The 47,658-nt window shown below is 46.3% G+C and carries 40 protein-coding genes and 3 tRNA genes (1 of these 43 cut by a window edge); 6 read left to right on the plus strand and 37 right to left on the minus strand.

What is annotated here, in order from left to right; translation table 11 throughout:
- The 28 genes from ASG93_RS25575 to ASG93_RS25710 all read right to left on the minus strand — a co-directional run.
- A protein-coding gene (locus tag ASG93_RS25575; protein ID WP_056836553.1) for a glycosyltransferase family A protein crosses the window boundary here: on the minus strand, window positions 1-566 show its beginning. Its footprint begins 901 nt before the window's first position; the window shows 566 of its 1,467 coding nt (coding positions 1-566); its start codon is at window positions 564-566; its stop codon lies off the left edge, out of view.
- A gap of 16 nt (window positions 567-582) precedes the next feature.
- Window positions 583-1,269 (minus strand): hypothetical protein, encoded by a 687-nt coding sequence (locus tag ASG93_RS25580; protein ID WP_056836555.1) that lies wholly within the window; start codon window positions 1,267-1,269, stop codon window positions 583-585.
- 19 nt (window positions 1,270-1,288) lie between these two features.
- Window positions 1,289-3,163 (minus strand): glycosyltransferase, encoded by a 1,875-nt coding sequence (locus tag ASG93_RS25585; RefSeq protein ID WP_056836557.1) that lies wholly within the window; start codon window positions 3,161-3,163, stop codon window positions 1,289-1,291.
- A gap of 25 nt (window positions 3,164-3,188) precedes the next feature.
- Window positions 3,189-3,926, minus strand: coding sequence for a family 6 glucosyltransferase (locus tag ASG93_RS25590; protein ID WP_056836559.1), 738 nt, complete (start codon window positions 3,924-3,926; stop codon window positions 3,189-3,191).
- Window positions 3,902-4,753, minus strand: a complete 852-nt coding sequence (locus tag ASG93_RS25595) for a hypothetical protein (protein ID WP_056836560.1) — start codon at window positions 4,751-4,753, stop codon at window positions 3,902-3,904. Before ASG93_RS25595 ends, ASG93_RS25590 begins: the two co-directional genes overlap by 25 nt.
- A 7-nt stretch (window positions 4,754-4,760) precedes the next feature.
- Window positions 4,761-6,134 (minus strand): sugar phosphate nucleotidyltransferase, encoded by a 1,374-nt coding sequence (locus ASG93_RS25600; protein WP_056836562.1) that lies wholly within the window; start codon window positions 6,132-6,134, stop codon window positions 4,761-4,763.
- Window positions 6,135-6,148: 14 nt separating this feature from the next.
- Window positions 6,149-7,267, minus strand: a complete 1,119-nt coding sequence (gmd, locus tag ASG93_RS25605) for a GDP-mannose 4,6-dehydratase (protein ID WP_056836563.1) — start codon at window positions 7,265-7,267, stop codon at window positions 6,149-6,151.
- Window positions 7,268-7,283: 16 nt separating this feature from the next.
- The gene (locus tag ASG93_RS25610) at window positions 7,284-8,225 is read right to left on the minus strand and encodes a GDP-L-fucose synthase family protein (RefSeq protein WP_056836565.1); all 942 of its coding nucleotides are present in this window, start codon (window positions 8,223-8,225) and stop codon (window positions 7,284-7,286) included.
- Between the two features lie 14 nt (window positions 8,226-8,239).
- Complete coding sequence (locus ASG93_RS25615; RefSeq protein ID WP_056836567.1) at window positions 8,240-9,160, minus strand: NAD-dependent epimerase/dehydratase family protein; 921 nt, start codon at window positions 9,158-9,160, stop codon at window positions 8,240-8,242.
- Window positions 9,161-9,172: 12 nt separating this feature from the next.
- Window positions 9,173-10,258, minus strand: coding sequence for a CDP-glucose 4,6-dehydratase (gene rfbG, locus ASG93_RS25620; RefSeq protein ID WP_056836569.1), 1,086 nt, complete (start codon window positions 10,256-10,258; stop codon window positions 9,173-9,175).
- Window positions 10,258-11,037 (minus strand): glucose-1-phosphate cytidylyltransferase, encoded by a 780-nt coding sequence (rfbF, locus tag ASG93_RS25625; protein ID WP_056836686.1) that lies wholly within the window; start codon window positions 11,035-11,037, stop codon window positions 10,258-10,260. Before rfbF ends, rfbG begins: the two co-directional genes overlap by 1 nt.
- Before the next feature lie 46 nt (window positions 11,038-11,083).
- Entirely contained in the window at window positions 11,084-11,506 is a 423-nt protein-coding gene (locus tag ASG93_RS25630) for a hypothetical protein (protein WP_056836570.1), read from the minus strand.
- Between the two features lie 147 nt (window positions 11,507-11,653).
- Window positions 11,654-11,836: a hypothetical protein gene (locus ASG93_RS25635; RefSeq protein ID WP_056836572.1), complete on the minus strand. Its 183-nt coding sequence runs from the start codon at window positions 11,834-11,836 to the stop codon at window positions 11,654-11,656.
- The gene (locus tag ASG93_RS25640) at window positions 11,823-13,064 is read right to left on the minus strand and encodes a glycosyltransferase family 4 protein (protein ID WP_056836575.1); all 1,242 of its coding nucleotides are present in this window, start codon (window positions 13,062-13,064) and stop codon (window positions 11,823-11,825) included. The genes ASG93_RS25635 and ASG93_RS25640 overlap by 14 nt, the downstream gene beginning before the upstream one ends.
- A 25-nt stretch (window positions 13,065-13,089) precedes the next feature.
- Complete coding sequence (locus ASG93_RS25645; protein ID WP_056836577.1) at window positions 13,090-13,806, minus strand: glycosyltransferase; 717 nt, start codon at window positions 13,804-13,806, stop codon at window positions 13,090-13,092.
- A 10-nt stretch (window positions 13,807-13,816) separates the two neighbouring features.
- Window positions 13,817-15,145, minus strand: coding sequence for a peptidase G2 autoproteolytic cleavage domain-containing protein (locus tag ASG93_RS25650; protein WP_056836580.1), 1,329 nt, complete (start codon window positions 15,143-15,145; stop codon window positions 13,817-13,819).
- A gap of 45 nt (window positions 15,146-15,190) precedes the next feature.
- Window positions 15,191-16,099, minus strand: a complete 909-nt coding sequence (locus ASG93_RS25655; RefSeq protein ID WP_056836582.1) for an NAD-dependent epimerase/dehydratase family protein — start codon at window positions 16,097-16,099, stop codon at window positions 15,191-15,193.
- Entirely contained in the window at window positions 16,096-16,929 is an 834-nt protein-coding gene (locus tag ASG93_RS25660) for a dTDP-4-dehydrorhamnose reductase family protein (protein WP_056836584.1), read from the minus strand. Before ASG93_RS25660 ends, ASG93_RS25655 begins: the two co-directional genes overlap by 4 nt.
- Window positions 16,926-17,912, minus strand: a complete 987-nt coding sequence (locus tag ASG93_RS25665; protein WP_056836586.1) for an SDR family NAD(P)-dependent oxidoreductase — start codon at window positions 17,910-17,912, stop codon at window positions 16,926-16,928. The genes ASG93_RS25660 and ASG93_RS25665 overlap by 4 nt, the downstream gene beginning before the upstream one ends.
- Window positions 17,902-18,996, minus strand: coding sequence for a non-hydrolyzing UDP-N-acetylglucosamine 2-epimerase (gene wecB, locus ASG93_RS25670; RefSeq protein ID WP_056836588.1), 1,095 nt, complete (start codon window positions 18,994-18,996; stop codon window positions 17,902-17,904). Before wecB ends, ASG93_RS25665 begins: the two co-directional genes overlap by 11 nt.
- Window positions 18,993-20,912: a glycosyltransferase family 4 protein gene (locus tag ASG93_RS25675; protein WP_162262879.1), complete on the minus strand. Its 1,920-nt coding sequence runs from the start codon at window positions 20,910-20,912 to the stop codon at window positions 18,993-18,995. Before ASG93_RS25675 ends, wecB begins: the two co-directional genes overlap by 4 nt.
- Window positions 20,913-20,988: 76 nt before the next feature.
- A complete protein-coding gene (locus ASG93_RS35785) occupies window positions 20,989-21,270 on the minus strand; it encodes a hypothetical protein (protein WP_056836591.1) in 282 nt (93 codons plus the stop codon).
- A gap of 42 nt (window positions 21,271-21,312) precedes the next feature.
- Window positions 21,313-22,455: a glycosyltransferase family protein gene (locus ASG93_RS25685; RefSeq protein WP_056836593.1), complete on the minus strand. Its 1,143-nt coding sequence runs from the start codon at window positions 22,453-22,455 to the stop codon at window positions 21,313-21,315.
- 15 nt (window positions 22,456-22,470) lie between these two features.
- On the minus strand, window positions 22,471-23,574 hold the full coding sequence (locus tag ASG93_RS25690) for a DUF3880 domain-containing protein (protein ID WP_056836595.1): 1,104 nt from the start codon (window positions 23,572-23,574) through the stop codon (window positions 22,471-22,473).
- A gap of 1 nt (window position 23,575) precedes the next feature.
- Entirely contained in the window at window positions 23,576-24,448 is an 873-nt protein-coding gene (rfbD, locus tag ASG93_RS25695) for a dTDP-4-dehydrorhamnose reductase (protein WP_056836596.1), read from the minus strand.
- Window positions 24,445-25,449, minus strand: coding sequence for a dTDP-glucose 4,6-dehydratase (rfbB, locus tag ASG93_RS25700; protein WP_056836598.1), 1,005 nt, complete (start codon window positions 25,447-25,449; stop codon window positions 24,445-24,447). Before rfbB ends, rfbD begins: the two co-directional genes overlap by 4 nt.
- Window positions 25,449-26,168, minus strand: coding sequence for a sugar phosphate nucleotidyltransferase (locus ASG93_RS25705; protein WP_056836688.1), 720 nt, complete (start codon window positions 26,166-26,168; stop codon window positions 25,449-25,451). The genes rfbB and ASG93_RS25705 overlap by 1 nt, the downstream gene beginning before the upstream one ends.
- A gap of 212 nt (window positions 26,169-26,380) precedes the next feature.
- Window positions 26,381-31,039, minus strand: coding sequence for a WIAG-tail domain (locus ASG93_RS25710; RefSeq protein WP_056836600.1), 4,659 nt, complete (start codon window positions 31,037-31,039; stop codon window positions 26,381-26,383).
- A 284-nt stretch (window positions 31,040-31,323) separates the two neighbouring features.
- On the opposite strand from ASG93_RS25710, the gene ASG93_RS25715 reads away from it, so the two are divergent.
- On the plus strand, window positions 31,324-32,424 hold the full coding sequence (locus ASG93_RS25715; protein WP_056836601.1) for a YheC/YheD family protein: 1,101 nt from the start codon (window positions 31,324-31,326) through the stop codon (window positions 32,422-32,424).
- Window positions 32,425-32,565: 141 nt separating this feature from the next.
- On the opposite strand, the gene nagZ is transcribed toward ASG93_RS25715, so the two are convergent.
- Window positions 32,566-33,837, minus strand: coding sequence for a beta-N-acetylhexosaminidase (nagZ, locus tag ASG93_RS25720; protein ID WP_056836603.1), 1,272 nt, complete (start codon window positions 33,835-33,837; stop codon window positions 32,566-32,568).
- A gap of 69 nt (window positions 33,838-33,906) precedes the next feature.
- Complete coding sequence (locus ASG93_RS25725) at window positions 33,907-34,203, minus strand: hypothetical protein (protein ID WP_056836605.1); 297 nt, start codon at window positions 34,201-34,203, stop codon at window positions 33,907-33,909.
- Window positions 34,204-34,762: 559 nt separating this feature from the next.
- Between ASG93_RS25725 and asd the strand changes: the two genes are divergently transcribed.
- Both asd and ASG93_RS25740 read left to right on the plus strand, forming a co-directional pair.
- On the plus strand, window positions 34,763-35,551 hold the full coding sequence (gene asd, locus ASG93_RS25735) for an archaetidylserine decarboxylase (RefSeq protein WP_056836609.1): 789 nt from the start codon (window positions 34,763-34,765) through the stop codon (window positions 35,549-35,551).
- Window positions 35,552-35,581: 30 nt separating this feature from the next.
- On the plus strand, window positions 35,582-36,841 hold the full coding sequence (locus ASG93_RS25740) for an MFS transporter (RefSeq protein WP_056836611.1): 1,260 nt from the start codon (window positions 35,582-35,584) through the stop codon (window positions 36,839-36,841).
- Window positions 36,842-38,261: 1,420 nt separating this feature from the next.
- On the opposite strand, the gene ASG93_RS25745 is transcribed toward ASG93_RS25740, so the two are convergent.
- Both ASG93_RS25745 and ASG93_RS25750 read right to left on the minus strand, forming a co-directional pair.
- Entirely contained in the window at window positions 38,262-39,701 is a 1,440-nt protein-coding gene (locus ASG93_RS25745; protein ID WP_056836613.1) for an NAD-dependent malic enzyme, read from the minus strand.
- 84 nt (window positions 39,702-39,785) lie between these two features.
- Entirely contained in the window at window positions 39,786-41,372 is a 1,587-nt protein-coding gene (locus ASG93_RS25750; protein WP_056836615.1) for a PLP-dependent aminotransferase family protein, read from the minus strand.
- Window positions 41,373-41,820: 448 nt separating this feature from the next.
- Between ASG93_RS25750 and ASG93_RS25755 the strand changes: the two genes are divergently transcribed.
- From ASG93_RS25755 to speD, 3 genes are all read left to right on the plus strand, one after another.
- A complete protein-coding gene (locus ASG93_RS25755) occupies window positions 41,821-42,411 on the plus strand; it encodes a GNAT family N-acetyltransferase (protein WP_056836617.1) in 591 nt (196 codons plus the stop codon).
- A 115-nt stretch (window positions 42,412-42,526) separates the two neighbouring features.
- The gene (locus ASG93_RS25760) at window positions 42,527-43,837 is read left to right on the plus strand and encodes an aminotransferase class I/II-fold pyridoxal phosphate-dependent enzyme (RefSeq protein WP_056836619.1); all 1,311 of its coding nucleotides are present in this window, start codon (window positions 42,527-42,529) and stop codon (window positions 43,835-43,837) included.
- A gap of 228 nt (window positions 43,838-44,065) precedes the next feature.
- On the plus strand, window positions 44,066-44,437 hold the full coding sequence (speD, locus tag ASG93_RS25765; protein WP_056836621.1) for an adenosylmethionine decarboxylase: 372 nt from the start codon (window positions 44,066-44,068) through the stop codon (window positions 44,435-44,437).
- Between the two features lie 62 nt (window positions 44,438-44,499).
- Here speD and metK read toward each other — a convergent pair whose 3' ends face one another.
- The 5 genes from metK to ASG93_RS25790 form a co-directional block, all read right to left on the minus strand.
- Window positions 44,500-45,765 (minus strand): methionine adenosyltransferase, encoded by a 1,266-nt coding sequence (gene metK, locus ASG93_RS25770; RefSeq protein ID WP_056836623.1) that lies wholly within the window; start codon window positions 45,763-45,765, stop codon window positions 44,500-44,502.
- Between the two features lie 44 nt (window positions 45,766-45,809).
- Window positions 45,810-47,015 carry an S-methyl-5-thioribose kinase gene (gene mtnK / locus ASG93_RS25775; RefSeq protein WP_056836625.1) on the minus strand — a complete coding sequence of 402 codons (1,206 nt, stop codon included), beginning with the start codon at window positions 47,013-47,015 and terminating at the stop codon, window positions 45,810-45,812.
- Between the two features lie 230 nt (window positions 47,016-47,245).
- Window positions 47,246-47,327: transfer RNA gene (locus ASG93_RS25780), tRNA-Leu, on the minus strand.
- Window positions 47,328-47,342: 15 nt separating this feature from the next.
- Window positions 47,343-47,414 (minus strand) — tRNA-Gln (locus ASG93_RS25785).
- A 16-nt stretch (window positions 47,415-47,430) separates the two neighbouring features.
- Window positions 47,431-47,503: transfer RNA gene (locus ASG93_RS25790), tRNA-His, on the minus strand.
- Window positions 47,504-47,658 lie beyond the last annotated feature (155 nt).

Consider the following 47,658-nt stretch of genomic DNA (forward strand, 5'->3'; position numbering starts at 1 on the left):
ATGGCGCCACCACTCCACCCTCCAGTTGCCAAGGAAAGCCACAAATCCCACTCCTCGTACCCGTCCGACAAGCTTTCGTCATATCCCCCGACTTCGTTCCAAGCTGATTTTCGGATCATCGAACTTGTGCAAGCGCTATTTTCCACAAGCATTCTGCCTAAATGAAATGGGGGTGCTTCCCATATATAAAACGTAACGCCGTAACAGAGGAGGCTTGGGGTAACGAAGGCGATGTCCGGCCTATCTTCCAGAATACGAACCGCTTTCCCGATGTACTCGGGATGTATCGAATGTTCGGCGGTAAAGGACATCACATATTTCCCACGCGCTTCCCTGATTCCCACATTCCGGACAAATGGATATCCCAGGTTTCCCAAATGAATCACACGCGTGTTCGGTCTATTAAGATTGTTAAGCAACTGATTCGTGTAAGGGTCCGTCGATCCGCAATTCGCCACAATGATTTCGATATCGGCGAAGTCAGAGCCCAGACATGAATCAATAGCGTCTTCCAAGGACTTTCCCATATTTTTGCACGGAATGATCACACTAACCGTTGGCTTCAAGGGAAACCACCTCCATTCAAGAATTCCATTTTCGGTCCGGACGTAAAAATTGCAATTGTAAATCCTTAAAGACGTTGATTCGATTTTTAACGGCCAAAAGAGACAAAACGGATTGGTCAAACCGGTGATCGATGAAATCAGGGAAGTTATCGAGCCCGCAGCAATTGTTGGAATCAGTGATAATGTGTTCGTTCATGCAGTAATGCAACCATTCCTTTATAAGACTCCTGCTCCTCTCGTTATTGATAAAAATGGAAAACCCCGCCCAGATTTGTTCTGCATCCCAGTATTCCGGAGTATCGCAGCCCATCAGAATGAAGCAGTCCCGTTTTGTCCAACTTCGGTTTAGAAAAGACATCGTTTTAAAGAGGAGAGTGCCACCCTGTGCCTCGCAAATGGTAAAAAGCGGGTGCAAATCATTGTAAAATTCGCTGTCAGCATCGGAATAAACGATGACTGCGCCTTCTTCCGCCTTCGTCAGCATCGCATCCAAAATAACGTACGGCTTCCATATCCAATACCCGGCGCCTTTGGGTTGATCCAATATTTTTTTGTTATTACGGTAAAATTCCGTTCCGAGAATGTCTGAAGGCCGGTATGAAATGACCCTGTCGATTCCGAATACAAGCGCCGAGGCATTTAAACGATTCCGGTACGGGTCAAATTCCGGACTCGCATAGCTAACCAAATATTTCAGCCCCATTCCATCACCTCCGTTCGGTTTATCGGATCGGGATCCGATGTATCCAGGCATAATCTTTCTCGATGCCGGGATTCCATCTTGCATAGAAAATATCTGTATTGCGTTTCATGACCGCGCTGAAAAACCGGTTTTTTTCCGAATCGTAGTGAGCCATAGTCAATGAACGGTTTTCGACGTCGGCGAGCATACAGTAGACTTTCCACCCGTAATGCCTTGCCCGGAAACAGAGATCCATATCGTCCTGATACAAAGGCGCATAAGTCTCATCCAAGTAGCCGAATCGTACCAAAAACGATTTTCGGATGAAGAGGGGGCCTCTCATACAGGCGTCTGTCTCAAACATTCTGTGCTTTAGCTCCGGGTTTGCATTGGCATCCTGACGCCAATATACTTCATTTTCACTGCTGGAGGTTTGACCTGGCACACTCAGGACGGTCCCCCTCGGGTAAAAGTTGACGCCCGACAAACAGCCGAGAACAGCACAGCTTTGATTTTTATCCAAAAAATTTACAGCTTCGAAAAACAGGTTCCGGTCAAGGATATAATTGTCATCTTGCAAGATAACACAATACTCACCAGCCGCTTTTCTCAGTCCGATATTGTTCGATTTCACTTCAAAAATATTGGGAGTCGTCTCGTAGGTCACCGAATAATTTAAGTTTCGGCCGGCAAAAAATTTTTTCACTGTCTGGTTGCTCTTGTCCGAACAGCCATCAAATACGATATGAAGCTCCGCGTTAGGGTACTCGCCAAGCGCTTGATCCAAATCAACCAGTAGAGAGACGATCGTATTTTCTTTGTTGAATATCGGCAGCGTAACGCTGACTTTCGGATACAAGTACCCGCCGATACAATTCTTTAACGTTTGTTCGAGCTGAAGCTCGCATTCACAATGATATTCCTTGTAGTAGTCCGCTGATTTTTGTTTCCAAGCGGAAAGGTCGCCAACGGATAATTGCAAGGCACTGAGTAGCAGCCGCTTGTTCTCCAAGTGATTGACTCCAAGCTCGAACCTTCCCAAAGGAGAAAAATCAACCCCGGCATAACTGCTGAGCAGCGGAATCGTTCCACGGCGGAGTGCATCCAACACCGTAGGCCCTTGTCCACCATCCAAGGTTGGATAGATAAAAAAATCACTGCTCGTCATAATGTTCGCATAGTGCGCGTCGTCAATCCCCGTCCAACTCCGAACATGCATGTTATCGCCCAAACAGCTTTTCAACTGGTTGATTCGATTTGCAAAATAATCATTGACCGGGTTTCCGACCACGTGTAAACGAATGTCTTGCTTGGAGATATCCTCATCCATAAACAAGTGATATAGCAATTCAAATCCTTGCCTAAGCCCTATTTCTGGCGAAGCGAAAGTAAAGATTCTGGGGCGGGCATCACTGCCTCCAGCGACTGCTTCCGCATAATCAAACGCTTCGTCGAGGAGCGACCCTCCGTGTATAGTCTTGATTTTCCATTTGGGCACTCCGTGCTGAACATAGGAATTATAAGCTGCGTTATTCCCGTAGCACAACACATAATCCGCCGCATGAATAGCTTGCTCCACCGCTTCTGGCGAAAGAAAGTCCTGTGGCCCATAAATGGCTTGTGACAATTGATTTCCTTGAACTACTTCGCTGATGACTCGATTACGCTCTCTCGGATGCATGCCATACGCAATCCATACGCTTTTGCGAACTTTGCAGAGTTGTTTTAACATGACAAACTGTTCTGACATGCCTATCAACACATCGTACTTGCATTCTTGAATGGCACGATAATCCGTTTGCGAAGCGTCCACATAAGTAACTTTCCCTATGGAGCTCAACATCCGGTGCAGCGAACGAGCAAACAGGGCCGCATCACCGGCTCCGTGTTCATCAGAGTGGAACAATATACGCATCGTTTTCGTCCCCTTCCTTGCCCGATTAACTGTGTCTTAAAAAGTGATGACCCCCATATTGGGTTTTGTCCCTGATCATTAATTTAGGCTTTAGCGGATAACTCCACTCCTCGGGGTATCCGTAAGACGGATTTAATATATGAATGTTTTTGTCCAGCAGATATTTGTTTAGATGAGATTCATCATATATCGTTGCTATGATCCCGTTATTCAAATCGGTTCGGATGTTTCTTGACAGCATCCGGACCAGCAGCAAATAATGATCCGTCTTCCCGCCGTTAACTCCACCCATAAAATAATAATTTCCTAATCCGACAGGAATGTACGCCAAACTTGCGGGATTTCTATCATATGGAAAATCGGTATTAGACTTCCCATAAAAATAAGGGTGGATGACGGCTGTCAACCCTTGCGTTTCAGGCAGTATTTCATTTTCACGAATAAAATCACAAAATACGATGTTGGCATTAAAAAAGAACAAATATTCGTTTTCCCGTAAGACATGTTCAGATTGGTTGAACATTTCAAATCGCAGCATCGTATTTCCAGGCCACCCCAAATTAGGTTGGTATATTTTCTTAACATATTTATGATTTTCATAAGCAATATTAGGAGCGTCAGTGAACACATAATACGTTTTGATACATTCCGGCAGAAAGAATATTTGAGAAGTAATAAAGAAGTCTTCCCAGAACAGATGATATTTTCCAGTGCAGATATACAATATTCCGACTTTTTTCATGGCTGTCTTTTTGTGAAACACAGCTCCACCTCCTGATGGCATGCAACCGTTACGAAGTCGAAATAGTGATCCACATCAATGCGATAACCTTGTTGAAATAATCGTGACAACTCGTTAATCGAATAATCGGCATTGGCTCCTGCCCGATTGTTGAATAAATGTTGAACCATATTGAGCGGATTGCAAAATGCAAGGGAAACATTGTTGCTTAAAGCGAATCCTAGTGAACCTGCATATTTCCAGGCCTGATGCGCAAGCTGGGATTCCAGCATATTGGGATTATGGAAGGGCAATTCGGCTAAGAGGGCGAACAGGTCTTTGGTCCTGTATATGGAGCTCGATACTTCCAACGGATAACCAAATTCATATTCTCCGGAAGCCCAATGAAATTTGACAAATCCGCTGTCGAGCTCCTGAAATATGGGTAAACGTTGCGGAGTGTGCATCGAGTAGCAATAGATTGTATTCCGGCCAAGTCGGAATGAAAACACCAATACATCCGGATGAGCGTCCATAGCACTCACGACCTCTTCCAAGAGGAAAGGCTTTACGAACATGCAATCATCAACCATGAAAAAGACAAACGGATAATGTGCGATGTTTGACAAGAGCTGTTGCTTGAAATCATGCTCTCGTATGAACTGGACAGAAGGGTGCATCTTCATTAATTGCACATATTGTTCTTCGTGCGCTATATCTGATGTGATATAAAGCACCTTCATGTCCACTCCCTCAAAATCCCCGCAGCGAAGCCGAAGAGATTGGAGAACAGCGTCCAACTGCATCGCTCTGTCTTTGCTGAATACAATACCGGCGATCTGGCGTGCATTCCCTTTTTCCTTGCGCATTATGATATCAACCCCTTCCTAAGCAGTATTCTTCAATTTGGTCCCAGGTCATGAAGAGTCGGATCGTATCTTCTTCTACCAGTTCGCTGCCCAGCTGTACTTCAATCATTTCCAGATTCGTTGTCGCTTTAATGCTATGCCCCGCCCCGGCTGGAATTTGCAATACGTCACCCGCACTCACTCGGTTCAGTCTGTTGTTCAGAGCGAACAAACCTTCACCCGAGAGGATCATCCAAACTTCTTTTCGCTTATAATGAATTTGATAGCTCGGATTTTTGCCTGCGTGTACGATAATTTTTTTCGTAAGCCGCTCATTCCCGCCTAGGTCATGCGCATAATCCAACACACGATACCAACCCCAGCGCCGTTCTTCATACATGAGACGTTGATCATCATCATCCATCAATTCTTTGATCTTGGTGCTTGCTGATTTATCGGCAACCAGAATCCCGTCAGGACTGGCGGCTACGACAATGTTGGACAAGCCGATCACTTTTATAGGGATATCCAGTTCATTAATGACATGCGTATTCCTACATGATTCACTGAGCGTCCCTTTCCCCAGCACGGATGTGTCTAGCTCCTCAGTTAGCGTCTCCCAAGAGCCTAAGTCTTTCCAGCTTCCGTTGTATGGATAAACGGCCAACTTACTTGTCTTTTCCACAATTTCATAGTCGAAGCTGGTTTTCGGTAAGGTACTGTATGCGCTGCGCAGCTTTTCGTATTGAACAGGGATTCCTCGATGCTGCAGCAGGGATACCATATACCCCAGCTTAAAAGCAAAAATTCCACAGTTCCAAAGCGCGTTTTCCTCCATTAGCATTTGCGCCCGATGCTTCCCCGGTTTTTCAATAAACCTGTTTACCCTCATGCACGGTCCCTTGGATGATCCCTCATCGGGAACGATATATCCGTACTTCTCGGAGGGATGATCAGGTTTAACGCCAATCAATAGAATTTCGCAATCGGATAAGGCCTGCATCGTTTCTAACTCTTTCAAAACGGAAAAAAATTGGTTTTCTACATATGGGTCCACCGGAAGTATGCAAACCGTTTCGTTTGCATCGGTTTTGACAACGGAATGCAAGTAGGTGCAGGCCAACGCAATGGCAGGGAACGTATCGCGTCTTTCGGGTTCAACAATCAGCCGAATGGAACTATCCAATTGGCTTTGAATAATTTCCGATTGAGATTTGCTCGTTGCCACGTAGACAGATCCGGTGAGATCAGCAGATTTCAGTTGGCTCCAAACCCTTTGCATCATCGATTCCATTTGCAGATTTTGATTTCTCAAAACCTTAAGAAACTGTTTCGATCTCGATTCATTTGACAAAGGCCAAAGTCTTTTCCCTGAGCCCCCCGAAAGCAGTATCAGTTTCATTCTGCCGCATCCTCCTAAATGGAATGACTCCTTCTGACTTCATAACCGTTTTTTGTCAGATAGGCTTCACGTTCGGCTTCCGCCAGATCGCTCGCCACCATATCCGCGACCAATGCCTGTAAGTCGTGCTTCGGTACCCATCCCAGCTTCTCTTTAGCTTTCGTCGGGTTACCGAGCAGTAAGTCAACCTCCGTGGGTCTGTAATACTTGGCGTTAACAGCGATGACTTCTTTACCGATTGGAAGCTGATATTGCGCATTGCTGCAGGCAGCCACAATACCTTTTTCATGCTCTTTTTGCCCGACGAAATCAATTTCAATGCCGAGCTGCGCAAAAGACAATCTTACAAACTCCCGCACTTCCGTTGTGATCCCAGATGCGATGACAAAGTCCTCCGGCTCCTGCTGCTGAAGCATCAACCACATCGCTTCCACGTAATCTTTGGCATGCCCCCAATCCCGCTTCGCGTTTAAATTGCCCAAATACAATTTATCCTGAAGCCCGAGCGCAATCCGGGCCGCAGCCCTCGTGATCTTGCGGGTGACGAACGTTTCGCCTCGGATCGGACTTTCGTGATTGAACAAAATTCCGTTGCAGGCATACATGCCGTAAGCCTCACGGTAATTTACCGTGATCCAATATGCATATAGCTTTGCCGCCGCATATGGACTGCGAGGATAAAACGGCGTTTTTTCACTTTGCGGAACCTCTTGTACAAGTCCATACAATTCCGAGGTGGAGGCCTGATAAATTTTCGTTTTACTGGCAAGTCCGAGAATCCGGGCCGCCTCCAGAATTCTCAAGGTGCCGAGCCCATCCGTATTGGCCGTATATTCCGGCGTCTCGAAGCTGACGTGGACATGGCTCATGGCACCCAAGTTATAGATTTCGTCGGGTCCTACTTTTTCGATCACCTGTAAAATATTCATCGAATCCGTGAGATCTCCATGATGCAGGAAGAAATTCACTCCCTCTTCATGGGGATCCTGGTACAAGTGGTCAATTCTGTGCGTATTGATTAGAGAGCTTCTCCTTTTCAAGCCGTGAACCTCATAACCTTTATTCAATAAGAGTTCAGCAAGATAAGAGCCGTCTTGTCCAGTGATTCCCGTGATAAGCGCTACTTTGGCCATATAGAGGCGATACCTCCTATTGATCGTAATGGTCTTGAAACCACTGATACGTTTCTTCAATGCCTTCTTTTAAACCGATGGAAGCTTGCCAGCCTAACCGGTTGATTTTACTGACGTCCAGCACTTTTCGGGGTGTCCCGTCCGGTTTTGTTTCATCGAAGACGATATCGCCCACAAACCCGACCGTTTGCCCGATCAGCTCCGCCAGTTCCCTGATGGTTAAATCGTCTCCTGTTCCGATGTTCACAAACGGACCGATCGTTTTAACATCGAATTTATCCATCAAATATACGCAAGCGTCCGCCAAATCGTCGACATGAAGGAACTCTCTTCTTGGCATTCCGGTTCCCCAGACGAGGACATGATTCTGCCCCGACACTTTGGCCTGATGGAACTTCCGGATTAGTGCAGGCAGCACATGTGAATGCTGCAGGTCAAAGTTATCGTGAGGTCCATATAAATTGGTCGGCATCACAGCCATAAAATTCGTATCATACTGCGCGTTGTAAGCCTCGCACATCTTGATGCCGGCAATTTTAGCAATCGCATAAGGTTCATTGGTGCTCTCCAGCTTACCGCTGAGTAAATAATCTTCCAACAGTGGCTGCGGCGCCATCTTGGGATAAATGCAGGAACTTCCTAAGAACAACAGCTTCTTAGTTTGAAATCGGTACGAGGCATGTATAACATTCGTTTGAATCGCTAAATTTTCCCGGATGAAATCTGCAGGGTATTTGCTGTTCGCGTATATCCCTCCTACTTTCGCCGCAGACAGAAAAACGTACTGCGGCCGGTTCTCCTCAAAGAAACGCTCTACCTGCTTGGAATCGGTAAGATCCAATTCGTTTCGGGTTTTGGTTAGAATACGGCTATAGCCCAAAGACTTCAATTTGCGAACTATCGCGCTCCCTACCAGACCGCGATGTCCGGCCACAAATACGATCGAATCTGTATCCATGTCTACTCCTCTTTTCAACTGCTTATATTCATGAACCGTCCGATCCCTTCTTCCAAAGAAACTTTAGCGGTCCAATTCGGCAGGATCTCGCCTTGATTCCAAGGAATCATGATTTCACGCTTGCGGTATGGGCGGCCTCCCCACTCAATTTGCAGCCGACACCCGGCCACCTGCTCGAACACTTGCACTAAATCCCTTAGTCGGATCGGATGCCCGGAAGAGATGGCGAAGACCTCATCTTTTACCGTTTGTATGGTGAGCAACCGTTTCGCTGCCGTGATGTACGCATCTACAACATCGTCAATGTAAACGATGTCCACCAGCTGCTCTCCCGGGGACATGACCAAAGGCTTCCCGTCTGCAGCCGACCTCTTCAGCAGAGTCATAATCTTAGATCGCGGATCACCCGGCCCATAATTGTCATAAAGCTCGAGCGTAATGACTTTTAACGGTGTAGTTTCCGTATAAAATGTTAAAATATCCCTAAAGGCTTGCTTAGTTGCATCATAAAGGGATGAGGGGCTGTAGGCTTTATTGTCCCAATGCTGGGAGAACGTTCCGGTATTGATCAGCGAATAAAGGTGATTGGCCAGCATAGCCTCCACCAGCTGTGTGCTAAACACAATATTGCTTTGGAGCATTGACACGGTATCTTCGGGTCTGTGGGTGACTGAAGCAAAAGCCGCCAAATGAAATACGATGTCGGGAGCCGCTTGCTTGATGATTTCAAATAACTGTTCCGTCGAACCGTCGTGGCGGTGAATACTCACGTATTCGCTAACCTCTTTAAGCAAAGTGAGCTTTGAAGCGTTCCTTACGATCACATGTACGTTCCAACCGTCAGCTGCAAGAAGCCGGACAACATTAGATCCGATAAATCCGGTTGCCCCGGTTACGATAGCCGTACGCCACTCTTGATGATTTTCAGAATGCATATGATTGTCACCTCAGTCGACCGTGAAGAGAAATTCGTTCAACTGTCGCAAACAAACAGTTCGAATATCCTCGCCGGACTTGTAAGCCTTGCTCCATTCGACCACTTTGTCGAGCGCCTGCCCCAGCTTCCATCTCGGTTTCCACCCCAGACGCATTTTTGCCTTCGTACAATCCAGCTTGAGTAAATGGGCCTCGTGTGGGTGATTGTTCGAATCGATCTTGCAGCCCGCAATCCCCCCCCACTTTCTGCATAATGCATCTACCACCCAACGCACGGATTTGGCATCTTCGTCTTCAGGTCCGAAATTCCATCCTTCCGCGTATGAGGGACCTGCTTCGTACAAGTATTGAGCTAACAAAAGATATCCGCTTAATGGTTCAAGCACATGCTGCCAAGGTCTAACTGCATGCGGGTTGCGAATGTTAATGACGTCCTCCTTCAGGAAAGCGCGAATACAGTCGGGAATGAGCCGCTCGTAAGCCCAATCGCCTCCGCCAATCACATTTCCTGCCCTTACCGTGGCTAAGGCAACACCGTGATGGAGATAGTTGTCTGAATGGAAGAAGGAATTCCGGTAAGAGGCCGTTACTAGCTCGGAACATGCCTTGCTGTTGGAATAAGGGTCTTTTCCCCCAAGCGCATCGTTTTCCCGATAACCGTATATCGATTCCTTGTTTTCGTAGCATTTGTCCGAGGTTACGTTAATGACCGCTTTGATCTTTTTGCCGCTCGTCACCGCATACTTGACCGCTTCCAGAAGATTTACCGTCCCCATGACATTCGTTTCAAAGGTAAGCGCCGGTGCATCGTAGGATGCCCTAACGAGTGATTGCGCCGCCATGTGGATGACAATATCGGGATCTGCATCCGTCAGTGTTCTTGCCAAAAGGTCCTTGTCTCTAATATCCGCGTTGACGGAGCGCACCATAGAATCGATTTGAGCCAATTTGTACAAACTTGGGGTTGTTGGCGGCAATAGGGCGTAACCGGTCACTTCGGCTCCCATGGAAGCAAGCCAGAGGCAGAGCCAGCTGCCCTTAAAGCCGGTATGGCCGGTTACGAATACTTTTTTACTGGTCCAAAATGTCGGATCCATCACATGTCACCCTTTTTCCAAGGAGCGTTCTCGTCTCTCCACAATTCTTCCAAATGATTTTTGTCCCTCATCGTATCCATGGGCTGCCAAAACCCGGAATGCTTATACGCCATCATATGGCCGTCTTTAGCGATTTTCTCAAGGGAATCCTTCTCCAGATTCGTTTGGTCGTCTTGGATGTATTGAAGCACCTGCGGTTCCATCACGAAAAAACCGGCATTGATCCAGCTTCCGTCCCCTTTCGGTTTTTCCGAGAAATCTTTAACGGTATGGTCAGGCCCCAGCTCCAAGGCGCCGAATCTTCCGTTCGGTTGAATCGAAGTCACTGTACACAATTTTCCATGTGAACGGTGGTACTTGACTAAATCTTCGATGTTAATGTCTGCAACACCATCCCCGTATGTCAGCATAAACGATTTATTTTCGATATATTTTTCGACCCTTTTCAAGCGGCCCCCTGTCATGGTCGTCTTCCCCGTATCCACGAGCGTTACCCGCCATGGATCCGAAACGGAACGATGAATCACCATTTCATTTTCTTTGGCAAAATCAAAGGTAACGTCCGATTCATGCAAAAAATAATGCGAAAAATATTCTTTGATGTAATAACCCTTGTAGCCCAAACAAATAACAAAATCGTTAAATCCATAGTAGGAGTAGATTTTCATGATATGCCATAAAATTGGTTTGTCTCCGATTTCGATCATCGGCTTCGGTTTAAACTGCGACTCTTCGCTGATTCTAGTTCCGAATCCACCCGCTAAAATAACCACCTTCATGTCCCGATCCACATCAGCCATTTATGATCACGCCCCCTATCTACCGTTAGTTACCGTAAACGACGCCGCTCATGCTGACGAGATCGGTAATAATGGCTTCAGCTGGCGCTCCTTTTGTCATTTGCACTGTTAGGGTATACATCTGCACTGATGATGAAATCCCTGATTCCACATGAGTTAGGGTTGTATAACCATAGCTGCCAATTTCGTAAATCGTACGAACTCTTTTATAAACTTCAACGCCGTCGACGCCACCTCTTCTGATCCTGAAGATCAGCTCTGTTGGCGTACTGCCCGCCTGCTTGGTCAACCCAGCCGTAGCGGTAATAAAAATTTGGTCAGCCTGAACGATATTGTTCAAAATAACAATCGTCAGTCCTATTTCCTCCATTGGTAAACTAATGGGCAGCGAGCAAGGATTTTCAGGTATTCTAGCTTCATTTTTATTAGAATCTTTTACTCTTGGCACCAATTTCACCTCTTCTGAATGAAAATCAATCATGTTCCTAGTTTATGATTTTATTAATTGAATGGTACCTTATAATTGCCCCTATAAAAGTAGGGGGGGGAATCAAATCATAGATTTATCCCCTTTTCTACGATAATAAGGCTCTATTTATTCCGATAAAAATGCATTAGAGAAAGCATCAATAAAAGCTGGATCAGGAAGCAAGTAATCTTTAGGCAACGAAGTTTTGATATGGTTCCAAACCACATAATCTACCAACACTTCTGGATTCGACTTTTGCACTGTAAATAAAGCATTATATAAATCTCCCATAACCTTAAAAGGCTCCATATCTGCCACTCACCTTTTCCATCGCTCTGTTATAAAACCCAAGAAGACGTGTCATCATTTGATCCAACGACCAATGGCTGGTTCCCCAATCTTTAGCGTTCGTCCCCAGTTGTATCCTATAGCCATCTTCCTGAAGGAGCAAGTGGAGATAATGCGCCAGTGCATCCGTATCACCTACTGGAAATACGAGCCCCGTCTTGCCGTGCTCGACCATCTCCGGAAGCCCTCCAGCGTCAGAGACAACCGAAGGCAAGCCGATCATCTGTGCCTCCATCACAGAAAAAGGCTGGTTGTCTTGTAAACTGGGTAATACGAAGATATCACTTAGTCCAAGCAGCGCCGGAACATCTTCACGATAACCCAAAAACTGTACCTGTTCATGTAATCCTTGATTCGCTGCCTGCTGTTGGAGAGACGGCAGTAGTTCCCCGTCCCCGACAATCCAGCAAACCCAGTCGTTACGTGCATGTTTTAGCTTGCCAAGCGCCGATAATAAAACCTCGATCCCTTTGATAAAAACTAAGCGGGCCGGACAAATGATGACTTTCTTACCCAGTGGCTTCTGTACGGGAGTGCCTGCTTGATATATTCTCCAGAATTCATTCATATCCAAACCATATTGAAATACGTTGATTTTATGTGCCGGAACCCCATATTCCTGAACCATCAGGTTCTTCATCCAGTAGGTTGAAGTCAGTGTGACATCAGCTGAGGTTGCTCCGAAATATTCCATCGTTTTGTAATAGTTCCAGATAGGCAGCTGCCTCAATTCACTGTTCGCATTTTGATGGTAGACGGCAAGCATAACCTCTCTGGCAATTGAACCGTGAATATTGGCGATGAGGGGCGTTTTTTTCGGCTTTACCCGGCTAAGCGCGCGTGTGGAAATGACGTCTTGTGTATGGATTAAATCATACTGGTCCAATCCTAAATATGCGGCAGCCAACTCCATGCAGTAGCGGGCATTTTCCGTTTCATAAACCCAACGGTCGGCATTCAAAGTAGGATATGACGCCGCATCGATCTTCGTATACAGTAAAGGAGTAAGCAAATCCTTGGCCAGAGCACGGTTCTCATTAACGATATGGAAACCAGAAAAATCAGGGGTATGCCCCATTAAGTCGACACTATGCCCCATGGCCTCCAGCTTTTGCTTAATCTGGTTCATATACGGCCATACGCCTCCAAGATGAGGAAGCAGCCAGTAAGTGGCCAGCAAAATTTTCATACGGCACCCTCCTCTATTACTTATCTTATCCTCCTAATAGTTGAACGTAGCCTTGAAGCTGATCTCTGTATACTCGCTGTATATAGGCAATTTCCTGCTGGATAGCTGGCCAATGCTTACGGGTGCCCATCTCACCGTGCCAACGATACATCGTCAGCGGTTGATCCAGAAAATGAACGAACACTCTCCCCAATACGGCGCGAATCCACAAATCGTAATCATGCGTATAAGGGAGTGATTCGTTAAAAAGGCCAATAATCGATAACAGTTCCTTCTTCATCATGACCGTACAACCGTTAATCGGATCGAGGCTGATCAGCGAGCGGATAAAATCGACCTGGCTTGAAAAACGTGGGCCTACGTTACGGTTTGTCACGTTATTATAAGCGTCGATTTCATCGAAAGCCGTATAACTGATGGAAGAATGGTGGGTCAGCATGAAGTTCAGTTGGTGCTCAATCTTATCCGGATAAAACATATCATCCGAGCTAAGCCAAGCGATATAGTCTCCGGACGCCATTCGAATGCCATGATTAAGCGCAGTAGCCGTTCCTCCATTCGCCTTTCCCAAATAATGAATACGGGTAAGAAACGGGCCGATTTTGTCCGCGTGCTGAGTCGAACCGTCGTCCACAACGATGATCTCGATATTCGGATAGGTCTGGCCGAGCGCGCTAACTATCGCTTGTTCGATATAGGGACAGTTGTAAAACGGAATAACGATCGATACTTTTGGATACATCACTTCACCTCTATCGGAACAAAATTAAGATTTGATCGTTGTCCGTCCGCTCCAGAACGCGGTATCCCGAACTGGCTTTCGTGGCGATGCCGTCTTGACTAGGTTTGCAATAACTATTGACTTCGCAGGTGCCATCATCGCGAACCAGAAGCTTGCCAAGCATACCTACGGCAACCCATTCCTCCCGTTTCAAGCGTGGAAAGTACTCCTGCTCCGGATCCCAATTCGGATTGAGTATGGGTTGAAGCTCTGTACATTCCGGCAGCAATTCTCTTCCGGCTTCGTCCAATTGCGCAGGCAGCGTGACCTCCCGGTACTGCACCCTTCCCCATCTGTCCGTTACATATTTGCCCTGCCAATGCATTTCACCGCTGTCGCCGATTATTCCCGGGGTTGCGCTCGTAATGCCTACGATATAGTCGTCTGCGGAGGAAGCAATACGAATTTTCTTCCCAATGACAGACACAAAATAGCCTGGTTCCATATGCTTGCCGTCTATCGTTTCAAACAATTCAGCATAATCCGCTCCGCCCGGTACAAATGACCCGTCGACAAACATGTTTCCAGAAGAAGCGAGCCATTTCGCGCCAAGTCCGCGATTGCTTGTGCTCGTTCCGTTACCGATGAACCAGGAATAGGGTTCAGTAGCGGTACCGAAACGGCCCATGACGTGGGCGCCGGCATTGCCACCCGCACTGGTTCCCAAGCCTTCCGTGTGCGCAGATTCCGCATTCGCCACCGTACCTATGCCTTCTGCGTGAGAGGCGTTGCCGCTGGCAATGGTATTGGCTCCTTCAGCATGCGCTGCTGTGCCGCTGGCCGTCGTCACAGATCCTTCTGCGTGAGCGACATCTTTGCTGGCGACCGTATTGTATCCTTCGGCATGGGATCCGTCGGCATTAGCAATCGAGCCGACCCCCTCGGCGTGAGCCGATTCGCCGTTAGCTTGGGTCAGAGTTCCTTCGGCATGAGCGGCATCCTTGGTTGCTATCGTTTGAAACCCTTCAGTATGAGCGGCATTCGCGAACGCTCTTGTATCCTGGCCTTCCGCATGTGCGGCCGACCCGCTAGCTATACAGTTTCCTCCTTCCGCGTGAGAGGAATTTCCGCTGGCGATACTTTGAAATCCCTCTGAGTGTGATCCCGCACCGCTAGCTTGTGAACCGAAACCCTCAGCGTGAGAACCCTCCCCGCTTGCCAGCGTACTTCCGCCTTCGGAGTGAGAAGCATTCCCGTTGGCTGTTGTATTGAAGCCTTCCGCATGTGAAGAAGGCGCACTGGCCGTTGTATTGAAGCCTTCCGCATGGGAGCAAGCACCTGATGCATTTTGATTACACATGAATGATTCGCCCTTTCCGGTATGTTATTGATGTTATTGACAGATTCATGATTCGGTCCGATAGAACCGGAGAATATCCGCTATAGAAGTTTCAAAAGATATTTCCGGCCTCCACCCTAAAGCATTGATGAGGGCTAAATCTAACGGCTTAGGGGGTACATAGCCTTCGATATGTCCGACCTCCAGCGGTAATGGCTGTTCGATTAGCAATTCAAAGGCTTTCACGATCTCCAGAATCGTACGATTGCTGCCCGAACCTACTGGATAAACCGTTCCCGGCGTACCGTAAAGCAGGATATGCGCATAGGCTTTAACAACATCCCGTACATCAAGGTAATCGCGCTGCTCGATCAAGGAAGAAAGCCGGAAAGGAGTGTTCTCTACACCTCTTTCAATTCTGACCGCCTTCTTTGCCAGAATCCCGCATAACCCGTTGGAATACCCCGGTCCTATCAAGTTGGAAGGCCGTGCCACCATGACCTGTTGTTGAAATAAATGAGACCACGACTGAGCAGCCAACATTTGAAATGTTTTGCTTAGGCTATAAGGATGCAGTGGCTGTGGATTCTCGTTCAACGTAAAACTAAGCATCGATCCCGCTACGACAATGCGGCAATCGGGGTAGTCCCGTAGGGCGTTCAGAAGATACAGAGTTGCCATCACATTCGCATCCATGTGTCCGATCGGATCAGTCCATGAATCTTGAACCGCATTTCGTCCAGCCAAATGCAGCACATAATTGGGCATCGTTTTCCGGATCAGCTGATGAACCTGTGCCCTATCGGTCAAATCGCAAATTTGAACCTGATCTGCATGAACAACGGGCGTGTTCTCTTTCCTAACAACAGCAATCACCTTCATGCCGCTAGCGGTAAAATGCTTGCAGGCATGCTTACCCGTAAAGCCATTTGCACCAGTAATAAGAATCGTGTCTTTATCTGTATTCGAGTTCAAGAAGATCCCATCCAATCTGCCAACTGCTTGAGCATAGTTGGATACGTCGATACTTCGAAAGTAAAATCATCCCTTGAGTTGATTAAAGTTCGGTCAAGACGAATCTCCTCGTCTGAAATGATCGTTACGTCGCGTTTGTCAAATGCCTGTTGAAACAAGTGGAGCAATTCATATTTGCTTATCTTCTGCGGTGCGGTCAATTGAAGCAGTCCGAAGACCGGATGTTCGATGGCATGATGGATAGCTTTAGCAAGCTCTAGCGTCGTTACACCATTCCACATCACGCGGTTATAGCCTTTGACAATGCCCTGCTGCTGCAAAAACCATTGCAATAAGCCAATCCCTTGCTTGCGGATTTCCGGTCCTATAATCGACGTCCGGATCGTAAGATGTGGACCGCCAGTCACCTCTCCAAGCGCTTTCGATCTGGCATATACCGTCGTACCTTCCGGCTGGTCGTTCTCCTTGTAATCTCCCCGATTCCCGGAAAACACGCAATCCGTGCTAATATGAATCAACTTGCCTCCCTCACGTTCAATCGCTTCACGAATCCGATGAGGCAGAAGGCCGTTTACCCAATAAGCCTCTTGTGGATTCGCCTCTGCAAACTGGTTCAGGATACCGACGCAGTTGACAATAACGTCAGGAGCTACAGCTTCAATCACTTTATCGACGAGAATAGGATCACTGGCATCTACGTAAAGTCCCTTTGTATCTTGTTTATCCCTTGTTGTGTACTGAACATGATAGCTGCTGTATTCGCCAAAGTACCGGACCAGTAAATGACCAAGCATTCCCTGCCCACCGAAGATGAGCAGCTTCCGCGTCATCCCAGAAACCCCCCTTTAACGAGCATTTTTTTTATTTCCGCTTTCGTCATCAACGGTTCTTCCGAGCTGAAGCTTTCGTACGGCACTTTCGGGAAATTCGCATAATGCGCTTTAAGTCCGGGGATTTCGATCGTTGGCAAAATGACCAAATGTTCATCGTCATAAGCAACTGTAAATTGGCTTTCAAATTCAGAAAGCAAAATTTCATGGATTTTCTCCCCCGGTCGCACACCGAGCTCAATCACTTCCACATCCCGTTTTCCGAGTTCTTCGATTAGCACCTCAGCCAAATCTACTATTTTACATGTAGGCATGGTTATTACGAATATTTCCCCCCCCTGCCCTGCTTCAGCACCCCGAAGCATTAACTCGATCGCTTCCTGCTTCGTCATGAAGAAGCGCGTCATGTTTTTATCCGTGATGCCGACTTGACTCTTTTCCTGAATTTGCTTCATGAACACGTGAATGACGCTTCCATTCGTCCCCAGCACATTACCTCCACGAACGTTCACGAATTTGGTATCCGAGCTCAGCAGATTGGCATACACGATCAGCTTCTCCCCAATCGCTTTCGTCATGCCGTAGAAGTTAGATGGGTTCGCCGCCTTATCCGTCGAGATGTTGATGACTTTCTTCACTTTGTTCTCGATAGCCGCTTCAATGACATTCTGCGTTCCCACCACGTTCGTCTTTAAAGCTTCGTAAGGCTGGTCCTCACAGACGGGAACATGCTTGAGCGCCGCCAAATGGAATAAATAATCGACTTTTTCACAAGCTTTCATCAAAGCCTCTTTATCCCTTACATCCCCAATACAGAAGATCAGTCTGGCATCCTCAAAGGTTCGTTTCATCGCTACCTGTGTCGATTCATTACGGGAGAATACAATAATCTTCTTGGGATTTTCCTGAAGCAGCTGTTCTATGAGCTCATAACCCCAGGATCCCGTCCCACCGGTCACTAAGATTGTCGCGTTAGCAAACATTATCTTTACCTCCTAATAAATATTGAACGACTTTTTGCGATACATTTGTATCCAAATAGCCATCTGGGCAATGCCACCCTGCAGGAAAACTCACCATCACTTTAACCGCGTTCAATATTTGCTCAGCTCGGAGACCAGAAACCACATTACTTCCGCAATCGACGGTTTCGGGCCGTTCAGTTGTCGTTCGAATGGTCACCGTCGGCACATGGAAAATGCAGCATTCCTCTTGAACGGTGCCGCTGTCTGTCAAGACACAGAAAGCATGCTTCTCCAGATGCACAAAGTCGAAAAATCCAAATGGCTCATGAAATTGAACGAGTGGATGCATCGTAACCATGCCATCCTTCTCGAGTCGTGATTTGGTCCGGGGATGAATGCTGCAAATGACTTTATGTCCAAAGGTTTCAGCAACCAGATTAAGTCCTTGGAGAATTTGCTGTAGTCGTTCAGGATGATCCACATTTTCAGCACGATGTGTCGTAACCAGAAAGTAAGGTTCACCTTTCAGATCTAGTTTTTCCAGAATGTCACTTTGTTCAATGCGTGTTTCATAATGAGTCAGCACTTCATAGATGGGATTCCCTGTGACGATAATGCGATGACTTGGTACGCCCTCCCTAAGCAGATTGTCTCGGCCGTAACGGGTGTAAGGCATATTTATACTAGAAATCGCATCGATCACTTTTCGGTTCTTCTCTTCCGGTACACCGAGATCGAAACAGCGGTTACCCGCTTCCATGTGAATCACGGGAATACCCATTCGCTCGGCAAGGATGCTGCTGAGTGCACTGTTCGTGTCACCCAGAACAAGCATTTTATCCGGGCGTTCAAGTGTAAATATACGTTCTAGCTCTGCGAAAAGGACTGAGAGCTGCCCTCCTAACGTACGCTGCTGGTTCTGCAGCATATAATCAGGTTGGCGCAGACCCAGCTCCTCGAAAAAAACGTCGCTAAGCGTTGAAGTGAAATTCTGTCCTGTGTGAATGAGCACATGTTGTTCGGCCAGCTCATCCAGCTTCTGAATAATGAGACTCAGCCGGATAATTTCGGGGCGAGTCCCCAAAACAGTCGCGATTTTCATCTTTTTCCGCCTACCTTCACGATGCTTTTATGCTTAGGACGATGTCTTGCCGTTACCCTTTTTGCACGACGTCTAGCCTGCCCGTATCTTCTTATCGACTTTTTCGCCTGGGTTACTTTCCGTTTGTGTGCTTGGAAACCACCCTTGGCGAACCTGCGGGTGCCCTTTCTCGGCTTTGTTCCTTTTTTCGTTTTTTTCATCATGATCATCTTAGCCTTTCTCAGCTTTGTTCCTTTTTTCGTTTTTTTTTTCATGATCAGCTTCGCCTTACTTTTTCGTCTTGGACCCTTTTCCGCAGCTTCCTTGCCTCCGCCAATCGAAAGACCAGGCGTATAAGAAGCGGTTCCGCTCTCCGGAAGCAAGACGACCTGTGACATCGAGTACCCGTAACGCTGAAGAGCACTTTCTGACATAAAAGGATACCTCACCCCATGCTGCATAAGGTAAACCGTTGGCCCTTGTCCTCTCGCTACATAAATCGCTGGGGCATATGTCAGAAAAGGCTCTTCTGCACGAATGGGAATACCTGTCGGATGCATGGCTAGCTGGCGATCACCTACGATCACAACTCGGTTCCAATCAAATTTATAGAAATTGAAGTCTTCACCTGTAGATATAGGGCGCTTAAGGCCTTGCTCAATGACGAATACCGTATGTGAGGATTCCCCTTTCAGCAGGAAATACTCAGGAAACCTAGAAGCCTTCTGCCTAACCATCCGCCTTGATTCCAAGACAGGCCCGAGATGAGAAAGGAAACTTCTCAAACGGCAACGATAGGCTTCAATACCAAACACTTGATGAACCACTTGGCTGTTTCTATTCCCTATGTTCTGGCGGTTTTGGTGATCCGATAGTAAATACTGAATCTTACTTGTGAGATCGCGAACATCTCCTTTATGGGCCAGGAAGGCTTCATTTCCCGTTGACTTCAATATTTCTTCCAACCCACCTGAGCGATAAGCAACAACTGCTTTACCAAATATGTGACCTTCTAGGGCGGTTAATCCAAATCCCTCGTTCAAAAGACTAGGAATAACAACGATATCCATCGCTGGGTAAATAGATTGAATGTTGGCATCAAAAGGGAGGAAGGAGAATTGAGATGAGTAGCCGGAGATCATGATCATTTGTATGCAGGATTCCGTATAGACAGGGTCAGTTGGTTTGCCTGTAATCATAAAGTGGGCCATCCGATTCGTTTCGCAAATGTGTATTCCCATCTGAATGAAATGGTCCAGCCCTTTATTCGCGTAAATATCGGAGGAAATGTAGCCGATGACAGGCCGCTCATCATAGATGCCGATTTCCGCACGTTTGCTTTGCCTTCTTACCGGCCAATCACTAGGGTTATAGTGCTCTATGCGCCATGATGGAGGAAGTACGAACTTTTTGTTGCTGCGCATAATGCTCTGAAGCGGCTGCATCGTTGTATCCGATATACCCACAATCCAATCCGCATATTGATCCATGAGCTCTACACTGAAGGTTGTGAATTCATTCATTAGAATCGTCTCCGCAATGACCCAAGTAACAGGAATTCCCAATCTCTTAGCGGCCACTGCCGGTAAAATGTTAATGCAAGTATTCGTGATGACCATTTCCGGCTCATGAATTAATAGAAGATCGATTAAGCCAGGCAGTTCTGAATGAACAAGCAACTCCTGGAAGAGGTGGGGTAAAGCTGCTGAGGGATGATACATCTCAAATAAAAGAGGGAACGATTGGACAACCGTGTTAATGCCATGGTTTCTAGCTTCTACAGCTAAAAGTCCTTCTCTGGGTACCACTAACGTACATGCATAGTGCCTTCCAAGTTCCAACGTCATAAAGAGCAGCATTTTTTCTGCACCCGTAATATGATCTGGACTACAAATATGGGAAAATAATAAAACTTTTGGTTGTTGTGGAGTTGACATGTGTAACATACCTGCCGCTGAGACAAGGTATGGAATTCACCTCCTTCTATGAATGCATTGGTCATTGTTTGCTGGATTAAACGGTCGGCTGTTCTTGCTCCAAAGCATAACCTTGCGCGAAGCCAGTGCTGAAGCCCTCATTGTAGGCTTTATCGAAGGATGCATTATATTTTATTCTGCGGTGCTTGCTGATTCTATGTCTTGTTCCCCGTCGGGACAATTTCGCATGACGGCCTGCCCGTAACTTTTTCTTCACAACTAGTTTCTTCTTTGGATGAATCTTACTTTGCGCAGCAGGTCTCTTTTTTCGGAGGGTTATTTTAAGCTTCAGCTTCCGCACTTTTATCTTTTTGATCAATGTCCATGCACCTCAGCTTCCTTATCGTTAGGACCGGCGTTCTCATCCTTGTTGTCCGAAAATAATAGCGAGCATGTTAGACAGCCTATTCGCATAGGTGTGATCTCGCATTGTACGATACAATCCTCGCATAGCTATTTGTTTGCGTTCTTCTTCGTGTGTCAAATAGTATTCCATCTTCTCTACCAGATCTTCTGGTGATGTATAGGTGACAATATCGTAATCCGGTGTATAAAAGTTAACCAAGTCGTCGCGTACATCTGTTAATTGAAGCACGCCGCAGCCGGATATCTCGAAAGTTCGCGGATTGGGGGAGGCACCAAGTATTTGCCGGCTGTTATTGTTATATGCCGGGTCATCATAGGCTCGGTGCATATTAATGACGATTTTGGCTCCATTATAAGCATTTGCTGTTTGCTCCGGCTGCATCCAGGTATTGAGCTGAATCTGAGGCGCAAGCAGCTTATAGTGCTTCAGACGCTCCCACCATATGCCTGAGATGAAGACCCGTTTGTTTGACAAATAGGAAGCCAGCCGATCAAACAACGCCACCCGGTTCCAATAGGCAGATCCGATGAAGCTGATATCCCGATGCATACCATGTGGAATAGGCTTTGGTCGAAACATATCCGGTTGAAAGGCAAGCGGTAAATAATGAACCTGAGGGCATCCCATTTCCTTATATAGCGACACGCAATTCACTTCCAACGTGAACATGAAATCGTAGTGGGTCGCATAAGAGACGGTATAGTCCGTGTAATAGGGGTCATCCGTAAGCCATATGGCCGTGCGGATGCCCATACTGCGAATCCGGTCCACCACATCTAGAGATAGATTCATCCCATCTAGAACAATCATCAGATCGGGATGATAGTTTGCAGCAAGCGTTTCAAGTTTTGCCTCCGGTCTGCCGATACGAATCGGATCATTATCACAATTCCCTATAATTAATTCACGGACTAATGGACGCAAGCTGCCAATAATCGCATGATCCAAGGGCTCGTAAGGAAATCCTTTACCTGACGTTACATACAGCACTCGCACATCCCAGACGGGGTTAGGTATCCGATCACGAATCGCTTTCTGAATGATAGCTTCACATTGCCCCAACCTAACTCCGTTGGAAAGGCCAGCTTCATAACCGTCCTTTTTTCCCTTTCTCGAGAACTTCTTATCTTTGGCCATCTTCTACACTCCTTTCTAGGCGAATACAATGTCCATCAGCTTGCCTAATCGATCCACAAACGTATGTTCGTTCATCGTTCTTCGCAAGCCTCGTATCGCAATTCGCAGCCTATCCTCTTCATGTCTTAAGTAATGTTTCATCTTCTGGATAAGCTCAGCCGAATTATGAAAGGTCTCGATATCATGACCGGGTGTATAATGCAGATCCAAATCGTGACGGTAATCTGTAATTTGCAGTGTACCGCACCCAGAAATCTCATACGTTCTCGGATTAATTGAATGGCCCGGGATATTTCTACTATTTTTGTTGTACACTTCATGATAGGTTTGGCGATGAACGTTAATGACAATTTTGGCTCCGTTATAATACTTCACAGACTCTTCAATAGGGATCCATTGCAGCTTAATGCCCTTCTTTAGCAGCTCAAATCCCTCTAGTTGTTCCCATAATCCCCCTGCAATCAGCACTTTTTTATCCGCTAAGTATGGGGTCAGCTCATTGAATAGGTCGATCCGGTTCGGAAACCCATTTCCAATAAAACAAATATCACTTCGATATTCGGGACTAACATGCATAGGCTTAAAAACAGCCGTATTGACTGCCAAGGGTAAGTAATGGACCTGGTCACAACCAACTTCCCGATAGAACGCTACACAGCTCAATTCATGTGTAAACACGTAATCATAGTGAGGAGCAAGGGTGGCCGTATGATCGGTAAAATAGGGGTCGTCAGCGAACCAAATTGCTGTACGTATGCCCATCTGTCTCACTTGATCGACATGGTCTGTGTGATCAGCCGGAAAGACATGAAGACCATTCATGACTAGCACAAGGTCCGGCCCAAGCTCTGCCGCCAAACGGAGCATGTCGACAGCAGTTGCTGTAAAAGCTTCTCGGACCGTTTGCCGCAGACCATGGGCAATTCCTTGGTCAATGGCATCGAAGCCTTGAATGATAAATAACACTCTGGCACCTCTGAGCGGTAAGGGGGCAGGTCTCATCGAGTCAGTAACAAATTGGCACCGCCCCATCCGGATGCCATGTTCTTTACCTTTCTGCAGTCCACGTTTTCTACCCATATACGGACCATACGGACGAGTAGCCATCGTTTTGCTCATCTCACACCTTCTTTTCTATGACTGCCGGATAAACATGGTCGATGTTCAAGAAGAAGTTCAGCGCCGATTTCCAATCTCTTATCGGGGTAAAGCCATTGTCAGCAATAGCTTTTTGAGCAAATGCCGAGTACATCGGTCTTGCTGCAGGCAATGGAAACAAATCCGAATGAACAGGAATCAATGGAACATGCTCCATTTGAGCGATCTTCAAAATGTGCAAGGCGAATTCATATCTAGAGCACACCCCTTGATTCGATGCGTGATAAATGCCGTACCTGTCCGTTTCAATCAGTTCTCGAAGAAAGATCGCCAGATCCAAACCATACGTGGGTGAGCCGAATTGATCATCTACAATGGACAGAGGTCCACCCGATCGTGCCTTTTCCAACACTTTGGTAACAAAGTTAGCTCCTTTGGTGCCATATAACCAAGACGTACGTACGACAAAATGCTTCGAGCAGGTCATTCTGACGAATTTCTCTCCAAGCAGCTTGGAATGACCGTATATATTGTTTGGATTGGTGATATCCCCCTCCTCATACGGGGTTTCCTTCGTTCCATCAAAGACATAGTCGGTACTCACATATACAAGCTTGGCACCGATTTTCTCGCAAGCCTTTGCAATGTGCAGGGCTCCCATAGCATTCACTTGATAGGCTAGCTCCGTCTCTACTTCCGCCTTATCGACATTCGTATAAGCAGCAGCATGTATAACAACATCCGGTCGCTCTTGTAGAAGGATGTCCATGACTTTCTTCTCATCGCTCACGTCAAATTGGTCTTTGCGCCAAGCGGATACTTCATGAACGAGGCCAAATACACGAATGAGATCATAGCCGAGCTGTCCACCGGCTCCAGTAATGAATATTTTCATGGAAGATCAGCTCCTGTATGGGCGCGATAAGATCCGTCAGCAATACGTGCACACCATTCGTGTTCTTGCACATACCAATCCAGTGTCTTCTTTAGTCCCGCTTCAAATGAATAGGACGGTACCCAGCCCAGTTCACGGCGAATTTTGGTACTATCAATCGCATACCGACGATCATGTCCAGGCCGATCAGATACGAAGTGGATCAAATCCTCCGATTTGTTAAGCAGCTTCAGAATGCTTTTGACAACCTCCAGATTCGTTCGTTCATTTTGTCCGCCGATATTGTAAACCTCCCCAGGTACGCCATCCTCAATCACTCGTTCAATCGCTGAACAGTGGTCTTCCACATACAACCAATCTCGTATATTCAATCCATCGCCATATATCGGAATCGGCTCATTGCGAAGGGCGTGAGTAATAATGAGTGGAATTAGCTTTTCAGGAAACTGACGAGGACCATAATTATTAGAGCAACGAGTGATCACAGCCGGAAACCCATAGGTTTCATAGTAGGCTCTGACTAGCAGATCCGAACCTGCCTTACTCGCAGAATAAGGAGAATTCGGTGCTAATGGAGTCGTTTCGGTGAATGCGCCCTCGTCTCCAAGTGATCCATAAACCTCATCCGTCGAAATATGAATGAATTTCTTGACCTGATGCTGTCTTGCTGCCTCCAATAAGCATTGTGTCCCTGCTACATTCGTAAGCACAAAGCTGCGCGGGTTATGAATGCTTCGATCCACATGGGATTCGGCGGCAAAATGGACAACAACGTCAACCCCGTGCTTCATCTGTTCGTTTATTAAAGCAGCCTGACCGATATCACCATATACAAACTGGTAACCAGCTTGCCCATCTAGAGACCTCAGGTTATCCTTGTTTCCTGCATACGTAAGTAAATCAACATTTATTAAATGATCTTCCGGATGATTTTTTTTCCAATAATAAATAAAGTTACTTCCAATAAATCCCATTCCGCCCGTAATAAGAATCACCGACATCAGCTTTCCTCCTTCCTTACAAAAAGAGTAGCCTGAAAGAGAGATTCATGTGTCCCGGCATCAATCCACCATCCTGTAAAGAACCCATGAGTAAGCTTGCCCGCAGCTGCGTACACATTGTTCACATCGGTGATTTCCAGCTCGCCTCGTTTGGAAGGCGTTTGTTTATTAATAATGTCAAACACCGTAGAATCAAATAAATATATACCCGTAACCGCATAAGACGAGCTCGGATGATCCGGCTTTTCTTCGATCCGTTCAATGATGTCATTCTTCATCTTTGCAACACCATATCTTCTAGGATCAGCCACTTTCTTTAGAATGACCATCGCTCCATCTTTCTGCTTCTCGAAGGTGTCAATTATCGGAATTAATGAATCTTCAAATAAGTTATCACCCAGAAGAACGACGAATTTCTCACCCGTCAACACGAATTCCTTCGCTAGCGCCAGTGCCTGAGCGATTCCCCCGGCTTTATCTTGGAGCTTGTAGGTAAGACGGACACCAAACGTTTCACCACTGCCCAAGTATTCCAAATACAACCCTGCGGATTGTTTTCCCGTGACTAATAAAATATCTTGAATGCCAGCTTTGCATAATTTCTCGATGGCATATTGAATCATGGGTAATTCACCGACTGGAAGCAAATGTTTATTGATGATGTTCGTCAGAGGACGCAAGCGGCTTCCCGTTCCTCCCGCCAGTACAACACCCTTCACAAGACATACCCCTTTCCAAGCGTTATAATGGTGCATATCCACATCCACTTCTTTAATCATATGCTTTCGTGATATATGGAAATTGGACGAATACCCCTGATTCCAAAATTGGTCATTCAACCACACGAAAATAGTACCGCTAAACAACAAAATACGGCTAGCTCGCAGTATCTGCGACACTAGCCGTTATTAATCACCTGAACCCTCTTCATTTACAACTTCTTGCCGATAGCTATCCAATTCACGATACCTTGTTGATCTGGTGAAAACTTGGCACGCATAATAGACACTACCGCGTTTTCCATCGATTTTTGTTTCACAGATACATAGCAGGACTGGTGATCCGTCATTGCCGTTAACACATAATTCTCATCCGCAAACTTCTCATCGAAGTGTAAGACCACTTCCATCATTTCATCCTGAGTTTCCATTTCAAAAGGAACGAGTCCAAACTGCTGCGTAATATTTTTTTGCGTACTTGGCGTCTGCAGGACATTTTCCGTTAATTTCGTTACGGAAAGCGATCCATCTGCAATGTGCTCACTTCTTACAGCACTTGGTTTCAGCTTTGATCCGTCAATGCTGCTGCTCGCAATATGAAAGTTGCTAATAGCCGCATAGGCCAGTTTGCTGCCATCAATACTGCCAACCGTCAGCTTCGATCCTTCCAACGCACCGTCTGCCAGATGGCTGCTATTCACTGCGCCAGAGGCCAACTTACTGCCATCTACGCTGCCAGCAGTCAGCTTCGATCCGTCTACGGAACCGGGTGCCAGATGACTGCTGTCCACCGCTCCAAACGCCAACTTACTGCTATCTACACTGCCAATAGCAAGCTTCGCTGCATCTACAGCGCCGTCCATCAGGTGCTCATTCCTGACCGCACCCTCTACCAATTTACTGCTATCCACACTGCCTGCCGTCAGCTTGTTACCATCTACAGCGGCTTCAGCCAGATGCTCTTTCGTTACTGCGCCAACTGTAATCTTACTGCCATCTACACTGCCTGCGGCCAACTTCGAGCCTGACACAGCATGATCAGCAAGGTGTTCACCACACACCGAGCCGCCCGCCAATATTCGACCGTTCACACTGTCATCAGCCAGCTTAGCCTCATCCACAGCACCGTCCGCCAGATGTCTATTCGTAACTGCGCCTGCGATGAGCTTACTTCCATCCACGCTGCCAATAGTCAAATGATAGTTGCTTATGATGCCAGAGGCCAGCTTGCTGCCATCAATACTTCCCGCAGCCAGCTTCGCGCCATACAATGCGCCATCAGCAAGGTGATCGCCGCTAACAGCTCCTGCGGTCAACTTACTGCCATCTACACTGCCTGCGGCCAGCTTAGCCCCATCGACAGCACCGTCGATAAGGTGAGCGTTGTTGACAGATGCAGCTGTCAGCTTCGTGCCATCTACACTTCCAGCGGCTAGCTTTGTAATATCCACGGCACCTTCCGCAAGATGAAAACCGCTAATCGACGCAGATACCAGCTTACTGCCATCCACACTGAACGGCGCCAGCTTGCCGCTTGTAATGCATCCGTCTCCCAAGTGCTCATTCGTAACTGCGCCTGCCAATAGCTTGCTGCTGTCCACACTGTTTGGAGCCAACTTTGAGGCATTAATGGATCCAGCAGCGATGTGATCGCTGTTCACAGCCCCAGTAACTAACTTGCTGCTGTCAACAATACCCGCAGCCAGCTTCGCACTCGTAACGGAGCCATCAATAAGGTGACCGCTGCCAACCGTTCCTAGAGCTAATTTACTACTTCCTACGCTGCTGTCTGCAAGCTTAGACCCATCCACTATGCCATTCGCTAAGTGTTCATTATTTACAGCGCCTGCCGCCAGCTTCGATCCATCTACAACGCTATCAATGAGATGTTCCCGATAAATCGAACCCGCCACTAACTTAGTCCCATCCACACAACCTGCTGCCAACTTCACACCATCTACAACACCGTCTGACAGATGCTCATTCCTTATTAAGCCCATTGTCAACTTACTGCTGTCTACGCTGCCTGTCGCCAGCTTCGCTCCATACACCGCATTGTCCGCTAGATGATAGTTACTAACAGCGCCAAGTATCAATTTGCTCCCGTCTACCGAATTCGCAGCAAGCTTATCATTATCAACAGCACCATTGGCCAGGTGTTCCGTGTCAACAACCCCAAACCCTAGCTTTGCACCATCCACAGCGCCATCAGACAGATGTTTGCTCAATACTGATCCTAGAGACAGTTTCGTACTGTCTACGCTGCCCATTGCCAACTTCGAATTACTTACAGCACCATCCGATAAGTGCTCACTATTTATAGCAAGCGCTGAAATTTTGGAATTCGTGATAACCCCGTCTGCCAAATGTCTTCCACTAAGCGCGCCGCTTACTAGCTTGCTGCCATGAATACTTTCATTAGCCAGTTTAGCCGCTGTAATCGCCCCATCAGCGATATGCTCACTATTGATGGCTTTCACTGAGATTTTGCGGCTAGTCACACTCGCATCTGCTAAGTTGGCTTCCATTACCGCTTGGTCTCCCAGTTTCTTCGTTGTGACTGCTCGATCCTGGAGTACCCAGGTCGATATGGATTCACCCTGCAAATGCTGGGTTCCAACCGCTCCGTTTGCCAGCTTCTCTTCTGTAACAGCTCCTAGAGCAAGTGTTTCAGAAGTGATCGATTGTTCGACAAGTTTACTTCCTTCCAGACTTCGGTCAGCGAAGATGCCAATATTAATCGATCCTTGGGCTAAATGTTCGGACGTTATTGCACCTGGTTTAATGTGCAACCCATTAATAATATTCTCTTGTAAATGGCGAGCTTCTATAGACATCGAGGCCATTTTGCTGCTCGTTACAGCTTCTTCCGCGATTTTACTCGTTGTAATGGTTTCATCTTGCATATGAGAGGTTGTAATGGCTTCCTCAGCTATGTGTTCGCGTTGAACCCCCATCCAAGCAATTTGTTTCTCGCCGATTGCTTGATCTGCAACATGCTCCGAGCGAATCACATTTAACCCGATCTTATCCCCGGTAACAATCCCATTCTGAAGATGCTCTTTACCAATGGCCAGATGCGTGATGTGCTGACCAAGTACAGCTACTTCCTTCAAATGGATACTACTAATGATGCTTTCCTGCAAATGTCCTGTTTTGATGGAACTCGGAGAGATTTTATCTGAAGTGACACTGTCATCCTTCAACTTTGAAGTATCAACACTGCCATCCGATAATTTCTCATTCGTCACAGCACCGGCTTCAAGCTTAACGGTAGTAATGATATGATCAGCCAAATGTATATTCTGTATGGATTGTGCGTTAATATGTCTTCCCTCAACCGAGCTTTCGGCTAATTTAGAAGAGGTGATTGTTCCATCTTGAAGCTTGGAAGGCGTGATTTCACCATCAATCAAATGCCTATTGCTAATCGTTTGACTGCGGATGTGCTTTCCTTCAACAAGGTCCTCTACCAATTTAGCTGATGTAATGGACCCATCTTTCAGTTTCGAGTTCGAAATAATAGCGTCCGCAAGATGCTGGCTTTGAATGGCATTAGGATGAATGTGAATATCCGTAATGAGGTTTTCTGCCAACTTATCCGATGTAATGCTTCCATCCGAAAGCAAACTTCCATATAAAGCCCCATTCGCAATATGCTCCGCTTGAATCGAGCTTGCAGCGATATGACGACTCGTGATTGCTTCATCGGTAATATGTTCACCATAGATGGAGGATTCCTGCAAATGTTTCGTCTCAATCGCTAGTGGAGCAATCTTCGCGCTCGATACAGCCATATCCGCAATCTGATCCTGATTTACAGCATCCCACGCCAGCTTCTCTGTGGTGATCGACTCATCTTTCAAATGAAAGTTCTCAATAGCAAGATCAGCAATATGCGTTGTTTCAATTTGACGCGGAGCAATGTTATGACTTAGAACACTGCCATTAGCCAAGTGCTCTCCATAAATACTTTGTGGTTGAAAATGAACAGAGGTAATGCTCGCATTGGCGATTTTCTCTTCGGTCACAGCCTGATCTCTCAACTTATCCGTTGTGACGGAAGCATCCGTCAGCTTGGCGGTATCAATAATATAATTGGACAAATGCTTTGCTTGCACAGCACCGCTGCGAATCTTCTCTCCAGTTATCGCTTGATTATCGATCAGTTCACTCGTAATGATCAGCTCAGACAAATGTTGTGGAAGAATGGAACCGTGAGCAATTTTTATGGAATCAATAGTTTGATCAGCCAGCTTATCGGCTGTGATACTATTGTCCAACAGTTTACTGCCCGGAATGGATTCATCCTGAATTTTATCGCCCAAAATACTATGCGGAGCAATATGTTCATCGTTGATCGCTTGATTAGCGATCTTATCTCTTGTTACGCTTCCCGGAGCAAGCTTCGAATGCTCGATCGCAAAATCCTTCAGAGCTTTCGTGCCGATACTTAGGGGTTTGATTTTGCTCTCATCGACGGAGCGGCTTGCAATTTTCTCCCAAGTAATCGCTTCTTCGACAATATCGTCCGTATAGACGACAGGGTTTACAAATTTCCCCGTTTTCCTTTCAGAGAGCATTAACAGTGGTGGCGGGGGAGCGGAAGCAGTGGAAACCTTCATTAGATTAGGTTGCTTGTTAATTTTGGCCGTTTCTATTGGCGATCTCACGTTCCCCTTAATTGGCGGAATCGGTTCACTCGTTTCCGTCTTCTGAACGGGTTCCGCTTTCTCGACTTTCTCGACTTTCTCCTGCTTCACTGGAGTTGATACTGGTTCAATCTCATCTATCCAATCAAGTTCGTTCACCTTGCTGGAGTTCACTTTTTGCACATTAGGTCTTACCCTGCTGCTCTTACGCTTACTCATAGACTCCTCTCCATTCTCCAAGAATTAGTCACTTGTAACATATTCAGTCTCCGCCCGATAGGTACGCTAGCCCGAGAAAATGTGCGCTAACCTAGATAAATGGTCGAACTCACCAACTACTCTCTATACATATGCGGATTAGAAGGCAAAGCCTGGGCATTTGTTCCATTGCTGCATGGAAAGTATCGGCATCCGTACAAACAAGCACCCCTGCTTTTCCATAAACTGAGGAGAGTCACATTCTCATAAAACCCAAGCCCTCTGAAGGAGAAGGAGTGAAGTAGATGACGAATCCCTATGTGGGTATTTTAGTCAACGATTCCTTATACGCAGGCATTCCCCTAGGGAACACAAAGTATGAAGCTATTCCATATTATGATGAAGCCGGCAAGCAATACGGTGTAACTCCTTGCTATTTCCGCCTCCAGGATGTCCTTATCGATAAGATGAAAGTACACGCTTATGTACAAGAAGGTCTTTGCTTCGAGCAAAAATGGTTGGATCTGCCCACGGTTATTCATAATCGAGCGATTTATTTGGACCGTGCTTCTTATCAGAAACTGGAGGAATGGACTAAGCGAGGCGTAATCTTGTTTAATAGATGGAACCGCTATAGTAAACTTCGCATTCACGATATTTTGCTGAAAAACGATAGCATCCGCCCCCATCTGCCAGGGACTTATCCAGCTACCTTCAAAAATTTGAAAATCATGATGTCAACCTACGATTCTCTCATTATTAAACCTATCAATTCTAGCATCGGACGTGGTGTGATGAAAATGGATCGCCATGTCAGGAGCTGGAAGCTCATTTACCCGGCAAGCATGAAGATCAGTAACCAAATCTGGCGGACAGTAAGCTTTCGTCATTACCTTCCTTTGACCTTACGACGCAAAATCCAAAGCCGTACCTACATGATTCAGCAGCGACTGCCTCTGGCCACATTTGATGGCCGCCCCTTCGATCTTCGCATATCTGCTCAGCGCGGGGCATCTGGCGAATGGGGAATAACAGGCATGGTTGCGAAAGTTGCTTCACGCGAACTCTTTCTCACTAATGTAGCACAAGGTGGAGAGGTGCGAACTTTACCCGATATTCTCTCCACTGAATACCCCCATCTTAATCATGAGGAAGTCTTGCGCCAAATTACCGACTTCTCCCTGCGTGTCGCCCTGCATCTCAGTACAGAACTGCCCTACTTAGCGGATATCGGACTTGATGTAGGGATCACAAACGACGGATTTCCCTTATTTATTGAATGTAACGGGAAAGATCAACGCTACAGTTTCCTTGAGGCCAACATGCAGGAGATATGGAAAGCTACTTATTTCAACCCTATCGCCTATGCCAAATTCTTGTTAGATGGCGGCATCCCCCCACTTTAATCCAAGGATAAACAACTCCGTCGTCCTTCTGGGACGAGCGCGTTTGTTCAAGGTAGATGCAAAGCAAAAGTATAAAACTTATACTTTCTTATCTACACACAAAAAAAACACCGTACTGCGAATGAACCCGCAGGAACGGTGTTATTTGTTTGCTTTTGTCCCCAGTACGCTTTGCACCTCAGCGTTCAGTTTCTTCGTATCAGGAACTTGGATCGGACGATCATGCAGCTTATATTTCTGTTTCACCTTCGTGACTTGACGAACACTTTGGTCTATCGTATCCATCGGTATTTGCCCCGATTGAACGGCTTTGCGCAGTGCGTCTATGACCGTGACGACCTTCTCATACTCATGTCCGACCATAACGATATTTGCCCCTGCAAGAACTGATTTTACGGCGGCTTCACCCAGATCATAGTTCTTGATGATAGCCCCCATCGTCATATCATCTGTCATGATGAGTCCCTCAAACCCCATTTCCTTACGCAAAAGATCTGTCATCATTTTTTTCGACATCGAAGCAGGATTCTGAGCATCCACTTTAGGCAGCAGAATATGAGCGACCATGACCGCATCAGCCTGATGCTTGAAAGCTTCTGCGAACGGAACCAGCTCAAGCTTGCGCAAGCGGGCGAGGTCATTTTGAACAATCGGCAGTCCAACATGCGAATCCACCGAGGTATCCCCATGCCCTGGAAAATGCTTCACAACAGGGACAACCTGCTGGTCCTGTAGTCCATTCATCATTTGAACACCAAAACTACTCACAATAGAAGCGTTAGATCCGAATGAACGGTCACCTATGACCGGATTATTGGGGTTACTATTGACATCGAGATCAGGTGCGAAATCCATATTTAAGCCATAGGCATTAAGTTCTTTCCCAAGAAGTTGTCCAATATGATAGGCCAGCGCAGGACGACCCGTTTTACCGATATCTCGGCTGGTCGGTGTTTTCGTAATCTCATCCGGCAACCGTGTCACTCTGCCGCCTTCTTCATCTACACCCAGCCAAAGCGGCAGCTTATTCACGGCATTCGTCTGTTTCAATTCATTAACTAGACTTACAAGTTGAGTCGTATTTTTCACATTAGGCTTATACAATATAATCCCGCCAACGTGATAAACTTCAATCAGTTCTCGCGCTTGTACATTCATACTGTACTCATCGATTCCGGCTATAATCATTTGCCCTAACTTTTCTTCCAGCGTCATTGCCGTAACAGCGCTTGTTGCAACTGGTGTAGAAGTTGGTGTCGGCGATGGTGTCGTTTCCACTCTCGGCGGTGTCGCGGCGGGTGTTGCGGAAGATGGGCTGACTCCCGGGTGAGACGACGAACAGCCAGTTAAGAGCAGTGAAAACACAGCCGCGAACGCAGCGCTTCTGATCAACAAAGGTATCTCTCGTGTCATCTTCATCTACCTTCCCTTTTGAACCTAATCTTCTTAACGATCTTCTGCCGAAAATTGTTGCAAGACCGATTATTCACTTCTAAGCTCCTTCAGCGTCCATCTCAGTAACGTGTACATCCCATAACACCCCAAGTAAGCTCCGCTTAACAGGAATAGTCCATTTTGAAAAACGCCATGAATATTCGTCATAAATACTGTCTCATCTCTTAAAATCTCATATATGGCGAGCACGCTGATAATACCAAACACATAGGCACACCCCACTGCCAACACGTGATATACAGTTCGGCACAATGTGAACAGCCAAGCACTTACTAGCATGCTGATGGGAATTAGAATACCAAGTACCACAATTATTATAGACATGATGTCATTTCACCTCATAAACAGCATTGACGATTTCCTTGCCGGAAATACCAAAGGCATATTGATCCATTTTGTGATATGATTGATATTGATTGTAAAGCGTTTACATGAAGGCTTCTCCTGTTCCTGCTAGGATCCGGCTCGTATCCATCACAAGGAAAAGAGGTCTATTAATGAAGAAGAATATCGTCTTACAGTATTCGCTGCCTTTAGATGCTTCATTTGAGCTAATCGCAAGCTGCAAGTCCTGTACGAGTATTTCTGATCATTCATCTCGAACCCCTGTTCAATGTATCAAGTTCGCCGGCTCCTCTGTTCCTATCTCCGTTAACCTTGCTACCTGCTATACCTGCGGGGATTATAAGCAAAGCTAGCATATTCCACCTCAAACAGCCATTAGGCTGTTTTTTTCTTGCGCTTACCTTGCATTCCTTCCTTATTCGACAATTGATTCTTTTACCTTTCTGTGGCAAGATTAGCGAAGAAAGAATATATAGGGATCTTTGATCTTGATCAAAGTCTCTCCTAAACACACGAATGAACAGGAGTTTTTTAATCTATGTCTAAACCATTTTTTCGATTGCTAACGGAGCTCTCTTCACGCAAATGGGTGTCCCAAGTGACAGGCGCTTTTGCCAGATCCAAAGCAAGCCGGATCTTCATTCCTCGCTTTGCCCAAACCTACGGAATACGCATTGAAGATGCTGAGAAGCAATTACAGGATTATAAATCTTTGAATGATTTCTTCACACGCAGATTAAAGCCAGGGTTACGCCCAATTCACGAAGACCTAACTCGTGTTGTAAGTCCTGTTGATGCCATGATTACAGGTATCGGCGATATTAAGGAAGGCTTGATTGTGAATGTCAAAGGTCAAGACTACACCATTGAAGAACTTCTTAATCGTTCCCCTCGTACGGTCAACTATAAAAACGGCTTTTATTTTGTTCTGTACCTTAGCCCTACGGACTACCACCGGATTCATTCGCCGATTTCAGGTGATGTGCTTGAGAGCGAGCATGTGCTTGGGAAAGTATATCCTGTGAATGAGTTTGGCCTTCGTCATATGAAGAGAGTACTAAGTCGTAACGAACGGTTAATCACCTTTATCCAGCATAATGCCGGTGAAGTTGCTGTGGTGAAGGTTGGGGCACTTAACGTAAGTTCTATTCAATATGTGAAGCCTCTTCCCAAAACGCTTGAGCGAGGTCAAGAACTAGCTTATTTCGAGTTTGGTTCAACAGTCGTTCTCCTTTTTGAAGATGATATGTTTGAGCCTCGCCCAGATCTACAGCTTGGTTCTAAAGTTAAAATGGGAGAAGACCTCGGCCGTTTCCTAGAAAAATAAAGGGGATCTGTCACTGGAGAGGAGAGAAGCATGGCGTCCATTACAGCATCGTCTCCCGAACAAAGCTCCAAGAGCTTACATGGTACTGGAGACGTCAAACCTACCGTATATCGTATTTTATTCGCTATTGGTCTTGTCCATTTACTCAACGATTCAATTCAATCTGTCATTCCTGCTATCTTTCCTATTCTTAAAAGCGAGATGGGACTTAGCTATGCACAAATTGGTTGGGTGCAGTTCGCCATTAACTTCACGGCCTCCATTATGCAGCCGGTTGTTGGCTTATATACAGATCGCAAGCCTTCACCCTATATGCTGCCAATTGGCATGGCCTCCACCCTTACGGGTATGCTGCTGCTCGCATTCGCACATTCGTATTGGGTCGTTTTATTGTCTGTTTGCTTTGTAGGTCTTGGCTCAGCCGCTTTCCACCCAGAGGGATCTCGTGTCTCCCACATGGCAGCGGGAGGCCGCAAAGGTCTCGCTCAATCCATTTTCCAAGTTGGCGGTAACGCCGGTCAATCTTTGGCGCCCATGATGACCAAATGGATTTTCATTCCACTAGGATTATTCGGTTCCATATGGTTCACAGGCGTTGCAGCTGCAGCTATCGCCGTGCAATTATATATTGCTCGCTGGTATAAATCCGTGCTGCTTGCCACACCGGTCAAAGCTAAGACAATCGTACAGCGTACCGTCAACCCACAGCGGCGCAAGCAAGTCATGTTTGCGATTTGCCTGCTTATCTTTCTTGTATTCGTCCGTTCTTGGTATGGAGCAGCAATGAGCGGCTACTTCGCCTTTTTCTTGCAGGACACATACGGCATGTCAATCGACCGCGCACAGGACTTTATCTTCTTGTTCCTAGCGGCAGGAGCGGTTGGAACATTTTTTGGCGGTCCGCTTGCTGACCGCTTCGGTAAGCGTAATCTCATTTTCTTTTCCATGCTTGGTTCAGCGCCGTTTGCTTTGCTGTTACCTCATGTGTCCATAACTTGGGCTTACATTTTACTTGTCATTATCGGTATCATTCTATTATCCAGCTTTTCTGTTACCGTAGTGTATGCCCAAATGCTGTTTCCTGGGAAGGTCGGAACCGTATCCGGCTTAATTACAGGCTTAGCATTTGGAATGGGCGGCATCGGGAGTGTCGTCCTTGGCAATCTCTGCGACACCCTGGGCACGACACGTGTTATGGAAATGTGTGCATTTCTACCGCTCCTCGGCATTCTGACTTTCCTTCTTCCTTCGGATCGCAAGTTAAGACAGTGGACAGAAGAAACGAACTAGTAAAAAAAGACCTTGTTCAGCAACCTTGTTCAGCAAGCTGTATCAGCTGCTGAACAAGGTTTTTTTCGTGCTGCTCCCCTTTTACCTTGCTGCCTGCTAACTCATTAACTTGCTGCTACCCATTTGCCTGCTACCTGCTAACTCATTACCTTGCTACTACCCATTTGGCCTGCTACCTGCTCACCCATTACCTTGCTACTACCCATTTACCTGCTAACCCATTACCTTGCTGCTACCCATTACCTTGCTGCCTGCTAGCCCATTACCTTGCTACTACCCATTTAGCCTGCAACCTGCTAACCCATTACCTGCTACTACCCATAGCCTGCTAGCCCATTACCTTGCTACTACCCATTTAGCCTGCTACCTGCTCACCCATTACCATGCTACTACCCATTTGCCCTGCTGCCTGCTAGCCCATTACCTTGCTACTACCCATTTGCCTACTAACCCATTCCTGATTGTGGCATTACACTTACTCCAGCGTGAAACACACCCACTTCCTTCAGCCGTCCTCCTCCGCCACACCTTTATGGAACTGTCAAACAACATTTGCTGCAAAAAATGCAGCAAATTTCTAATCCGCTCTCTTTGCTCATGAATATCTGCATTTCCTACATCAAATTCCCCCATAAACACCCATTTGAACCCGTTGAGGCGAAATTAGCTGCACATTTTGCAGGTAATTCCCCAAAAATGGATGCTAACTCATAATTTTGATGCACAAACTGCATCTAGTATGGTTTTGAGGTTTTGAGCATCACCCAGCTAGCTAACAGCCTTGCACCAAATTATCATTTCTCGGCAGAACAAAAAAGTGGTCAAATCTACTGGATTATAGGTCGGCATGAAAGCGAAACTCTGTGGAGTGATTTCGGATATTTAAGCTGCAAATTAGGGATCGCGGGGAACGAGGGGCCGTTATTTCGATGATTATGCCGATGTGGGACCCGTACGCGGAACGTAGGGGCTCTGATTCTGGCGTTTTATCGGTTTTTCCACCTCGAAAGCGGGAAATAGAGGCTCATCGTTCCGCGAAAACGTGAATTACGCGGTTTTGAGAAAAATCAAGCTTCTACGTTCCGCTAAATCTGGTAATGCTGGTACGTGTTGAGTTTGGGAAACAGATATAAGAGAATATGTTCACAGGTGGATGAACAATTATTGTTTGGCTACTTGGTAGAAGGAGCGACTGGGAAGATCACCCTGACGGTCCTTTAGGTTTTAGAGGATATCCGTAATTCTGTATTCACGTCCCCGCGGTATTGCCTCTCAACATGTATCCCTTCCCTTTCCGTTTTCATTTTCACCACTTATCCACAAATCGGCATCTTGCATAATTTCCTTAATTTCCTATACAACAAAAAAACAGCTCGGTAAACCTCATTGAGGTGATCCGAGCTGTTAATTCATAACAATTTTATTCGTGGTGTGCATCATGTGTCTCACGCTGGCGGCGGCGACGGGCCACACCGGATTCATAGGCAGCTTCCATGACCGCTTCTCTTACCTTCTCAACAACAGCCGTATTGAACACACTTGGAATAATGTAATATTCGTTCAACTCATCTTCATTCACGACCGATGCAATAGCTTTGGCTGCGGCCAGCTTCATTTCTTGCGTGATGCGCGAAGCACGGCAGTCCAGCACACCGCGGAAAATCCCAGGGAAGCAAAGAACATTATTAATTTGATTCGGGTAATCTGACCGGCCGGTTGCCATCACTCGAACATAAGGTTCAGCTTCTTCCGGAGTAATTTCCGGTGTTGGGTTTGCCATCGCGAACACGATCGGATCCGTGCCCATTCTCTTCACATCATCAGCCTTAAGCACCCCTGGCCCCGATAACCCAATGAAAATATCTGCACCCGATATAACATCGGACAATAGTCCTCTTTGTAGAAAAGGATTCGTATTGTCTGCATACCATTCCCAAGCCGAATTCGTATAGCTCTCTCCGCGTACGATTGCGCCTTGTCGATCTACACCGATAACATTGGTAACTCCGGCAGCTAACAGCATCTTCGTACAGGCAATCCCCGCAGCTCCAATGCCCGTGATAACGACTTTACAATCTTCCAAATTCTTGCCCACGAGCTTAACCGCATTGAGCAGCCCTGCAAGAATAACTACCGCCGTACCATGTTGATCGTCGTGGAACACAGGAATATCGAGTTCATTGATTAATCTTTCCTCAATCTCAAAACAACGAGGCGACGAAATATCTTCTAAATTAATTCCGCCGAAAGCTGGAGCAATCGCTTTGACTGTACGAATAATTTCTTCGGTATCTTGCGTATCCAAACAAATCGGAAATGCATCCACACCCGCCATTTGCTTGAAAAGCATGGCCTTCCCTTCCATCACCGGCATCGCCGCTTCCGGTCCGATATTTCCTAAACCTAGGACCGCTGTGCCATCCGACACAACAGCAACCGTATTCCGTTTTATCGTTAATGAGTGTGCTTTAGCCGGGTCTTCATGGATAGCCATACAAACGCGAGCAACACCCGGTGTATATACACGGGATAGGTCGTCCCGATTTTTAATCGGCATTTTCGGAGTCATTTCGATCTTGCCACCCAAATGCATGAGAAACGTTTGGTCTGAAACGTTAATTAAGCGGACGCCAGGAATATCGTTCAACGCTTTAGTTATAGATTCTGTATGTTCAGGGTCGCTAACTTTTACCGTAATATCGCGCGTTGTTGTTGTTTTACTAGCTCGTGTTACGTCAATCGCGACAATATCGCCGCCTGCTTCACCTATAGCTGTAGCAATTTTCCCAAAAGTGACCAATTCTTTATGTATTTCCAAACGCACAATAACGCTTGTGCCTCCACCATTTAACCCCGCCATAAAAAGAGATCACTCCTAAGAAGATAATTAATTGACCATCATCTTAAATCATATCATACAATCTCAATCCTGCCAAAATCATACTCATCGTTTGTGGCAATCATGAACATGCCTTAAAAGAGCAACACCGCGGCGTATCTCCTCCTCGGTTAGGTGGGCAAAACCGAAGATTGCCCCAGTTCGCTCTGGGGGGAGGCCGTAAGCCGCTGCGTCGATCCACGAGACGCCAGCTTCACGGCATGCGGCTGCATACGTGGTATAGCTGAGGGCATCGCCCCGCCACCATCCGAACAGATGCAGCCCGCTATCACTCTCCACCCACTCGAAGAGGGTGGAGAGCTGCTCCTGCAGCAGCGCCTGCAGGAGCAAGAACTTGCTCGCGTACACCCGCCGCATACGGCGCAGGTGTCGCTCGTAGCCGCCGCTCACCATGAAAGCGGCGAGCGAGCGCTGTTCGAGCAGCCCCGAAGGGTGCGGCTCGTAAAGCCGCTTCGCGGCTACGAAAGCGGCCTGCAGCGCCTCCGGCAGCACGACGTACCCGATGCGCAGCTCCTGCAGCATCGTTTTGGAGAAGGTGCCGATGTATACTACTCGGCCCTCTTCTTGGTCTAGCACTTTGAGCGGCTCAATCGGCCGCCCGCGGTGCCTGAACTCGCTGTCATAATCGTCTTCGACGATGACAGCCCCCTGCTCTGACGCCCAGCGCAATAGCTGCTGGCGGCGCTCTAAGCCCAGTACCGCCCCCGTAGGGAACTGGCGGCTGGGTGTCACGAACAGCAGCCGTGCGTTCCACGGCTGCGGAATAAGCCCTTGCCCGTCCACCGCCGCGTGGACGGGGGTCCCGCCAGCCGCCAGCACAGCGCTGCTGATGCCTGGATACCCTGGGCGCTCCAGTATAACTGGATCGCCTTCATTCACAAGCACCTGGGTCAGCAGCGCTATCGCTTGCATCGACCCGTTAACGATTACGATGCGCTCAGGCTGCGCATCGATTCCCCGCATCCGCCTCAGGTGCTGTGCGATCGCTTCGCGAAGCGCATAATGCCCCTCGGCGATGTAGGCCTCCTTATGCGGCGACTCCGTCATCCGCCGCACCTGCTCGTACATCCCGCGGTTCCACAGCTCCCGCGGAAACTCATCCATTAGCGGTCGACCCACCGCGAACGAAATCTTTCTCCCTTGACCTTGTCCTTGTCCTTGCCCTTGCCCTTGCCCTTGCCCTTGACCTTGTCCTTGTCCTTGTCCTTGCCCTTGTCCTCCTCCTTGCCCTCTTCCTTGCCCTTCTCCCTGCCCCTGACCTTGTCCTTGTCCTTGTCCTTGCCCTTCACCCCGCCCTACCCGATCCACATCAAGAACCCGTGTCCCCCAAGCCGATAGCAGAATCTCCTTTCTACTAACATGCTCCTTCTTCTCCTGCCCGCCGGTATATACAACAAAAGTCCCTCTACCTACATCAGCCTGCAAATAACCTTCAGCAATCAGCATCTCATACACCTGATTAACGGTTCCTCGAGACAGACCAAACAAAGCTGCCAGTTCACGGCTCGATGGGAGCTTCGTTTCTAATTTCAATCTATTTGCAAGTATTTCATCATGGAGTGCATGATACAATGCGGCATACTTACTCGTGTATTTGGTTCTATAGGAATGATAGGGTAAATGAAACTCCATGCTTGCTCCTCCGATCATTATAGTAAGAATTCGTTATCCTGCAAATGAAGGAATCGATGAATACTTAGGACAATCTTCTGCTAAAAATGATGCAACCTACGTTTGTTAGTTGGCCTCAGCAATGATTAAGAGGGAACCTGAGTGCGCTATTTCTTGTAAAATCCTTGTTTCGTTCCCGAAAGGGAACTACGATTCGTTATTTAGCTCTAAACATGGGTATATACCTCAATTTTCAACAAATAGAGGATCTACGTTCCGCATAATAGCCTGAACTCGTATAAATGATGCAATTAACGAATCGACGTTCCCTAACAGGAAAGGATTACGCAAGTATCATAAAACTGGTACAAAGAAATCAAACAAAATTGGATCTTTTTATTACTCCACTTTTCTATTATGCTATCTAAAATCTCATAAATATGACCTTATGACAAGGAGGAAATTCCCAATGAATCTACAACCTCTTATTTTAGAAGGCGAGCGTGTCGCCCTACTGCCTATGCAAAAATCCCATATATCCGGCCTACTAGAAGCAGCAGCTGACCCAAACATATGGGCATACATGACGCCGCTTCTTAGTTCCGCAGATGTAGAGAAGTTTGTTCACCAAGCACTAGAAGAACAGGCGGCAGGACTCGGCATCCCTTACAGCGTCTACGATAAGCATACCGATACTTTCGTCGGCAGCACACGTCTCTTCGATATCTCAGCCCAACATCGGAATCTGGAGATCGGTCATACCTGGTACAATTCCCAAGTGTGGCGTACGCGCGTTAATACCGAATGTAAATATTTACTGCTGAAACACTGTTTCGAAACATTAAACCTTCTCCGCGTCCAACTAAAAACGGACCTACGGAACGAACGCTCTCAAACAGCTATTGCTCGATTAGGCGCCCAAAAAGAAGGTATTCTGCGTCAACATCGCATACTTCACGATGGTTATATACGTGACACTGTCATGTTTAGCATCCTTGATACCGAATGGCCTGGAGTTAAACAGCGATTAGAAAGTTTTTTAAATAATGTAAGCGTGTAATTCCTTATCCAAAACCAATCCGAAAATATTTGTTTCACGCAGTGACGTACACTTGTTAAAGTGGTATAATAACTGCAAAAAATGAATAGCTCATTGGAAGGAATGACCCACTCTTATGAATCCTCTGGCACGACAGTTAAACGAGACCCTAGAACGTGAAAATTCTCACGTGCATGACATGCTTTCTTCATTAGGTAGATCGATTTACTTCCCAAAAGAAGGCATTCTCAGTCAATCTGCTGAAGCAAAGGCCAAAGCCAAGAAATACAATGCTACCATCGGTATTGCTATCGAAAATGGTCAACCTATGCATCTGAAGGTCATTCAAGACACACTCTCCACCTACGCACCAAAAGATATATATGAATACGCACCGCCTGCCGGTAAACCTGAACTTCGTACAGCGTGGCGCAAAAAAATGCTCGAGGAAAATCCCGAGATTGGCAATAAACGGATCGGGAACCCGATTGTTACGAATGCGTTGACTCATGGTCTTAGCATTGCCGCTGACCTTTTCGCAGATGCTGGCGACGCAGTGATTATTCCAGATAAAAACTGGGAAAATTACGAGCTCACCTTCGAAATCCGCCGCGGTGCCCAAATCGTGAATTATCCGTTATACAACGAGCAGCAGAAATTTAATGCAGTTGGGCTTCGTGAAGCACTTTTCGCTCAAAAATCCAAAGGCAAAGCGATTGTTGTCTTGAACTTCCCCAATAACCCGACAGGCTATACGCCTGGGGCTGAAGAGGGGAAAGAAATTACTGCTGCGATCAAAGATGCTGCAGAAGCAGGCATCAACGTCATCGTACTTACGGACGACGCCTACTTCGGTCTTTTCTTCGAAGGTTCCCTGCATGAGTCCTTGTTCGGTCAATTGGCTGATATTCACCCACGTGTGCTCGCTGTCAAAATCGACGGAGCCACCAAAGAAGAATACGTCTGGGGCTTCCGTGTAGGCTTCATTACGTATGCTGGCCAAAGCGATGCACTTCTCAGCGCCTTAGAGCAGAAAACAATGGGGATCATCCGTGCGACCATTTCCAGCGGTCCTCACCCGTCTCAAACATTCGTGCTTCATGCACTTAACTCTCCTGAGTTTGGTCAACAGAAACAAGAGAAATACGAGATCATGAAAGGCCGCGCTAACCGTACCAAGTCGATATTGGACAGCGGAAAGTTTGATGATGCATGGGGCTACTACCCGTTCAACTCCGGTTACTTCATGTGCTTGAAGCTCAAAACCGTTGATGCCGAAGCCTTACGTGTACACTTGCTGGAAAAGCATGGTGTAGGAACGATCGCCTTGGGAGCTACCGATCTCCGCGTTGCTTTCTCCTGTATTGAAGAAGGCAGCCTTGAAGAGCTATTCATCCTCATTTATCAAAGCGTTAAAGAAATAGAAACCGTCTCCGCAAGCAAATAAAATGAACAAAAAAGAGCATTTTCTAACATCAAGTTAGAGAGTGCTCTTTTTTGTTCTTTTAGTTTGTTCTTCTGTATCAATGAACACAAATTACTTAAATCCTTTTAATTCGACTCATCAAAGCAGTCCTTTCCTAGCTTTTCAATAGAATTAGTCACTCTACTAGATCACTCTTCATTTTTTATTCATAGAATAGTAGTGTGTAATAAATTTGAAGGGGTGATAGATTTGCAATACTCAACATATGGCAGGCATACGGTTGTTGATGTTTGGGGGGTAGATGCCAGTTTTCTAGATAATGTTGATTTTTTACGGCTAATTATGGTGAATGCAGCTGTGAAAAGCAGTGCTACCGTGCTGTCAGTCATCCATAAAAAGTTCGAACCAAGCGGCTGTTCCATACTTGTTCTTTTATCTGAAAGTCATCTTTCCATTCACACATATCCGAAGGAAGGTTTTGCGGCAATAGATGGTTACACCTGCGGAAAGAGAGTAGACCCTAAAATAGCAGTCGATTACTTAGTGGATATACTACAACCCAAGAAAATATATACAAAAACGTTAATTCGCGGTTCTAATGAAATAGTTGTCTTAGATTAACATAAAAAGCCTCTTTCGGATGAAGAGGCTTTTCGTGTTGAGCCCAATATAATGATGGTTGTTCATCCCCCCACAGTCCCTAATGCTGAACCTTTCTGTAACAATTCTGCTTTATCTGTCTGCTCCCAAGGAAATTCAACATCTGTACGGCCAAAATGTCCATACGCTGCCGTGTTCTGATAGATAGGTCTGCGTAGATTTAGCATCTTAATAATACCTGCCGGACGAAGATCAAAGTGATTGCGAACTAATCGAATCAGGTTATCATCGTCAATGATTCCCGTACCAAATGTCTCGATAGCTAAACTAACAGGATGTGCCACTCCAATAGCATAAGCGATCTGAATTTCACATTTTTGTGCTAGACCTGCCGCGACAATGTTTTTCGCTACATAACGCGCGGCATAAGCAGCCGAACGGTCTACCTTGGTTGGATCTTTGCCCGAAAATGCACCTCCGCCATGACGAGCATAGCCGCCATAGGTATCGGCAATAATTTTACGACCCGTTAATCCTGCATCTCCCTCTGGACCACCGATCACGAAACGGCCCGTTGGATTAATAAAATATTTTGTTTTTTCATCAATCAAATCCGTTGGAATAACAGGCAAAATCACAAATTCATACATATCCTTTTTAATTTGTTCTAGAGACACTTCAGGATCATGTTGAGCTGAAATTACGATCGTATCGATTCGGATGGGGCGATCGCCTTCATATTCTACGCTGACCTGCACTTTCCCATCGGGGCGCAAATAAGATAATGTGCCATTCTTGCGCACTTGAGCCAATTGATATGCCAGTTTATGGGAAATGGCAATCGGCATTGGCATCAATTCCTTGGTTTCACTACAAGCGAACCCGAAAATCAATCCTTGATCACCGGCACCAGTTCCTTCAATCTCTCCTTCATTTTCTCCTTCATTTTCTCCTTCATTTCCTACTTCATTTCCTCCTTCATTCAACTTGCCTTCGCGAATTTCTAAAGCTTTGTTAACCCCCATTGCAATATCAGGAGATTGCTCATTAATGGCGATTAAGACTGCACATGAATTCGCATCGAAACCGAGCTCAGCTCGTGTATAACCAATGTTACTAATTGTTTTTCGAACAACTTTTTGATAATCAATAACCGCATTTGCCGTAATCTCGCCGGTTACAAGAACAAATCCCCGACCTACACAACATTCACAACCAACACGTGCATACGGATCTATCTCAAATATAGCATCCAATATACCATCAGAAATTTGGTCACATAGTTTATCAGGATGGCCTTCAGTCACCGATTCTGATGTAAAGAGATGACTTCTTTTTTTAATAGTCATATATATGACCTCCCAAATAGTTATCCTCTTTCTATAACTCCCCCTCACCCTGTTAACTGTCTAACAAGAGATGTTATATCATTGATTCTTTGGACTTGCTGTCTTTCTAATACCAACTCTTTTCCGATCGAAAGTGCTAGCTTTTCAGCTTTTGCCCGCAAACTTGGATCATCTATACTCTCCATATCCCATACATGCACTAGACCTATAATTCTACGAATCATTTTACAACCTGCATAGCCTGCAGCATCCACAAGGATCTGGAGCAAATAATGATCTACGAATCCAGGGATTACCGCCATTCTTTCTTTAGATTCTTTTTCCCATAAATCTCTAAATTCTTTTTCAAAATAAGTCCAAATTTGTTCAATCATCGTAAGAAGATAAGCTTGATAATCCATGCGTTCCTGCAAGTCTATGGTATGTCCTTCGTGGGAAGCAAAACTAATTAATAGATTTCCTATCACAGCGCCGATATCAAATCCCATAGGTCCATAAAAAGCAAATTCCGGATCAATCACTTTAGTACTTTCTTTCGTTACCATGATGCTGCCGGTATGAAGGTCCCCATGGATCAGTGCCTGGGCATGAGTGAGGTAACCTTCCTTTAATTTTGCGACCTCAAGTTTCAGTTGGTTATTCTCCCTTAATTCAACTACCTTATCTGCTATTAATGGATTAAATGGATTGGTTTCTGAAGCGAAATAAGGATCTGTAAAAATGAGATTTTCGGATATATTGCACATTTCCGGATTTGAGAATTGAACCACTTTCTCCTTTTTCATTTGAGAGGGCAATGCCAAATCAGACGTCAAATACAAAGTTCGTGCCAGAAAGGTGCCAATATGACATGCAAAATGAGGATAGCATTCTCGGGTAACCAATCCTTTACGCATAATCAAGTGGCTCGACAAATCTTCCATCACGGTCAATGCCATCGTACTATCATAAAGATAAACAATAGGCACAAAACCAGGGCAAATAGACTGTTGAACATTCAATGCCTGACTCTCAATTCGTGCCCGTTCAAGAGTCAAAGGCCAAGCTTCCCCAACTACCCGCGCATAGGGAAGCGCCTGCTTTATTATGATGCTTTTTTCTGAACTTTTGTCAGTAATCCGAAAGACGAGATTCAAATTTCCATCGCCGATCTCTTCGCAAACCAGCTCTGCATTTGTCTTAAACATGTTTCTTAACTTTCGGGCGTAATTGATAGCTTTATATTCATTAAGGGCTTGATACTGAAGCATACTATCATTCCTCCTTCCTCCTCCATTAGAAAAGTAATACTATTCTATTAATAATCGAAGAAAGAGATTTTGGTGTATGCAAAAAAGCCAAAATAGTAAAACAGACTACATATTTAGGTCATCTTGGAGACATCGTCTTGTCTGATAATTCTTTTTACCCGTGTATGTTTCACATCCGTTGTAACACAAAAAAACCCTTAACTAGTAAGGGTTCCTTGTTTAAATAGGGATGCGGTCGGAGGGATTTGAACCCTCACGCCTTGTGAGCGCCACCCCCTCAAGATGGTGTGTCTGCCGTTCCACCACGACCGCGTATGAAATTAGAAACTGGGGATCTAGGATTTGAACCTAGGCATGACGGAGTCAAAGTCCGTTGCCTTACCGCTTGGCTAATCCCCATTATTGAAGGGAAAAGGGCGACCGATGGGACTTGAACCCACGAATGCTGGATCCACAAACCAGTGCGTTAACCCCTTCGCCACGATCGCCACAGTAGGGATTTATTCCCTGAAGACTAGATACGAAACTTACGTAAAGTGAATGCTTAGGATTTCTTGGCCCTTAGGGGTTAAATCCTTTGGGCCCCGTTAAAGTACTTGAGTCCACTTCGGAGCTCTTCATCACTTTAATGGGATTTGGTTAA

Source organism: Paenibacillus sp. Soil787, from assembly GCF_001429545.1.
Classification (GTDB): Bacteria; Bacillota; Bacilli; order Paenibacillales; family NBRC-103111; genus Paenibacillus_E.

Excerpts from the sequence above, each read along its gene's own strand:
- ASG93_RS25580 (WP_056836555.1), bottom strand. The coding sequence starts at position 1,269 with ATGGGGCTGAAATATTTGGTTAGCTATGCGAGTCCGGAATTTGACCCG.
- ASG93_RS25585 (WP_056836557.1), bottom strand. The coding sequence starts at position 3,163 with ATGCGTATATTGTTCCACTCTGATGAACACGGAGCCGGTGATGCGGCC.
- ASG93_RS25595 (WP_056836560.1), bottom strand. The coding sequence starts at position 4,753 with ATGCGCAAGGAAAAAGGGAATGCACGCCAGATCGCCGGTATTGTATTC.
- ASG93_RS25600 (WP_056836562.1), bottom strand. The coding sequence starts at position 6,134 with ATGAAACTGATACTGCTTTCGGGGGGCTCAGGGAAAAGACTTTGGCCT.
- gmd (WP_056836563.1), bottom strand. The coding sequence starts at position 7,267 with ATGGCCAAAGTAGCGCTTATCACGGGAATCACTGGACAAGACGGCTCT.
- ASG93_RS25610 (WP_056836565.1), bottom strand. The coding sequence starts at position 8,225 with ATGGATACAGATTCGATCGTATTTGTGGCCGGACATCGCGGTCTGGTA.
- ASG93_RS25615 (WP_056836567.1), bottom strand. The coding sequence starts at position 9,160 with ATGCATTCTGAAAATCATCAAGAGTGGCGTACGGCTATCGTAACCGGG.
- rfbG (WP_056836569.1), bottom strand. The coding sequence starts at position 10,258 with ATGGATCCGACATTTTGGACCAGTAAAAAAGTATTCGTAACCGGCCAT.
- rfbF (WP_056836686.1), bottom strand. The coding sequence starts at position 11,037 with ATGAAGGTGGTTATTTTAGCGGGTGGATTCGGAACTAGAATCAGCGAA.
- ASG93_RS25635 (WP_056836572.1), bottom strand. The coding sequence starts at position 11,836 with ATGGAGCCTTTTAAGGTTATGGGAGATTTATATAATGCTTTATTTACA.
- ASG93_RS25640 (WP_056836575.1), bottom strand. The coding sequence starts at position 13,064 with ATGAAAATTTTGCTGGCCACTTACTGGCTGCTTCCTCATCTTGGAGGC.
- ASG93_RS25645 (WP_056836577.1), bottom strand. The coding sequence starts at position 13,806 with ATGTATCCAAAAGTATCGATCGTTATTCCGTTTTACAACTGTCCCTAT.
- ASG93_RS25650 (WP_056836580.1), bottom strand. The coding sequence starts at position 15,145 with ATGTGTAATCAAAATGCATCAGGTGCTTGCTCCCATGCGGAAGGCTTC.
- ASG93_RS25660 (WP_056836584.1), bottom strand. The coding sequence starts at position 16,929 with ATGACGCGGAAGCTGCTCATCTTCGGTGGGCAGGGAATGCTTGGTCAT.
- ASG93_RS25665 (WP_056836586.1), bottom strand. The coding sequence starts at position 17,912 with ATGTTTGCTAACGCGACAATCTTAGTGACCGGTGGGACGGGATCCTGG.
- wecB (WP_056836588.1), bottom strand. The coding sequence starts at position 18,996 with ATGAAAATCGCGACTGTTTTGGGGACTCGCCCCGAAATTATCCGGCTG.
- ASG93_RS25675 (WP_162262879.1), bottom strand. The coding sequence starts at position 20,912 with ATGTCAACTCCACAACAACCAAAAGTTTTATTATTTTCCCATATTTGT.
- ASG93_RS25685 (WP_056836593.1), bottom strand. The coding sequence starts at position 22,455 with ATGGCCAAAGATAAGAAGTTCTCGAGAAAGGGAAAAAAGGACGGTTAT.
- ASG93_RS25690 (WP_056836595.1), bottom strand. The coding sequence starts at position 23,574 with ATGAGCAAAACGATGGCTACTCGTCCGTATGGTCCGTATATGGGTAGA.
- rfbD (WP_056836596.1), bottom strand. The coding sequence starts at position 24,448 with ATGAAAATATTCATTACTGGAGCCGGTGGACAGCTCGGCTATGATCTC.
- rfbB (WP_056836598.1), bottom strand. The coding sequence starts at position 25,449 with ATGTCGGTGATTCTTATTACGGGCGGAATGGGATTTATTGGAAGTAAC.
- ASG93_RS25710 (WP_056836600.1), bottom strand. The coding sequence starts at position 31,039 with ATGAGTAAGCGTAAGAGCAGCAGGGTAAGACCTAATGTGCAAAAAGTG.
- ASG93_RS25715 (WP_056836601.1), top strand. The coding sequence starts at position 31,324 with ATGACGAATCCCTATGTGGGTATTTTAGTCAACGATTCCTTATACGCA.
- nagZ (WP_056836603.1), bottom strand. The coding sequence starts at position 33,837 with ATGACACGAGAGATACCTTTGTTGATCAGAAGCGCTGCGTTCGCGGCT.
- ASG93_RS25725 (WP_056836605.1), bottom strand. The coding sequence starts at position 34,203 with ATGTCTATAATAATTGTGGTACTTGGTATTCTAATTCCCATCAGCATG.
- asd (WP_056836609.1), top strand. The coding sequence starts at position 34,763 with ATGTCTAAACCATTTTTTCGATTGCTAACGGAGCTCTCTTCACGCAAA.
- ASG93_RS25740 (WP_056836611.1), top strand. The coding sequence starts at position 35,582 with ATGGCGTCCATTACAGCATCGTCTCCCGAACAAAGCTCCAAGAGCTTA.
- ASG93_RS25745 (WP_056836613.1), bottom strand. The coding sequence starts at position 39,701 with ATGGCGGGGTTAAATGGTGGAGGCACAAGCGTTATTGTGCGTTTGGAA.
- ASG93_RS25750 (WP_056836615.1), bottom strand. The coding sequence starts at position 41,372 with ATGGAGTTTCATTTACCCTATCATTCCTATAGAACCAAATACACGAGT.
- ASG93_RS25755 (WP_056836617.1), top strand. The coding sequence starts at position 41,821 with ATGAATCTACAACCTCTTATTTTAGAAGGCGAGCGTGTCGCCCTACTG.
- ASG93_RS25760 (WP_056836619.1), top strand. The coding sequence starts at position 42,527 with ATGAATCCTCTGGCACGACAGTTAAACGAGACCCTAGAACGTGAAAAT.
- metK (WP_056836623.1), bottom strand. The coding sequence starts at position 45,765 with ATGACTATTAAAAAAAGAAGTCATCTCTTTACATCAGAATCGGTGACT.
- mtnK (WP_056836625.1), bottom strand. The coding sequence starts at position 47,015 with ATGCTTCAGTATCAAGCCCTTAATGAATATAAAGCTATCAATTACGCC.